At 61.0% G+C, this 57,671-nt stretch carries 56 protein-coding genes (1 of these 56 running past the window's edge); 27 read left to right on the top strand and 29 right to left on the bottom strand.

Going from position 1 to position 57,671, the window contains the following annotated elements; translation table 11 throughout:
- The 4 genes from Q0844_RS20555 to rpsL form a co-directional block, all read right to left on the bottom strand.
- Positions 1-134, bottom strand: a 134-nt coding sequence (locus Q0844_RS20555; protein ID WP_299049224.1) for a GTP-binding protein, incomplete at its 3' end; no start/stop codon positions are given.
- An 89-nt stretch (positions 135-223) separates the two neighbouring features.
- A complete protein-coding gene (gene fusA / locus Q0844_RS20560) occupies positions 224-2,341 on the bottom strand; it encodes an elongation factor G (protein WP_299049073.1) in 2,118 nt (705 codons plus the stop codon).
- A 26-nt stretch (positions 2,342-2,367) separates the two neighbouring features.
- Entirely contained in the window at positions 2,368-2,838 is a 471-nt protein-coding gene (gene rpsG, locus Q0844_RS20565; protein ID WP_076628880.1) for a 30S ribosomal protein S7, read from the bottom strand.
- Between the two features lie 12 nt (positions 2,839-2,850).
- Positions 2,851-3,222: a 30S ribosomal protein S12 gene (gene rpsL, locus Q0844_RS20570; protein ID WP_024809820.1), complete on the bottom strand. Its 372-nt coding sequence runs from the start codon at positions 3,220-3,222 to the stop codon at positions 2,851-2,853.
- 399 nt (positions 3,223-3,621) lie between these two features.
- Here rpsL and Q0844_RS20575 point away from each other — a divergent pair, with 399 nt between their 5' ends.
- Together Q0844_RS20575 and Q0844_RS20580 are read left to right on the top strand one after the other, a co-directional pair.
- On the top strand, positions 3,622-4,410 hold the full coding sequence (locus Q0844_RS20575; RefSeq protein WP_299049087.1) for a heparin lyase I family protein: 789 nt from the start codon (positions 3,622-3,624) through the stop codon (positions 4,408-4,410).
- A gap of 22 nt (positions 4,411-4,432) precedes the next feature.
- A complete protein-coding gene (locus Q0844_RS20580; RefSeq protein ID WP_299049088.1) occupies positions 4,433-5,239 on the top strand; it encodes a putative rhamnosyl transferase in 807 nt (268 codons plus the stop codon).
- On the opposite strand, the gene Q0844_RS20585 is transcribed toward Q0844_RS20580, so the two are convergent.
- Positions 5,228-6,094, bottom strand: coding sequence for a DMT family transporter (locus tag Q0844_RS20585; protein WP_299049092.1), 867 nt, complete (start codon positions 6,092-6,094; stop codon positions 5,228-5,230). The two genes, Q0844_RS20580 and Q0844_RS20585, sit on opposite strands and share 12 nt — an antisense overlap.
- 139 nt (positions 6,095-6,233) lie before the next feature.
- Here Q0844_RS20585 and Q0844_RS20590 point away from each other — a divergent pair, with 139 nt between their 5' ends.
- Positions 6,234-7,499, top strand: coding sequence for an MFS transporter (locus Q0844_RS20590; protein WP_299049094.1), 1,266 nt, complete (start codon positions 6,234-6,236; stop codon positions 7,497-7,499).
- Here Q0844_RS20590 and Q0844_RS20595 read toward each other — a convergent pair.
- Entirely contained in the window at positions 7,487-8,878 is a 1,392-nt protein-coding gene (locus Q0844_RS20595; protein ID WP_299049097.1) for a sensor histidine kinase, read from the bottom strand. The genes Q0844_RS20590 and Q0844_RS20595 overlap by 13 nt on opposite strands.
- Positions 8,878-9,552, bottom strand: a complete 675-nt coding sequence (locus Q0844_RS20600) for a response regulator transcription factor (protein ID WP_299049099.1) — start codon at positions 9,550-9,552, stop codon at positions 8,878-8,880. The genes Q0844_RS20595 and Q0844_RS20600 overlap by 1 nt, the downstream gene beginning before the upstream one ends.
- 132 nt (positions 9,553-9,684) lie before the next feature.
- Here Q0844_RS20600 and Q0844_RS20605 point away from each other — a divergent pair, with 132 nt between their 5' ends.
- The 6 genes from Q0844_RS20605 (at position 9,685) to tcuA (ending at position 16,696) form a co-directional block, all read left to right on the top strand.
- On the top strand, positions 9,685-10,797 hold the full coding sequence (locus Q0844_RS20605) for a tricarboxylate transporter (protein WP_299049101.1): 1,113 nt from the start codon (positions 9,685-9,687) through the stop codon (positions 10,795-10,797).
- Between the two features lie 65 nt (positions 10,798-10,862).
- Positions 10,863-12,890, top strand: a complete 2,028-nt coding sequence (locus Q0844_RS20610) for a tripartite tricarboxylate transporter permease (RefSeq protein WP_299049104.1) — start codon at positions 10,863-10,865, stop codon at positions 12,888-12,890.
- Positions 12,887-13,972, top strand: coding sequence for a 4-oxalomesaconate tautomerase (locus Q0844_RS20615; RefSeq protein ID WP_299049107.1), 1,086 nt, complete (start codon positions 12,887-12,889; stop codon positions 13,970-13,972). The genes Q0844_RS20610 and Q0844_RS20615 overlap by 4 nt, the downstream gene beginning before the upstream one ends.
- Positions 13,973-14,022: 50 nt before the next feature.
- Positions 14,023-14,262 (top strand): hypothetical protein, encoded by a 240-nt coding sequence (locus tag Q0844_RS20620; RefSeq protein WP_299049109.1) that lies wholly within the window; start codon positions 14,023-14,025, stop codon positions 14,260-14,262.
- Positions 14,259-15,233, top strand: a complete 975-nt coding sequence (locus Q0844_RS20625) for a D-2-hydroxyacid dehydrogenase family protein (RefSeq protein WP_299049111.1) — start codon at positions 14,259-14,261, stop codon at positions 15,231-15,233. Before Q0844_RS20620 ends, Q0844_RS20625 begins: the two co-directional genes overlap by 4 nt.
- The gene (gene tcuA / locus Q0844_RS20630) at positions 15,230-16,696 is read left to right on the top strand and encodes an FAD-dependent tricarballylate dehydrogenase TcuA (protein ID WP_299049113.1); all 1,467 of its coding nucleotides are present in this window, start codon (positions 15,230-15,232) and stop codon (positions 16,694-16,696) included. Before Q0844_RS20625 ends, tcuA begins: the two co-directional genes overlap by 4 nt.
- Here the strand turns inward: tcuA and Q0844_RS20635 are convergent.
- Complete coding sequence (locus Q0844_RS20635; RefSeq protein ID WP_299049115.1) at positions 16,693-17,694, bottom strand: LacI family DNA-binding transcriptional regulator; 1,002 nt, start codon at positions 17,692-17,694, stop codon at positions 16,693-16,695. The two genes, tcuA and Q0844_RS20635, sit on opposite strands and share 4 nt — an antisense overlap.
- A gap of 117 nt (positions 17,695-17,811) precedes the next feature.
- On the opposite strand from Q0844_RS20635, the gene Q0844_RS20640 reads away from it, so the two are divergent.
- Genes Q0844_RS20640 through Q0844_RS20655 form a run of 4 tightly spaced genes read left to right on the top strand, consistent with a single transcriptional unit; the run spans position 17,812 to position 23,764 of the window.
- Entirely contained in the window at positions 17,812-20,136 is a 2,325-nt protein-coding gene (locus tag Q0844_RS20640; protein WP_299049117.1) for an aminomethyltransferase family protein, read from the top strand.
- The gene (locus Q0844_RS20645; RefSeq protein WP_299049120.1) at positions 20,133-21,191 is read left to right on the top strand and encodes a betaine/proline/choline family ABC transporter ATP-binding protein; all 1,059 of its coding nucleotides are present in this window, start codon (positions 20,133-20,135) and stop codon (positions 21,189-21,191) included. Before Q0844_RS20640 ends, Q0844_RS20645 begins: the two co-directional genes overlap by 4 nt.
- A 1-nt stretch (position 21,192) precedes the next feature.
- Entirely contained in the window at positions 21,193-22,782 is a 1,590-nt protein-coding gene (locus tag Q0844_RS20650) for an ABC transporter permease subunit (protein WP_299049123.1), read from the top strand.
- 31 nt (positions 22,783-22,813) lie between these two features.
- Complete coding sequence (locus Q0844_RS20655) at positions 22,814-23,764, top strand: glycine betaine ABC transporter substrate-binding protein (RefSeq protein ID WP_299049125.1); 951 nt, start codon at positions 22,814-22,816, stop codon at positions 23,762-23,764.
- Between the two features lie 227 nt (positions 23,765-23,991).
- On the opposite strand, the gene Q0844_RS20660 is transcribed toward Q0844_RS20655, so the two are convergent.
- Positions 23,992-24,519, bottom strand: coding sequence for a Crp/Fnr family transcriptional regulator (locus Q0844_RS20660; protein ID WP_299049127.1), 528 nt, complete (start codon positions 24,517-24,519; stop codon positions 23,992-23,994).
- Positions 24,520-24,587: 68 nt separating this feature from the next.
- On the opposite strand from Q0844_RS20660, the gene Q0844_RS20665 reads away from it, so the two are divergent.
- The 8 genes from Q0844_RS20665 to Q0844_RS20700 all read left to right on the top strand — a co-directional run bounded on the left by Q0844_RS20665 (position 24,588) and on the right by Q0844_RS20700 (position 29,670).
- Positions 24,588-25,175 carry a hypothetical protein gene (locus Q0844_RS20665; protein ID WP_299049131.1) on the top strand — a complete coding sequence of 196 codons (588 nt, stop codon included), beginning with the start codon at positions 24,588-24,590 and terminating at the stop codon, positions 25,173-25,175.
- A gap of 67 nt (positions 25,176-25,242) precedes the next feature.
- Positions 25,243-25,557 carry a hypothetical protein gene (locus Q0844_RS20670; protein WP_299049132.1) on the top strand — a complete coding sequence of 105 codons (315 nt, stop codon included), beginning with the start codon at positions 25,243-25,245 and terminating at the stop codon, positions 25,555-25,557.
- Positions 25,558-25,648: 91 nt separating this feature from the next.
- On the top strand, positions 25,649-26,143 hold the full coding sequence (locus Q0844_RS20675) for a DUF411 domain-containing protein (protein WP_299049135.1): 495 nt from the start codon (positions 25,649-25,651) through the stop codon (positions 26,141-26,143).
- An 8-nt stretch (positions 26,144-26,151) separates the two neighbouring features.
- A complete protein-coding gene (locus tag Q0844_RS20680) occupies positions 26,152-26,604 on the top strand; it encodes a cytochrome c (RefSeq protein ID WP_299049138.1) in 453 nt (150 codons plus the stop codon).
- On the top strand, positions 26,601-26,945 hold the full coding sequence (locus Q0844_RS20685) for a copper resistance CopC family protein (RefSeq protein ID WP_299049141.1): 345 nt from the start codon (positions 26,601-26,603) through the stop codon (positions 26,943-26,945). The genes Q0844_RS20680 and Q0844_RS20685 overlap by 4 nt, the downstream gene beginning before the upstream one ends.
- 3 nt (positions 26,946-26,948) lie before the next feature.
- Positions 26,949-27,827, top strand: coding sequence for a CopD family protein (locus tag Q0844_RS20690; RefSeq protein WP_299049144.1), 879 nt, complete (start codon positions 26,949-26,951; stop codon positions 27,825-27,827).
- Between the two features lie 86 nt (positions 27,828-27,913).
- Positions 27,914-29,269: a multicopper oxidase family protein gene (locus Q0844_RS20695; RefSeq protein WP_299049146.1), complete on the top strand. Its 1,356-nt coding sequence runs from the start codon at positions 27,914-27,916 to the stop codon at positions 29,267-29,269.
- A gap of 56 nt (positions 29,270-29,325) precedes the next feature.
- Positions 29,326-29,670, top strand: a complete 345-nt coding sequence (locus Q0844_RS20700) for a hypothetical protein (RefSeq protein ID WP_299049149.1) — start codon at positions 29,326-29,328, stop codon at positions 29,668-29,670.
- Positions 29,671-29,676: 6 nt separating this feature from the next.
- On the opposite strand, the gene Q0844_RS20705 is transcribed toward Q0844_RS20700, so the two are convergent.
- Entirely contained in the window at positions 29,677-29,949 is a 273-nt protein-coding gene (locus tag Q0844_RS20705) for a metal-sensitive transcriptional regulator (RefSeq protein WP_299049152.1), read from the bottom strand.
- 176 nt (positions 29,950-30,125) lie between these two features.
- Here Q0844_RS20705 and Q0844_RS20710 point away from each other — a divergent pair, with 176 nt between their 5' ends.
- Both Q0844_RS20710 and Q0844_RS20715 read left to right on the top strand, forming a co-directional pair.
- Positions 30,126-30,584, top strand: a complete 459-nt coding sequence (locus tag Q0844_RS20710) for a DUF305 domain-containing protein (protein WP_366523048.1) — start codon at positions 30,126-30,128, stop codon at positions 30,582-30,584.
- 17 nt (positions 30,585-30,601) lie between these two features.
- The gene (locus Q0844_RS20715) at positions 30,602-31,390 is read left to right on the top strand and encodes a MauE/DoxX family redox-associated membrane protein (RefSeq protein ID WP_299049158.1); all 789 of its coding nucleotides are present in this window, start codon (positions 30,602-30,604) and stop codon (positions 31,388-31,390) included.
- Positions 31,391-31,411: 21 nt separating this feature from the next.
- Here the strand turns inward: Q0844_RS20715 and Q0844_RS20720 are convergent, their stop codons facing one another.
- Positions 31,412-31,747 (bottom strand): hypothetical protein, encoded by a 336-nt coding sequence (locus tag Q0844_RS20720; RefSeq protein ID WP_299049160.1) that lies wholly within the window; start codon positions 31,745-31,747, stop codon positions 31,412-31,414.
- Positions 31,748-31,847: 100 nt separating this feature from the next.
- Here Q0844_RS20720 and Q0844_RS20725 point away from each other — a divergent pair, with 100 nt between their 5' ends.
- From Q0844_RS20725 to Q0844_RS20735, 3 genes are read left to right on the top strand one after another with little or no spacing between them, the layout of a single operon-like run.
- Entirely contained in the window at positions 31,848-32,099 is a 252-nt protein-coding gene (locus Q0844_RS20725) for a hypothetical protein (RefSeq protein ID WP_299049161.1), read from the top strand.
- A 57-nt stretch (positions 32,100-32,156) separates the two neighbouring features.
- A complete protein-coding gene (locus tag Q0844_RS20730) occupies positions 32,157-32,873 on the top strand; it encodes a HupE/UreJ family protein (protein ID WP_299049164.1) in 717 nt (238 codons plus the stop codon).
- 11 nt (positions 32,874-32,884) lie between these two features.
- Positions 32,885-33,499, top strand: coding sequence for a transmembrane anchor protein (locus tag Q0844_RS20735; RefSeq protein ID WP_299049167.1), 615 nt, complete (start codon positions 32,885-32,887; stop codon positions 33,497-33,499).
- 351 nt (positions 33,500-33,850) lie between these two features.
- On the opposite strand, the gene Q0844_RS20740 is transcribed toward Q0844_RS20735, so the two are convergent.
- The 18 genes from Q0844_RS20740 to Q0844_RS20825 all read right to left on the bottom strand — a co-directional run bounded on the left by Q0844_RS20740 (position 33,851) and on the right by Q0844_RS20825 (position 56,765).
- A complete protein-coding gene (locus Q0844_RS20740) occupies positions 33,851-35,248 on the bottom strand; it encodes a histidine kinase dimerization/phosphoacceptor domain -containing protein (RefSeq protein WP_299049170.1) in 1,398 nt (465 codons plus the stop codon).
- 440 nt (positions 35,249-35,688) lie between these two features.
- Positions 35,689-36,312 carry a hypothetical protein gene (locus Q0844_RS20745; RefSeq protein ID WP_299049173.1) on the bottom strand — a complete coding sequence of 208 codons (624 nt, stop codon included), beginning with the start codon at positions 36,310-36,312 and terminating at the stop codon, positions 35,689-35,691.
- Between the two features lie 163 nt (positions 36,313-36,475).
- Entirely contained in the window at positions 36,476-36,883 is a 408-nt protein-coding gene (locus tag Q0844_RS20750; RefSeq protein WP_299049176.1) for a hypothetical protein, read from the bottom strand.
- 296 nt (positions 36,884-37,179) lie between these two features.
- Positions 37,180-41,424 carry a DNA-directed RNA polymerase subunit beta' gene (gene rpoC, locus Q0844_RS20755; protein ID WP_299049177.1) on the bottom strand — a complete coding sequence of 1,415 codons (4,245 nt, stop codon included), beginning with the start codon at positions 41,422-41,424 and terminating at the stop codon, positions 37,180-37,182.
- A gap of 89 nt (positions 41,425-41,513) precedes the next feature.
- Positions 41,514-45,650, bottom strand: coding sequence for a DNA-directed RNA polymerase subunit beta (gene rpoB, locus Q0844_RS20760; RefSeq protein WP_299049180.1), 4,137 nt, complete (start codon positions 45,648-45,650; stop codon positions 41,514-41,516).
- Positions 45,651-46,147: 497 nt separating this feature from the next.
- Positions 46,148-46,525: a 50S ribosomal protein L7/L12 gene (rplL, locus tag Q0844_RS20765; RefSeq protein ID WP_299049183.1), complete on the bottom strand. Its 378-nt coding sequence runs from the start codon at positions 46,523-46,525 to the stop codon at positions 46,148-46,150.
- Between the two features lie 69 nt (positions 46,526-46,594).
- Positions 46,595-47,107 carry a 50S ribosomal protein L10 gene (gene rplJ / locus Q0844_RS20770; RefSeq protein ID WP_299049186.1) on the bottom strand — a complete coding sequence of 171 codons (513 nt, stop codon included), beginning with the start codon at positions 47,105-47,107 and terminating at the stop codon, positions 46,595-46,597.
- 301 nt (positions 47,108-47,408) lie between these two features.
- Entirely contained in the window at positions 47,409-48,164 is a 756-nt protein-coding gene (locus tag Q0844_RS20775) for a hypothetical protein (RefSeq protein ID WP_299049188.1), read from the bottom strand.
- Positions 48,161-48,631: a hypothetical protein gene (locus Q0844_RS20780; protein WP_299049191.1), complete on the bottom strand. Its 471-nt coding sequence runs from the start codon at positions 48,629-48,631 to the stop codon at positions 48,161-48,163. Before Q0844_RS20780 ends, Q0844_RS20775 begins: the two co-directional genes overlap by 4 nt.
- Before the next feature lie 470 nt (positions 48,632-49,101).
- Positions 49,102-49,407 (bottom strand): hypothetical protein, encoded by a 306-nt coding sequence (locus tag Q0844_RS20785; protein WP_299049194.1) that lies wholly within the window; start codon positions 49,405-49,407, stop codon positions 49,102-49,104.
- A 285-nt stretch (positions 49,408-49,692) separates the two neighbouring features.
- The gene (gene rplA, locus Q0844_RS20790; RefSeq protein ID WP_299049196.1) at positions 49,693-50,391 is read right to left on the bottom strand and encodes a 50S ribosomal protein L1; all 699 of its coding nucleotides are present in this window, start codon (positions 50,389-50,391) and stop codon (positions 49,693-49,695) included.
- 1 nt (position 50,392) lies between these two features.
- Positions 50,393-50,818, bottom strand: a complete 426-nt coding sequence (gene rplK, locus Q0844_RS20795; protein WP_299049199.1) for a 50S ribosomal protein L11 — start codon at positions 50,816-50,818, stop codon at positions 50,393-50,395.
- Positions 50,819-51,010: 192 nt separating this feature from the next.
- Positions 51,011-52,195 carry an OmpA family protein gene (locus Q0844_RS20800; protein ID WP_299049201.1) on the bottom strand — a complete coding sequence of 395 codons (1,185 nt, stop codon included), beginning with the start codon at positions 52,193-52,195 and terminating at the stop codon, positions 51,011-51,013.
- Between the two features lie 1,101 nt (positions 52,196-53,296).
- Positions 53,297-53,830, bottom strand: coding sequence for a transcription termination/antitermination protein NusG (gene nusG / locus Q0844_RS20805; RefSeq protein WP_299049202.1), 534 nt, complete (start codon positions 53,828-53,830; stop codon positions 53,297-53,299).
- Positions 53,831-53,998: 168 nt separating this feature from the next.
- The gene (gene secE, locus Q0844_RS20810) at positions 53,999-54,196 is read right to left on the bottom strand and encodes a preprotein translocase subunit SecE (protein WP_039689783.1); all 198 of its coding nucleotides are present in this window, start codon (positions 54,194-54,196) and stop codon (positions 53,999-54,001) included.
- 102 nt (positions 54,197-54,298) lie between these two features.
- Positions 54,299-55,024 (bottom strand): hypothetical protein, encoded by a 726-nt coding sequence (locus Q0844_RS20815; protein WP_299049207.1) that lies wholly within the window; start codon positions 55,022-55,024, stop codon positions 54,299-54,301.
- Between the two features lie 308 nt (positions 55,025-55,332).
- Complete coding sequence (locus tag Q0844_RS20820; RefSeq protein WP_299049210.1) at positions 55,333-56,034, bottom strand: SDR family oxidoreductase; 702 nt, start codon at positions 56,032-56,034, stop codon at positions 55,333-55,335.
- Between the two features lie 26 nt (positions 56,035-56,060).
- Positions 56,061-56,765, bottom strand: a complete 705-nt coding sequence (locus Q0844_RS20825) for a type 1 glutamine amidotransferase domain-containing protein (protein ID WP_299049213.1) — start codon at positions 56,763-56,765, stop codon at positions 56,061-56,063.
- A gap of 107 nt (positions 56,766-56,872) precedes the next feature.
- Here Q0844_RS20825 and Q0844_RS20830 point away from each other — a divergent pair, with 107 nt between their 5' ends.
- A protein-coding gene (locus Q0844_RS20830) for a LysR family transcriptional regulator (protein WP_299049216.1) crosses the window boundary here: on the top strand, positions 56,873-57,671 show its 5' portion. Its footprint extends 89 nt past the window's final position; the window shows 799 of its 888 coding nt (coding positions 1-799); the start codon lies at positions 56,873-56,875; its stop codon lies beyond the right edge, outside the window.

Genomic DNA, 57,671 nt, shown 5'->3' on the forward strand with positions numbered 1-57,671 from the left:
ATCTGGTCATATGCCTGGAAATCACCGAAATACTTCGTGATCGCCGCCGTCAGCGTCGTCTTGCCGTGGTCAACGTGACCAATCGTGCCAATGTTAACGTGCGGCTTCGTACGTTCAAACTTTTCCTTTGCCATTGCAAAGCTCCTTCTTTGTATCGTGTCGCGGTGGGCAGATTGCCCACCCTACGGGGGTGGTAGGGTGGGCAATCTGCCCACCGCTGGAATTAAGCGTATTTCGCCTGGATCTCGTCGCTGATGTTCTGCGGCACGGGATCGTAGTGATCAAATTGCATGGTGAACTGGGCGCGGCCCGACGACATCGAACGCAGCGTGTTGATGTAGCCGAACATGTTGGCCAGCGGCACCATCGCGTCGATGGCGATGGCGTTGCCGCGGTTTTCCTGGCCCGACACCTGACCCCGACGCGATGTCAGGTCACCGATGATGCCACCGGTATATTCTTCAGGCGTGATGACCTCGACCTTCATGATCGGTTCCAAGAGCTTCGCGCCGGCCTTCTTCATGCCTTCGCGCATGCCCATGCGGGCTGCGATTTCAAAGGCCAGCACCGATGAGTCCACGTCGTGGAATTTGCCGTCGATCAGGGCCACCTTGAAGTCGATGACGGGGAAGCCCGCCAGCGGACCGCTGTCCATGACAGAGTTGATGCCCTTTTCCACGCCCGGGATGTATTCCTTGGGCACGGCACCGCCGACGATGCGGCTCTCGAACGAATAGCCTTCGCCCGGCTCTGTCGGCGAGATGATCATCTTCACTTCGGCGAACTGACCCGACCCACCCGACTGTTTCTTGTGGGTATAGGTGTGCTCGACCTCGTGACCGATGGTCTCGCGGTAGGCCACCTGCGGGGCGCCGATGTTGGCTTCGACCTTGAACTCGCGCTTCAGACGGTCCACCAGGATGTCGAGGTGGAGTTCGCCCATGCCCTTCATGATGGTCTGACCGGATTCCATGTCGGTTTCTACGCGGAAGGACGGGTCCTCGGCGGCCAGACGGGCCAGGCCCTGGCTCATCTTCTCCTGGTCGCCCTTGGTTTTGGGCTCGACCGCGATCTCGATGACCGGATCAGGGAAGTTCATCGTTTCCAGAACCACCGGGTCGTTCTTGTCGCACAGCGTGTCACCGGTTGTGGTGTTCTTCAGACCACCCAGCGCGATGATGTCGCCTGCGAACGCTTCGGTGATCTCGTCCCGGTCGTTCGAGTGCATCATCATCATCCGACCAACGCGCTCGTTATTGCCTTTGGTCGAGTTCAGCATCGAGTCACCCTTGGTCAGGGTGCCCGAATAGATGCGCACGAAGGTCAGCGAGCCCACGAAGGGGTCGTTCATGATTTTGAAGGCCAGGCCCGAAAACGCCATGTCATCATCCGCACGACGCGGGATGTTACGCTCTTCGTTTTCGTCGCCGGGTTTGAAGCCCATGTAATCCACAACGTCCAGCGGGCTGGGCAGATAGTCGATCACGGCGTTCAGCAGCGGCTGCACACCCTTGTTCTTGAAGGCCGAGCCGCCCAGAACCGGGACGAAGTCCAGCGCCAGCGTGCCCTTGCGCAGCAATTTGCGCAGGGTCGGCACGTCGGGCTCGTTGCCTTCAAGGTAGGCTTCCATCGCGTCGTCGTCTTGTTCGACGGCGGCCTCGATCATCTTCTCGCGCCATTCGGCGGCCATGTCGGCCAGATCGGCACGGATCGGGGCCTTGATCCAGGACGCGCCCAGATCCTCGCCCTGCCACAGCCACTCTTCCATGGTCACAAGGTCGATCAGACCTTCCAGCTCGGTCTCTGCACCGATCGGAATGCCGACGGGCACGGCGCGCGCACCGGTGCGGTCTTCGATCATGCGAACGCAGTTGAAGAAGTCGGCGCCGATCTTGTCCATCTTGTTGACGAACACCATGCGCGGCACCTTGTAGCGATCCGCCTGACGCCACACGGTTTCGGTCTGCGGCTCAACACCGGCGTTTGCGTCCAGAACACAGACAGCACCGTCCAGCACGGCCAGCGAACGTTCGACTTCGATGGTGAAGTCGACGTGGCCAGGCGTGTCGATGATGTTCAGGCGGTGCTTGGGGGTGTCCGCCGTCTGACCGTCCTCGGTGCGTTCCCAGAACGTGGTGGTCGCAGCCGATGTAATGGTGATCCCGCGTTCCTGCTCCTGCTCCATCCAGTCCATGGTGGCTGCACCATCGTGCACCTCACCGATGTTGTGGGACTTGCCTGTGTAGTACAGGATGCGTTCCGAACAGGTGGTCTTGCCGGCATCGATGTGAGCCATGATGCCAAAGTTGCGGTAGCGGTCGAGCGGATATTCGCGTGCCATGGGGCTGCTTCCTCAGGGTGTCTGGATTACCAACGGTAGTGGCTGAACGCTTTGTTGGCGTCGGCCATCTTGTGCGTGTCTTCGCGCTTCTTCACGGCAGTACCGCGCGACTGTACAGCGTCGAGCAGCTCACCGGCGAGGCGTTCTTCCATCGTGTTTTCGTTGCGGCCGCGGCTGGCTGTGATCAACCAGCGGATGGCCAGCGCTTCGCGGCGCTCGGGACGAACCTCAACAGGCACCTGGTAGGTGGCACCACCGACGCGGCGCGAACGCACTTCGACGGACGGTTTGATGTTGTCCAGCGCTTCGTGGAACACTTCCACGGGGGCGCGCTTGATCTTCGATTCAACCCGGTCGAACGCGTTGTAGACGATGCGCTCGGCGGTCGATTTCTTGCCATCGACCATCAGGTTGTTCATGAACTTGGTCAGAACCTTATCGCCATACTTGGCGTCGGGCAGGACTTCGCGTTTTTCGGCGGCGTGACGACGTGACATCTGCTGCTCTCCTTATTTGGGGCGCTTGGCGCCGTATTTCGAACGGCGTTGCTTACGATCTTTGACGCCCTGGGTGTCCAGAACGCCACGCAGGATGTGATACCGCACACCGGGAAGGTCTTTGACACGACCGCCGCGGATCAACACAACCGAGTGCTCTTGCAGGTTGTGGCTCTCGCCGGGGATGTAGCTGATGACCTCGAAGCCGTTGGTCAGGCGCACCTTGGCAACCTTCCGCATGGCCGAGTTCGGCTTTTTGGGTGTGGTGGTGTACACGCGTGTGCACACGCCGCGCTTCTGAGGGTTGCCCTCAAGGTGAAGCGACTTCGAGCGTTTAACTTTTGGCTGCCGCGGCTTGCGGATCAGCTGTTGGATCGTTGGCATTGCAGGTTCTTTCCCCGTCTCATCAACACATGTGTCATGCGGGTCCTACCCGCGGTTTCAATTCCATCGCTTGCTGTGCGTCCACAACAGCGCAAAAACCGCAATCGCTCCGGTGTGCGGGGCGACGCGGTGGGTTTCCAGAGGATCGGGCCAATGCGGGGCCGGATCGTGTCCACTTAAGTTTTGATTTCGGTGCCGGGGCGACCCCCTTGCCGAGATAGCGGGCGTATATGGCGAGTCTCTTAGGGTGTCAACAGGCCCTGCCCCATGAACGGAAGGCCTTTGCGGTATTTTCCCACACCCTCGTCCGCGCCCTTTCGCTGGACAGGTATGACAGATCGTCGTTACATCTAACACCAAGGCAAATTTGGAAGAAGAATGAAACGTTTAGCATTGGTTTTGGCCCTTGGCCTGATGATTTCCCACCTGCTTGCTGTCCTTCCGGCCCACGCACAGCGGTTGCCGGTCGAACGCAGCATGTTGAAAAACACGACGCAGCATGGTTTTGCCAAAGTCAAAGACAACACCCGTATGGGCAAGCGCGCCCAACGATTTGAAGTCCGCGCGGGCGATTGCGGCTGGGACACTGGCTGGAGCGACTGCGACAATGATCGTGAACGTTCCGAACTGACAGTCAAAAAAGACTGGCGTGCCGGCACGGACCAGTGGATTGCCTTCTCGATCTACCTGCCGCCCGACTTCAAGACGTCTTCGCGTGTTCGTACCACTGTCGGACAGGTCAAGATGCGTGGGGGGCCAACAGGTTTTGCCGGCGGTTTCCCGTCCGAGCCGGGCGTATTCCAGATGGAGATGCTGGGCGATCGCTACTTTTTGCGGGTGCATGTCCTGTCCGGACCTTTTGACAACGTTCGCAACGACATCAAGGACTACAACCTGGCCAGTATCCGCGAGTTGCGGGGCAAATGGACGGATTTCGTGGTGCGCCTGAACACAAAGTCTGCGCCCGGCATGCTGGAAGTTTATAAGAACGGCACGCGCGTGGCGGCGCACGCCTACAACCAGAATTACGCCCCAAAGAACTACTACTTCAAATACGGCATCTACCGATCATTCGTCAGCAGACATCGTGGACCGATGCCGACGCAGGTTGTGTATTTTGACGAGGTGCGCATGGGCCGCAGCTATGACAAGGTGGCGGTCGAGGCGCAGCGGCGCGCCGTCGACTGAACAACAACGAGGCGTACCAGCAATGCAAGTCATCGGGCTTTGCCGCTTTTCCTACCCCGCGATTGGCGGCTTCCAGGTCGGTCACGACACCATCGAAGAGCGGATGGACTATCTCTGGTCCCGGGACCGGTTGGAAGAACGGTTTCGGCTGCTTGAAACCATGGCCCTGCCCTGCCTTGCGGCGCAAACCGACGAGGATTTCGATCTGATCTTGCTGATCGGTGACCAGTTCCCCAAACAGCACGAAGACAGGTTGCGCGACCTGACCGCGCATCTGCCGCAGGTCCAGATCGTCAAAGAGCCGCCCAGGAACAGCCGCGAGGTCTGTAAAGACGTGTTGAATGCCGCGCGCAAGGACTTTGACGCGCCCTGCATCCAGTTCCGGCATGATGATGATGATGCCTGCGGCATCGACTTTGTCGAAAAGCTGCGCGAGGCGGCGCGCGATGCCCAATCCCTGTGCCGCAAGCACAGGACGGTCGCGTTTGACTGGAACCAGGGCTATGTGGCCGAGGTTAGGGCCGACGGGATCGCCGCCACCGAAATCTACCGCCCGTTCTATGTCTCGTCGCTGGGCATGCACATTGCCGGGGGCGTGGCGCTTACCATCCACAATTACATGCATGAACGCATTCCCCAGTTCATGCCCTGCGTGACCTATGCCGACAAACACATGTTTATCCGTACGCATAACGGATTTAACGACAGCCGCCAGAAGAAGGTCAAGCAATGGCCGGTTGAGCCACTGACACCCGCGCAGGAAAAGACATTCAAGTCCTGCTTTGGCGTCGATGCCGACCACATCAGATCGGTCTTCTCAGCGCCCTGACACCCGCCCTTCGCGGTAAAGGGTGAACAGGCCGGTCGCAACCACAATGGCGGCCCCTGTCAGGGTCAGCGACGACGGCCAGTCGCCAAACACCAGCCACCCCAGCACCAGCGCCCACACGAGGCCGGTGTAGCGGAACGGCGCGATAAAGCTGATTTCGCCCACGCGCATAACCTGCACGGAAAAGAAGTATCCGCCGATGATAAAGACCGAGGCGCCGCTGATCAGCAGTGCCATCCGCGTGTCGAGGGGCACCCATGTGGTCGTGGTCGATGCCACCCCGGCAAAGGCCATAACGGTCAGCGCCGCCACCAATGTGACGGTCATTGACGGCACATCCGGCGACAACCGCCGCGTTGCCAGGTCACGCACGGTGACACAGGCCACCGCGATCAACGCATAAACAGACCAAAGCGAAAACCCCTCGGGGCCGGGGCGGACGATAAGCAGCATTCCCATGAACCCGAGAAGGATGGCCGACATCCGACGCCACCCCAGCGGTTCGCGAAAAACCAGCGCGGCACCGACCGCGACCGTCAACGGCAGAACCTGCAGGATCGCCGTCACATTGGCGAGCGGCATGTTCAGCAAGGCCGTCATGAAGAAGTAGGCGGCCCCGACCTCGGCCAGCGACCTGAGGGCGATCAGGCCCCAGTCCCGGCGCGCAATACGAAAATGGATGCGGCCCAGCCACCGCGCCAACGCGACAATCAGGATCGACGACAGCACACCCCGGATCACCAGAAGCTGCATCAGGGGGACGGCGCCGCCGGTCAGCTTGATCAGCGTGTCGTTCAGCGTGAAGGATGCCATCGACGCCATCATCAATAGCGCGCCAAGAGTATTCGGGGACATGCGGGAAACCGGTCTTTGAGGGCTTGGCAGACGCTATCGTGGCACCGCCCTCATTGCCAGAGGGGCCGTGCATCTTTCCGCTTGACCTCAAGGGGGCTTGATATCCTACTCGTGGATCACGCAATCATACAGGCCCTGCATGACACAGCCCAATCCCCTGCCCCGGTTCATTGCCGCAAGTGGCATGACGAACCTGGCCGATGGCATTGCCGTGGTGGTGTGGGCCTGGATCGCCTCACTGCTCAGCCGCGATCCGCTGTTGATTGCGCTGATGCCCATCGCATTGCGCCTGCCCTGGTTCCTGTTTGCCTTGCCTGCGGGTGTCGTGACCGACCGGGTGGATCGCAAGCGGCTGATCCTTGGCATGGATGTGCTGCGCTGTGTGGCCTTCGCTGCGGCTGCGCTGTGTGTGTGGCGGGTGATGCCGCTTGATCCTGCGCCCGCAGACGGTACGGCGCATCCCACCCTGTTTCTGGCCTTGCTGATATGTGCGCTGATCGTTGGCACGGCAGAGGTGTTTCGCGACAACGCGGCGCAGACCATCCTTCCGGCGCTCGTGCCCCATGCGCAACTTGAACAGGCCAACGGGCGGCTTTGGAGCGTGGAACTGGTCGGTAATTCGCTTTTGGGTCCGGCCCTGGGCGCCTTCCTGATTGCCGCCGTCCTGTGGACGCCCTTTGCACTGAACGCGGCCATGTTTGCGCTCGCCGCCCTTCTGGTTCTGACCCTGCGCGGGCAGTTCAAGCCGGAACGCGCGACACAGACCGCGTGGCGGACCGACCTGGCGCAGGGTCTCGCCTTCTTGCGGGCGGCGCCGTTTCTGCAGGTGCTGGCCGTGATCACCGGGGTCTGGAACCTGCTGCACCAGATGGTGGTGATCGCTCTGGTGTTGCATGTGCAGGAAAACCTTGGGATCGGGGCGCAGGGCTATGGGTTGATCCTGGCCGCGGGCGCGATCGGCGGCATCGCGGGCGGGCTGGTGGCGGCGCGGGTTGTCGCGCGGATGGGGCAAAGCGGTGCGGCCAGGTGGATGACGCTCGCCTCTGCGCTGGCCTTTGCCATCATCCCCCTTGCGCCCAATGGCTACGTGCTGGCGCTGGTCCTTGCGATGTTCGAATTCACCGGGCTGATCTGGAACACCGTATCCGTATCCTACCGGCAGCGATCAATCCCCGATGCCCTGCTGGGCCGCGTGAACAGCATTTACCGGCTTCTGGCATGGGGCATGATGCCCATCGGCCTGCTGCTGTCCGGCCTGATCGTCAGCGGGTCCGAGACCTATGTTCCTCGCGACGTTGCCCTGACGTCGCCGTTCATCGTTGCCGCGGTTGGGGCCGCGCTGTTGACCCTATGTGCCTGGGGGCCGCTGGGCCGCGGGTTCAAGCCACTTGATCATGCAGATTGAGTTCGTACGGCAGGCAGTGGCACCGGCAGTTCGATCACAATGCGCGCCCCGCGTGCTGCGTCCCCGATCATCAGCCGTCCGCCATGGCTTTCGATCACACGTGCCGCGATTGGCAGGCCCAGCCCCGTGCCCGGCCCGGCCTGGGCCTGGCTGAACCGGCCGACCGCCAGCACGCGATCCTCGGGCGCAATGCCCACCCCGTTGTCCTGCACCACCAGCCGGACCAGCGATCCGACCCGCGCCAACGTCACCTCGATCCCGGACAGACCGGGTCCGCCATGCAGGACCGCATTGGTCAAGAGGTTCAATACCGCCTCTTGCAACATCACGGTGTCCCCGGGAATGGACAGGGCGCTTTCGGCAGCGACGAACGAGATATCGACGTGATCGTGCGGCACCGAGGATGTCGCACGGAAGCGATCAATTACCGCGCCGCACAAGTCGACCAGATCCACGTCGCCATGCTGATGGGGCGTGTCCGACCCCTTGGCGCGCTCGAAGGACAACATCTGATTGGTCAGATGCGTCGCCTGCCGCGCGGCGGCGACCAGTTCGGCACTGCGCGCCTTGGCGGCCTTTTGGCTTGGCGCGCTTTCCACGGCTTCGGCAAGGGCCAGCACCCCGGCAATGGGGTTGCGCAACTGGTGCGCCGCGTTCGAAATGAATTCGTCCTTCGAACTGATGCGGCGCGCGACCCGGTCCAGAAGGCCATTCAGGGTGGCAACGATGCCCAGCGCTTCGGCGGGGACGGGACGGCGAATGGGGGTCAGGTCGCTGGGTGTCCTGCTGGCAATGGCGTCTTCCAGGTCCATAAGCGGTTTCAACCCGAACCGCACCCCGAACCACACGATCAGGGCAACCGCCAGCAACAGCAACGCCATGACGGCCACGGTGCGCGACGCCACGGTCCGCACAAAGGACGCACGGACCGCCATGTCCTGCCACACCGAAATGGTGAACAGCCCGGTCACCCCGTCCAGGGTGGCACCGTCCTGAAAACGCAACACGCGCACATTGCGGCCCTGATAGGTCGCGTCGTAAAACAACGGCTCGGACAGGATCGGCGGCGTGTCCTGCGGCGGGGGCGGCGGGGTCGCGTATCCGGTGACAAATACGCCGTCCGGGGCATACACGTGATAAAACACCTCGCCCCCGGACGTGTCGCTGATCAGCCGCCGCGTGGGCGGGGTCAGCGCGTCACCGCCGGACATGGCGACGTCCCGCGACACGGCCAACGCCGCCGACAACAGCCCCCGGTCAAAGATGTCACCGGCCCGAACCGATGTATTGCGGAACTCCAGTACCGAAAACAGAACCGCAATCAGCAACAGGGGCGTCAGGATGATCAGGATCAGGCGCGCACGCAAAGAGCGGAACATCACAGGACGCTTTCGTCCAGCAGTTGGTAGCCAAGCCCGCGCTGCGCCTTGATGGCCAGGCCATGGGGCCTCAGCCGCGTCCGCAGCCGGGAGACGTAGACCTCGACCACCTTTTCATCAACATCGGCACCCACGCCATAGGCATAATCCAGCAGGCGCGCCTTTGGCACCAGTCGACCCTGCGCCGCCAGAAGGCACTCGAAAACCGACAATTCGCGGCGGGGCAATTCGATCGGTACCCAGCCATCAAGAAGCTGCCGCGCGTCGGGATCGAAATGCAGCCGCCCGATCCTTTGAACCTGGCGTTGGGGGACCGCGCGACGGCGGGCCAGCGCACGCACGCGCGCCTCCAGTTCGGCCATCTCGAAGGGCTTGATCAGGTAGTCATCAGCCCCGGCATCCAGACCCAGCACGCGGTCTTCGGTCTTGGCCCGCGCGGTCAACAGCACCACGGGCCGCTGGTCCCCCCGACCACGCAAATCCGACAGGATCTGCAACCCGTCGGTGCCGGGCAGGTTGATATCCAAAATGATCATGTCGGACATGTCACCCTTCAGAAACGCGGCTGCATCGCTTCCGTCATGCAGCACGTCAACGGCATGCCCGGCATCTACCAACCGATAGGCGATGCCTTTGGCCAGGCCGACATTGTCCTCAACAAGCGTGATGCGCATCGAATTTCCGCGTTCGAAAGTTTCGTGCAAGGTTCGCAGGTCAGCCTACCGACATCAACCGAGCGAGGACAGCCCGGTGATTCTGTATTGGCGGGCCTGCGAACGGGCCCCCTGCACATAAGGGAGGAACATATGTCCATCTTCAAAACCACACGTCGTGTGGCCTGCAGCCTTGTGGCTGCGGCAGCCGCGACATTCGCCGTTCAGGCCAACGCGGGCGGCCATGGTATCGATCTGGAAGGCAAGACCGTCGAATGGATCATCCCGTTCTCGGAAACCGGCGGGTCGGCCAAATGGGCCAACTTCTATGCACCGCTTCTGTCCGAAGCACTGCCCGGCCAACCCACCGTCGTCGTGAAATTCATGCCGGGTGCCGGCTCGACCAAGGGCGCGAACTTCTTCCAGGAACAGAAATACGAAGACAGTGAAGGCACATTGATCTTCGGGTCGTCCGGTTCGACACAGTTTCCATTCCTGCTGGGTGATCCCCGCGTGAAATACAATTACGCCGACTGGAATGTCGTTCTGGCCTCGGGTACGGGCGGCGTTGCCTATCTGCCACCTGAAATGGCCGCCAAGATGGATGGCCTCGACGCATCCGGCCTTCAGGGCGAGGATTTCATCTACGGCTCGCAAGGCGCCACACGCCTTGACCTCGTGCCGCTTCTGGCCTGGGAAATGCTGGGCCTTCAGGTCGAGCCCGTCTTTGGCATCAAGGGCCGTGGTGATGGCCGCCTGATGTTCGAACGCGGTGAGGCCAACATCGACTACCAGACCTCGTCCTCGTATCTGAAAGGCGTAACACCACTGGTCGAGGCGGGCACAGCCGTTCCGATGATGAGCTGGGGCGCGTTGGATGACGCAGGCAACATCGTGCGCGATCCGACCTTCCCCGACATGCCGACGTTCAAGGAAGTGTGCGAAGCGACCGCAGGCTGCGAAACCTCGGGCGAACAGTGGGACGCATGGAAAGCGTTCTTCATCGCGGGCTTCCCTGCGCAGAAGATGGTGTTCCTGCCCAATGGCGCGTCCGCAGATGCCATCGCGACCTATACGCAGGCCTTTGAAGCGATCAAGGCCCGCGCAGACTTTGCCGAGATTTCCTCGGGCCGTCTGGGCAAGTACCCGCAGATGACGGGCGCCGAAGCGGCCGCGGCCCTGACAAGCGGCACAGAAGTGCCCCAGGCCGCCAAGGACTTTGTCGTTGGCTGGCTGGAAGAACGGTATGGCGTCACGCTGAACTAGGCTTTGCTTTCGGAACATCCCGCCGCACGCGCGGGGTGTTTCATCAAGCAAAGTAGGGGCATCTCATGGACATTCTGGCAACCGCCCTGCCCGCCCTTGGCGATGCCTGGGCGCTGATCCTGCAACCGATTGTTCTGGGCTATCTGGTGCTGGGGGTTGTGATGGGCCTGTGCATCGGGGTCTTCCCCGGTCTGGGCGGCATCGCGGGCCTGTCGCTGCTCTTGCCCTTCATGTTCGGCATGGACCCGATCCTGGGCCTCGCGCTCATGGTCGGCATGGTGGCGGTCGTGCCGACCTCGGACACTTTCGCATCCGTGCTGATGGGCATCCCCGGATCATCCGCGTCGCAGGCCACCGTGCTGGACGGCTTTCCCATGGCCAAACGCGGCCAGGCGGCGCGTGCCCTTTCCGCCGCCTTCGCCTCGTCGCTGTTTGGCGGGCTGGTCGGGGCAAGTTTCCTGACCATCTTCATCCTGATCGCGCGGCCCATCGTGTTGGAATTCCGCACCCCGGAACTTTTGATGATCACGATCTTCGGTCTCTCCATGGTCGGCATCCTTGCCGGCCGCGTCGCGATCAAGGGGCTGGTCGCCGCAGGCCTCGGGATGCTGATCGGCACCATTGGCGAAGGGGCGTCATCCGGCGATCTGCGCATGTCGTCCTACGACTACCCCTACCTCACCGACGGGCTGAAGCTGGTGATCGTGGGCCTCGGCATCTTCGCCATCCCCGAGATCATCTCGCTGCTGCGTCAGGACCGCGCCATCGCCAAGGAACAATCGCTGGGCGGCGGCTGGCTTGATGGGGTCAAGGACTGGTTCGCCAATGTCTGGCTTTCGGTCCGCTGTTCGATCATCGGGGTCGTTGTGGGCGTGATCCCCGGCCTTGGCGGATCGGTCGTGGACTGGATCGCATATGGTCACGCAGTGCAAACAACCAGGGACAAGTCAAACTTCGGCAAGGGCGAAGTGCGCGGCGTGATCGGTCCGGAAAGTTCGAACAATGCCAAGGAGGGCGGCGGGCTGGTCCCCACCCTTCTGTTCGGCATCCCCGGCTCCGGCTCCATGGCGATCTTCATCGGGGCCATCGCGCTGCTTGGCTCCGGCCAGATCGAAGTCGGCCCCGCGATGCTCAAGAACAACCTCGACATCACTTATTCCATCGTCTGGTTGCTGGCGCTGGCGAACGTCGTGGGCACAATCATCTGCATCGCAGCCTCAGGCGGCATCGCCAAGCTCACCACCATCCGTTTTGCGCTGCTGGCCCCGTTCCTGTTCATGATCATCAGCTTTGCCGCCTTCCAATCCGGTCAGAACCTGATGGACCTCGTCGCCCTCTTTGCCATCGGCTTCTTGGGCATCCTGATGCGCCGCTTCGACTGGTCGCGGCCCGCGTTCCTGATCGGCTTTGTCCTGTCCAACCCGGCGGAAACCTACGCCAACCAGGCGCTTCAAATCGCGCAATCCCGGTTCCGCAAGGGGATGGAGGACGGGTTGGACTATATCTTTTCCCCCATCGTTATCGTGTTGATCATCATCACGGTCCTGTCGGTTGTGGTGGGCTTGCGCCAGTCCAAGAACATCATGGCCGAAGGCGATGTACAGTCAGGGTCGAAGCGCGCGCCGTTGGTGTTTCTGATCGCCGTTACCGCCTACATCGCCTACGCCTTCTATGACGCTGCCTCGATCCCGTCGTTCAGCCGCGACCGCACCTTCCCGATGTTCGTGGCGGGCGTGTGCCTTGTGGGCTGCGTGATCCTGATCATCCGCATGATGCTTAGGCCCGAGACCGACACGATCTTTGCCGACCGCGAGCGGCAAGGCGACGATGCCGACGCCACGCACGGGCTCTGGCCCACACTCGCGTGGTTCGCCGCACTGCTGATCCTCACTTCGCTGCTGGGGTTCATCCTTGCGCTCGGCTTGTTCCTGTTCGCCTTCCTCAGGATGCGGGCACAGCTTGGCACCGTTGTGGCCGGGGTCTACACCGCTGTGGGCATCGCCTTCATGTGCACCATGGCGGGACTGTTGAATCGGGACTTTCCACCCGGTCTTTTGCAGGACTATGTCGATCTGCCGTGGCCTTTGACATGACGCAAACAGCCATTCCATTCCTGTTCATGCGTGGCGGCACCTCGCGCGGGCCATACCTGAACCGCGCCGACCTGCCCGAGGATCTCGACACCCTGGCCGAGGTGCTGATCGCCATGGTCGGCTCGGGCCACCCGCTCAATATCGACGGCATTGGCGGCGGGGCTGCGGTGACAACCAAGGTGGCGATGCTGTCCGCCTCGGACGATGATTGGGCCGACGTGGATTACTTCTTTGCACAGGTCAGCGTCGAGGACCGTCTCGTGGATTTCAGGCCGACCTGCGGTAACATCCTGTCCGGCGTCGGACCTGCCGCAATCGAGATGGGGCTGGTGGCCGCCCGGACCGACGAAACCCCGGTCAATATCCACGCGGTCAATACCGGCGCCCGGGTTGCGGCCGTTGTGAAAACGCCGGGCGGAACCGTCAGCTACGAGGGCGACGCCCAGATCGACGGCGTCCCCGGCACCGCCGCCCCGGTGGCGCTGACGTTCATGGACACCGTGGGTGGGGTCACAGGCGCCTTCCTGCCGACCGGCAACCTGACCGACACAATCGACGGCATCCCGGTTACATGCATGGACGTTGCCATGCCCATGGTCATCGCCAGGGCCACCAGTTTTGGCCTGACCGGCTATGAAAGCGCGGCCGAGCTGGACGAAAACGCAGATTTCTTTGCACGGATGGAAGCAGTGCGGATCAAGGCGGGCGCGTTGATGGGCATGGGGGACGTGTCGCAATCGGTCACACCGAAATTCGGGCTGCTCGCACCGGCCCGCGCGGGCGGAACCGTCGCCGCACGCTATTTCATGCCGTGGAAAACCCATCCGACCATGGCCGTGACGGGTGCCCAATGCCTGGCGTCCTGCGTCCTGACACCCGGCACAGTGGCCGACGCGCCGGTACCAAACGAAAACCCGGCGCGGATCACCCTGGAACATGCGTCGGGTCGGATCGACGTGCTTGTCGATTATGACCAAACCGAAGCAGGAACAGCGATCAAGGCTGCCGGGCTGGTGCGCACCGCGCGCAAACTGGCCGCCGGACACGTCTTTGTGCCCGCGTCGGTATGGGCGGGGAATTGACGATCTGATTATTTTGTATACCATGGTATACATTCATCAGGAGACGAAACATGGCAGATACGTTCGAAGATTGTGTTCTGGCGGCGCGGGCTGAACTGTCCATCGCGCGGCAACTGTTGCAGGACGAGATTTCCAGCTACCCCAGCCCCATTGCCGGATGTGACGCACAGTTCAACCACCTACTGGCTGAACGACAGAAGGTGCTGGCGGCGATCCGGTCACTGGATGAGTTCGTGTTCGTGCCCACGCCCCGCTCGCCTACGCCACACGCAGGTGTCGAAAGTAGATGAAGGTTCACATCCTCGATGACTGGTTCGACACGTTGCGCGGCCTGCCGTGTTTCGCAAAACTGGACGCCCATGAGGTCACGGTCTGGACCGACCACGCACCCGACCCGGCGGCATTGGCGGCGCGCGTGCAAGAGGCTGACGCTCTCGTCCTCTTCCGCGAGCGCACCCGGATCACAGCTGACCTGCTCGACCGGCTGCCCCATCTCAAGCTGATCTCGCAACGCAGCGTCTATCCCCATATCGATGTAGACGCCTGCACGCGCACCGGCGTCCTGCTGTGTTCGAACATGCATTCGGGCACACCATCCTATGCGGCTGCGGAACATACGCTGGCCCTGATCCTTGCCAGCTACCGCCAAATCCCCGATCAGGTCGCATCCATCCGTGCAGGGCAATGGCAGTCCGGTGTGGGACGTACGCTTCGGGGCCGCACGCTTGGTCTTTACGGGTACGGGCGCATTGCACAGGCCGTGGCCGGTTATGCCAGGGCCCTGGGCATGACCGTGCAATGGTGGGCGTCAGACGATGGGCGCGCACGCGCCGCTGCGAATGGCGAACAGGTCGCGGCCTCCAGGCACAGCTTTTTTGCGACCTCCGATATCGTCAGCGTGCACGTCCGCCTCAAACCCGCCACGCGCGGCATCATCACCGCTGACGATTTGGCCGCCATGGCCCCGCGCAGCCTGTTTGTGAACACATCGCGATCCGGCCTTGTCGAAACCGGCGCATTGGAAACAGAGGTTGCGCAAAACCGCATCTTCGCCGCCATCGACGTGTTCGACACCGAACCGCTGACAGACCCGGCGCACCCCCTGCTTACCGCTCGGAACGTCTTGCCCACACCGCATCTCGGGTACGTCACGGAAGACGAATTCGATTTGCAATTTTCGGACATCTTCGACCAGATCAACGCCTATGCCGATGGTGCCCCGATCCACATGATCAACCCGGAAACCTGGACCACCCCATGACCAAAATCATCATCGCAGGCTCTGGCAACGCGGCCCTGTGCGCAGGCATCGCAGCGCTCGAAAAAGGGGCCGAGGTCCTGATGCTGGAAAAAGCCGATGCGGCCCTTGCCGGCGGCAACACCAAGTACACCGCCGGTGCGATGCGCTTTGCCTATGCCTCCGGTGCCGACCTGATGCCGCTTTTGCGCGATCCGCATGATCCGCGCCTGCCACACACGGATTTCGGCACCTACACAACGGAAAAATTCGGCGCCGATCTGCTGGGGTTCAACGATGGCCGCCCCCTCAGCCCGGAACAGGAGGCGCTGATTGATCAAAGCTATGAAACTTTGAAATGGCTGGGCAGCCACGATGTGAAGTTCGAGCCGATCTACGCGCGGCAAAGCTTTGAAAAGGATGGCAAGCACGTGTTCTGGGGAGGTCTGACACTCGCCGCAGAGAATGAAGGCGTCGGCCTTTTTGACCAGGAACTGACGGCGTTCCTCCGGCTGGGGGGCGCACTCCGCTACGATACCGCCGTTGTTGATCTGATCGCGGAGTCCGGGCGCGTCACCGGCGTGGTCACCGACAGCGGCGAACATATCGGTGCGGATGCGGTCATTCTGGCCTGCGGCGGGTTCGAAGCCAATCCTGACCTGCGCCAGCAGCATATTGGGCCGGATTGGGACAAGGCCAAGGTGCGCGGTACGCCGCACAACACCGGCGACGGCCTGGTGATGGCGCAGCGGTTGGGCGCACGGACATACGGGCTTTTTGGTGGCTGCCATGCAACGCCCATGGACCTGCACATGGCAGAGTACGGCAACCTCGACCTGCCGCCGGGCGAGCGCAAGAATTACCGCAAGATATGCTACTTTCTGGGCGTGATGCTGAATGCGGACGGTCACCGGTTTGTCGATGAAGGCATCAACTTCCGCAACTATACCTATGCGCAGTTCGGTGCCGCGATCATGGAACAACCCGGGCATTTCGCGTGGCAGATCTTTGACGCCAAGGTCTTTGACCTGCTCTATGGCGAATACCATTTCCACGACGCGCATTATGTCGAAGCGGACACGCTGGATGCGTTGATCCCAATGCTTGACGGGGTGGACCACGCCCAGGCCGCGCGCACCCTGGCAGACTACAACGCCGCCGTGGACACTGCCGTTGCGTTCGATCCCACCGTTCTGGACGGCAAGGGGACCCAAGGCCTTGCACTGGCGAAATCGAACTGGGCGCAAGTGCTGGACCAGGGCCCGTTTCGCGCCTACCCGGTCACGGGCGGGATCACCTTTACCTATGGCGGGCTCAAGGTGGACAACACCGGCGCCGTCCTCGATGACAGCGACGCCCCCATTTCGGGGCTTTACGCCTGCGGCGAACTGGTGGGGGGCGTGTTCTTCAATGGCTATCCGGGCGGGTCGGGCCTTACGTCCGGCGCGGTCTTCGGGCGTCGCGCCGGGTCCGGGGCAGCCTCTTAAGCCAGGCGCGCCACCGACCCGCGCACCAGGATCTGAGCAGGCAACAATTGGCTGTGCAAGGGCACGTCGCGCTCCAGGAACTCCACAATCTGCGCCGCAACCGCTTCGCCCATCCCGTTGGCAGGCAGATCGATCGTGGTCAGGGGCGGCACCACTTCGGTGGCCCAGTCCAGATTGTCGAACCCCATCACCGACATGTCGTCGGGGATGCGCTGTCCGGCCTCGGCCAATGCAAAATAGGCGCCCAGCGCCAACACGTCAGAGGAACACAGGCACGCGGTAAAGTCGCCGCCAGCGCGCAACATCCGCGCCACGCAGTCCTTGCCACCCGCAATGCTGACGGGGGCCTCGAAAAAGGCCAGCGTATCAAAGGCGTCACGCATGGCCTCGGCGCCCGCACGCCGCGCGCGTGTCCGGTCACTTTCGGTCAGGGGGCCATGAACCACCGCGACGCGGCGGTGACCACAGTCCCGCAGATGGCGCAACGCGTCGGCGGCAAGACCGGCATTGTCATACCCGATGGTGGGCGTCGCACTGTCCTGCGCCCACACGGACGTATAGACAAACGGCACCTGCCGCCGGCTCAGCAGGTCCAACAGGCTTTGCGCATGCACCATGCCGCTCAGCACAAACGCGTCGGCCCCCATCCCCAGCAACTTGCGCGCCGCAGCAAGCTCGCTGTCTTCGTCTGCATTCGAAATGGCGATGATCAGGGAATAGCCGTGCGCGCCCAGCGTCCGCTCGATCGCGGCGATAAACTTGGCAAAGACCGAATGCTCGATTGTGGGGATGATGGCGGCCACGGCCTTGCTGCGGCGTGTGGACAGGGCACGCGCCGCCGGATTGGGCAGATAGTCAAGCCGCGCACAGGCATCCAGCACCCGCTGCCGGGTCTTGTCACTGACCCGCGCATCCCCGTTCACCACGCGCGAGATGGTCGCGGTGGACAAGCCTGTTTCCCGTGCGACATCGCGGATACTGACGCCAATCCTGTTCACAAACAGCCCCCTGTCCCGACCGCGCCCTTGACCCAGGCGATTCGCGGGTGTTCAAATGTAACCGGTTACACAGCGCACCCGTCAAATGACGCGTGAACCACACAGGGATGATGCCACGTGCTGCAAAGAAGCGACAGCTTGCCGTCTCAGCGTGTGCGGTATCAGGGTCTCAAGACTGCGACGACCCTGCGCCGCGACATCCGCTATGGGGACATGGCACATGTCCGGGTGCGCGCCGGCACGATCCTGTCACTGACCAATGTGGACGGCGGGGGCGATGTCTGGCTGACAACCCTGACCGACACCGACAGGCAGTTTGACGTGACGGCCTTGGACGGGGCGGACAAGGGTGGGGAACGCCTGCCCTCATCCGGGTTCGACGCAGGTCCGTTGCAGGCGCTGGCGCGCGCGCGCGACACCGACCTGGCATCAGGGCGCGGCCTGCGCATCTTCGGCGCGGTGGATCATCCCGGCGACATGCATGTGGCCAAGGTGACCCGGGACGCTGACCTGTTCTGCATCCTGCCGGTGACCGACGGTTATCTGGGCCGCGGTGGCGGTGGTCGCGTGGGGCTGGCGATCCAGCCGCCCGCAGGTGCCGCGGACACCGCCCCCCTGCCCGACCCGCTGGGCAAGGTGGTGGACGAATGGCGGATCAGCCGCGGCACCGCGCGGGCCTACACGCTCAAGAAGGGCCAGTTTGTCCAGGTGCTCGATGTCGAGGGTCAGCAATGCTCGGACTTCATGGCAATGCGTGCCGATGCACTGGACCGGGGCGTCGAACGCTATATCGACAGCGCCGTGTCCCGCACGATGGCGCGGGGCGCTTACCCGCTGCCGGGCCTGCACGATAAATTCTTTGATCAAGACATGATGCCGCTTTTGTCGGTCCGGCAGGACACGGTGGGACGGCACGACACCTTTGCGCTGGCCTGCACCGCGCGCGGCTACGAAGAACGCGGTTTTCCGGGGCATATCAATTGCTCGGACAACATCAGCGACGCGTTCGAACCCTATGGCATCGGCACGCGCCGCGCCTGGCCTGCAATCAACTTCTTCTTCAACTCGTGGATCGACTGGCAGGATCACCACATCGGCGCGGACGAGGCATGGTCGCGTCCCGGTGACTATGTGGCGATGCAGGCGCTGACCGATCTGGTCTGCGTATCCACGGCCTGCCCGGATGATATCGATCCGATCAACGGTTGGAACCCGACGGACGTGCATGTCCGTATCTACGAAGCCGACAGCCGCATCCAACATGCCGTGGCGTGGCGATCAAACCCCGAGGATGCAGCGCAGATGACGATCCATTCCGCATTCCAGCCGCGGACTTCGAAGCTGACCAGCAATTACCAGGTGGCGCGCCATCTCTGGATGCCCACGCAGTACGACGCCACCGGGTCCATCGCGGAATATTGGGCGTGCAAGGGCGCGGCCACGCTGCAGGACATGTCGGGCCTGAAAAAATTCGACATCGTCGGCCCCGATGCCGAGGAACTGCTGCAACTCTGCCTCAGTCGCAACGTGGCAAAACTGTCGGTGCATCGCGGTCTGTATGCCCTGCTGTGCGATCAGCGCGGGTCGGTGCTGGATGACGGCACGCTCTTCCGGCTGGAAGACACGGCGTTCCGCTGGTGCTGCGGATCGGACAATTCCGCCCTGCACCTGCGCGAACAGGCCACGGCCCGAGGGTTGAATGCACGCATCATGTCGCATGGCGCCAAGATGCAGAACCTGGCGCTGCAAGGGCCCAGATCCCGGGATATCCTGCGTCAGATCGTGTTTACCCAGCCCACGCGCCCGGCGCTCGACAACCTGAAATGGTTCGGCTTCACCATTGCGCGGTTGCACGACCGCGACGGGCCGATGTTCATGCTGTGCCGCACCGGATTCACCGGCGAACTGGGGTACGAACTCTTTTGCGACAGCGCGGATGCCATTGCGATCTGGGACGCTTTGATCGAGGTGGGAACGCCCATGGGGCTGGTGCCAATGGGCAGCGATGCCCTTGACATGCTGCGGATCGAGGCGGGTTTGATGGTCGCCGGGGCCGAATTCGGACCGGATGCGGACGCGTTTGAATCAGGCCTTGGATTTGCCGTCGATCTGAAAAAACCCGACTTCATCGGGCGCAGCGCGCTGGAACGCAATGCCGCCGCGCCGCGCCGCACGCTGGTCGGGCTGCATATGGCCGGAAACGAGGCGCCCGCGCACGGTGACGGCATCTTTGTCGGGCGCGAACAGGTCGGCATCATTACCAGCGCCTGCCATTCGCCGGCCTTGGGTCATGCCATCGGCATGGGCCGGATCGCCATCGAAAATGCCACCCCCGGCGCTGAACTGGAAGTGGGCAAGCTTGACGGCCACATGAAGCGCCTTGGCGCCGTTCTGGTCGACCTTCCCTTCCTGGACCCCAAACGAGAGAAGGCACGCGCGTGACCGAAAACACCAAAGAAGGGGTGGTCGTCACCCGCAACGTCTGGAAAATCTTTGGCAGCCGCGCCGACGAAGCGATGGCGGCCGTGCGCCGGGACAACCTGACCAAGGCCGAAGTACTGGAGGAATTCGGCGCCGTGGTCGGGGTCAAGGATGTGTCGATCTCCGTCGGTGAGGGTGAGATTTTCTGCATCATGGGCCTGTCGGGGTCGGGCAAGTCCACGCTGGTGCGCCACATCAACCGGCTGATCGAACCCACTGGGGGCGAAATCCTGATCAACGGCGTCGACGTGAACGGGCTGAACGCCGAAGACCTGCGGATGCTGCGGGCGGACAAGATCGGGATGGTGTTCCAGAACATGGCCCTGTTGCCGCATCGCACGGTGCGGGACAACGTTGCCCTGTCGCTGGAACTGCGCAACATCGATGCCTACACCCGCGCGCAGGTGGCGGACCGGGTGATCGAACTGGTCAGCCTGCAGGGCTATGGCGACAGAAAGCCCAGCGAATTGTCCGGCGGCATGCAGCAGCGCGTGGGCCTCGCGCGGGCAATGGCTGCGGATCCTGACATTCTTCTGATGGACGAACCGTTCTCGGCCCTCGATCCGCTGATCCGGCGCGGCCTGCAGGACGAATTCCTTGAACTGTCCAAGACGATGAAAAAGACCACGCTGTTCATCACCCACGATCTGGACGAAGCGATCCGCATGGGCAGCCGCATTGCCATCATGAAGGATGGCGAAATCGTGCAGACCGGCACACCCGAGGACATCGTCACCAACCCGGCGGACGCCTATGTGGCCGACTTCGTGGCCGGGATATCCAAGCTGAAGCTGCTTTATGCCCACACGGTGATGGAGCCGATAGAGGCATACGAGGCGCGCAAAGGCCCCATCCCGCAGGCCGACGCGCCCGTGGCGCAACCCGATGACGACCTCGACAAGCTGATCGCACTCAGTATCGACCAGGACCATCCCGTCCTGATCAAGGATGACGGCAATGTCGTGGGTGTCGTGTCCAAGGATGCAATCCTGCATGGCGTACAGGGGGAAGCATAAGATGACCGATACCACACCCGACCAGATGGGCAGCGCGCCGACCGCGGCCGCAACAGATGAAACCAAACCCTTTGCCGATTTCGCCGACAAGTCCGGTGGCTATTTTGCGCACACCTTTCTGGCGATCCAGAAGGCAAACCTGCCAGGCACGCACATCAACTGGATGGCCGCCATTGCCGGGTTCCCATGGGCCGCGATCCGGGCCAACAAACTGCTGTTCTGGATCGGCTTCCTGATCGATCTGGTGGCGGCCGTATACCTCATGCAGGTATGGAAATTCTCGCGCGCGGCCGATCAGGCCGTCGTGGATGGCAAGGACTTTCTGGTGACACGGTATGAAGACTGGACCGTGTCCAGCCTCTGGGCGGCGCTGATCATCTTTGTCCTCGGGCGCATCCTTTATGGGTGGCTCGCGGATCGCATCTATTTCCGGCAATACAACACATGGCGGGTGGATCACTCCAAACCGTCCGGCCGGGACCTCAGGCGGCTGGTCTGGGCCACCGTCATCGTGGCGATGATCGCGCCGCTGATGCTGTACCGCGCCGCGCAATTCCCGCCCGAAGAACGGACCTGCATCAAACAGGCCCGGGCCATCGCGGATGGCGAAGAGGTCGGGTTCAAGGACCGCTTCGACTGTCTGATCATCGGGGAATTCCCGACCGTGGTCTGGCTCGACCGCCGGGACGAGGTGACATATCCACGCGACGATGACGGCAACCGCTTTGTCCGGCGCGAGGCACCGCGCGAAGGGCTGCCACCGGTCAACCTGAACAAGTACACCGCCCAGCTGATCGACGACGGGATCGGGTACCTCACGGCCTTCTACGGCTTTTTCTTCGACGGGATCACGGCGTTCCTGCGGTCCATGCTGTCCGCCATCACGGCGGTGTTCGTGGGCACACCCTGGATCATCGCCATGGGGGCAATCCTTGCGATCAGCTACGCGATGGCAGGCACCCGCATAACCATATTCGTGGCGGCCTCACTGGCCTATCTCGCACTTTTCGGCTTCTGGCAAACGGCGATGGACACCATGAGCCTCGTTGTCGCGGCGTCCATCATTTGCGTGGTCTTCGGGCTGCCGCTGGGCATCTGGGTCGGCAAATCCAAACGCGGTCAGGCGATCATCACGCCGATCCTCGACATCATGCAGACGATCCCCTCCTTCGTGTACCTGCTGCCTGCGGTGGCCTTCTTCTCGATCGGCAAGCCACCGGGCATCCTGGCCACTGTCATCTTTGCAATGCCACCCATGGTGCGGCTGACGGCGCTGGGGATCCGGCACGTGCCGGAAAACACCAAGGAGGCGGCCCTCGCCTTTGGCGCCAATCCACGGCAGCTGCTGACCAAGGTCGAACTGCCCCAGGCGCTGCCCTCGATCATGGCCGGGGTCAACCAGGTGGTGATGATGGCGCTGTCGATGGTCGTGGTTGCGGCGCTAATCGGCGCCGGTGGCATGGGCTTTATCGTGACCGAGGCGCTGGCCAACACGCGCACGGGCGCTGGCATTCTGGCAGGCATCGGCATCGCGCTTCTGGCGATGATGATCGATCGGGTCGTCCAGAAAACCAACACAATGAAACACTGATCCAAAAATGAGTTCAAAAAGGGAGACACAAATGAAACTCATGACAACCCTCACGGCGGCCGGGGCGCTTTCCATCGCCGCAATGGGCGCATCGGCACAGGAAAAGGTGGCGATCTCGGACCTGAACTGGACCGGCGCAAAGGCCATCGCACATGTGATCAAAACCGTGATCGAAGGGCCGCTGGGCTCCGAAGCGGAAATCATCGAAGGTCTGTCGGACCAGGCGATCATCGCCACCGGCATGGACAAGGGCGACGGCTCCGCCGACGTCTGGACCGACATGTGGATGCCGAACCAGCAGGGCCCGTGGGACCGCTTTATCGAGGACGCGGGCACCGTGGCCCACAACCAGCCCTATGCCGGCACGCAGCAGATGTATGTGCCCAGCTACATGGCCGACAAGATCAAGTCCTTCGAGGATCTGAAGGATCCGGCGATTGCCGCCATGTTCGACAAGGACGGCAACGGCAAGGGTGAATACTGGGCCGGGGACGCGTCGTGGAAATCCACGAAGATCTGGCAGGTCAAGATGAAATCCTATGGCCTGACCGAGCTGTGGGAGCCAGAGATCATCTCGGACGCCACGTTCAAGGCCCAGCTGAAATCGTCCTACGGCAACCAGAAACCGATCCTGTTTTACTACTGGACACCGGAATGGATCCACGCCGCCTATGACATCTCGCCCCTGGCCGAGCCCGAGCACACCGAAGGTTGCATGAACCTGCAACTGGATGGCGAAGACTGGCTGGAAGTCTCTGAGGCTGGCTGCAAGACCCCGGACGCGTCGATCTTCGTCAGCTACTCCAAGTCGCTGGAAGAGCGGAATCCGCCTGCGGCCAAGTTCCTGAGCCAGATCCAACTGGACCCCGCTGTCGTGAACGGCTGGATCCTGGCCATCGGCCGGGACGAGATGGACCCCCAGGACGTGGCCGAACAGTGGGTGGCCGAGAACATGGATATCGTGAACGGCTGGATCAACTAAGCCGCTTTATTGTCAACGAAGGCCGGCGCGAGGGGTACCCCGCGCCGGCTTTTTTGGGTTCTGAAGGTCAGTCTTGAAAATGCGGGCGTGCGCAGGACACGCAATTTGCAGAATATGCGCTGTCGTGTCGACAGCAGGCTTTCAAACGAAGTGCGGCGAATTAGGGTTTTGAGCCCATTTCTACCAATGCTGCAAGGTCAACAAATGGCCGCTTTCTGGTAGTAACTTCATGCGAAATTACGGTCTCGCATCGCCAACTCGCGATAAAGCGCCGGTGGTGACACGCCGATCTGTTCCGCGACCCTGATCCACTCGCCCTTCTCCGGCTCTCCGTGAAGGTCCAGCCATGCGTCTAGCCTGTCGGAGACGCGGCGCAGGCGCAGTATCTCGATGCGCGCGCGCTGTGCCTGGACCTCTCGGGCATGGGTTTCGACAAGGCTCAGAGCCGCGCTCGGTTCATTCCGCAACGCAATCAGAAAATCTTTGCGTGATGCGACTGCCACTTCGGCTGGCGTCCGTGCAACGGCGTAACAGTGATAGGTCTCTGCGAACAGGGACGCCTCGGCCAAGGCATCGCCTGCCTTGGCGATATGTAAGGTCAGTGAGGTTCCGTCTTTCATCGGGCGTTCCAGCGCGACCGCGCCTTTGCGCACCAGATACATGCGGCTGACCCGATCCTCCCGCCGGAACAGGGTCTCTCCTTGCTCAAGGGCACGCTGAGGCGCGTTGTCAAATATGCATTGCCAGCCTGACATGATAGAAATCATACGCGCTTTCAGGCGCATCCGGTAGGGTTTGATGGAGACCCCAGCGAGGAATGAGAATGCGATTAAAGGTGATCTTGTCCGCAACGGCCATTTTGGGCGGCGCAGCCATTGCATTGGCGCAGACAGTACACTCGGATCATGGTGAGGCGATGGATCACGCGGCACATGGCCAGGAAGGCAACGTTGGCAGCTTGACGCTGACCGAACCCGGTCAAGGCGCGTTCGCGGCGCTGTCCGAAGTTGTGCGTGTGCTGGAAGCCGATCCTGAAACCGATTGGTCTCGGGTCGATCTCGCGGGGCTGCGGGCGCATCTGGTCGATATGGACCGGCTCGTGTCGGATGCTGTCGCGACGGAAACGGACCTGCCGAACGGGTTGTCGATGATCGCGACCGGCGATGCGGAAACGATTGTGACGCTCCGGCGCATGGTTCCGGCCCATGCAGCACAGCTCGCACGGGATGATCGCTGGACAGTGGGCGCGGCGGAAGTTGAAAACGGTGTCGAGCTGCGCGTCACCAGTGATGATCCCGCCGTTGTTGCCCGGATCAAGGGGCTGGGCTTCTTCGGCCTGATGGCGAGCCAAGACCATCATCGCGAACATCATCTGATGATGGCACTCGGGGAAGATGCGCACGCGCATTGACACCCGCAATAGGATGAATCGCAGGTGTGACTTGCATAGGCCCGCATACCCCATATAGGTATGTGTTATGAGTTTGATCCGGCTTTCACTTGTTGTCATGGTCGCGCTGTCTGCTTCGGTCTCCGGAGCGATGGACGCGGGCCATGCAGCTGTCGTGGAGCATAGCCACGCGGCGACGGATGAAGCGGCCGAAGATCAGCCGGTCTGCTGTTCGGAAAGCTCTGAGCGCTCCCAGACCTGCCATGCGCTTCCCGCGCTGCTTCCCGGTGCAGGCCACCCTGACGACGCCCCCGCGACCTGCGAGGATGTCTGTATCGCCGCAAGCCTGCTGCTGACGGGCATCGAGCCGTTCGGTCCTCTCGACCCGCCCCGCGCGGCGTGATGCCTGCCGCGTCCCCCGTGTCGCGGTCTCTCCGTTGCAATCACACCAGAACGGGCTCTGCCCGTCCTTATTCCTGTCGAGAGGAAAAGACATGAAATTTATCAAGACATTATTCGCCTTCACCCCCGCCGTAGCACTTTCGCTTGGTCTCGCCTCATTCGGCGCAGTAGGGATGGCCCATGCCGACAACCATTTCGGCATGAGCGATCATGGCACGATGCACGTGACCAAAAGCCCGACCTGCGGCTGCTGCGGTGCCTGGGTCGCGCTGGCCCGCGAGGAAGGCTACGATATCGATGTCACGGACACCCGCGATGTGACGACCGTGAAGTTGGACAACGATGTGCCCGACACGATGTGGTCGTGCCATACCGCGATGATCGACGGCTATGTGGTCGAAGGTCATGTGCCGTTCGCGGCACTTGCGAAACTGCTGGAAGAACGGCCCGAGATTGACGGGATCGCGGTCCCCGGAATGCCCGGCGGCTCCCCTGGCATGGGGGATGATCCGACCGCGCGGTATGACGTGCTGGCCTTCGGCGGCGAGGCCGGTGAGGGCGAGATCTTCTATCAGGCCGGCCTGTGAACCGGACCGTGGCGCTCGGTTTGGGGGCAGCGGTTCTTGCGGGAGCCGCTGCCCTCGCCTTCGGGTGGGGCACCTCGGCACCGGCCCGAACCGTGCTGACGCCTTCGGACCCAGGCGTGGTTGCCATCGGGCAGGAGGTTTACACCGAGAACTGCGCCTCCTGCCATGGTGCGAACCTCGAAGGTCAGCCCAACTGGCGCATCCCCGGTGCTGACGGGCGGCTCCCTGCGCCGCCGCATGATGAAACCGGGCATACGTGGCACCATGACGGCGACACGCTGTTCCGGCTTACGAAATACGGAACCGGCGCTCTGATCGGTGATCCCGACTATCAATCCAATATGCCCATCTATGAAGGAGTTCTGACGGACGACGAGATCATCGCTGTCCTCAGCTATATCAAATCGACCTGGCCGCAGGAAATCCGCGAACGCCACGACGAAATGGAGAACAGACAATGAAGCAGATAATTCTGGCCCTCGCGGTCATACTGGCAACCGCGGCAGCCGCGCTGGCCCATTCGAAGGCCGAAGACACGACACCGGCGAACGAGGCAACTGTCGAGACGGTCGAGGTTATCGAGCTGCGCTTCGATGATCCGATGCGCGTCACTGCGATCAGCCTCACGGGGCCGGACGGCGATCTGGAAATCACCCGCGAGACCGGCCTCGATCCAGTGACGGAGTTTCGGGCCATGCCGCCCGCAACTATGCCCGCCGGGGAATACACTGTGGATTGGCGTGGCCTGTCGTCTGACGGCCACCCGATGCAGGGCAGCTTCGACTTCACGGTCGCCGACTGACCGATGGACGGACTGGCCCCCATAGACGCTTGGGCGGTGCTGGCGATCCTCGCGAAAACCGCCGGATATGCGGCGGCGCTGGTCGCGATGGGCGGGCCACTGTTCATCGCGACGTTCCGGTTCGCACCGCATAACGTGCTGCGTCTTGCCCGGCAACTCGCCGTAGCGGCGGCTCTTCTCGGTCTTGCGGTACTGGCGCTCCGCTTCGGCATTCGGTCTGCCCGTATTTCCGGCATGGGGTTAGAAGGAGCGGTCGATCCCATGATGCTCGGTCTTATCTGGGACAGCCCGCTCGGCACAGCGGCGCTCTGGCGCGGGGTGGGCGAATTGCTGATCCTCGCGGTGCTGATCGAGGGGACCATCGGTCTGGCAGTCAGTCTTTCAGGCGTATTTCTGGTGGCAGTGTCCTACACGCTGGTGGGCCACTCCCTGGGCGATCCGCGTTGGCTTCTCGCGGTGCTTGTTGGTGTGCATCTGCTGGCCGGGGCCTTCTGGATCGGCGCTCTCGCACCCTTGCATCGCGCGGCGGGACTGACCGGCGGCACGGTCCTGCTGCACCGCTTCGGCATCATTGCCAGCGGAACAGTGGCGGTTCTCATTCTCGCTGGCCTGACCTTCGCCTGGCTGATAATCGGCTCGTTCGGCGGTTTGTTCGGGACCGCTTATGGCTGGACGCTGATTGCCAAAATCGTCGTCGTCACCGGGCTTTTGGGGCTGGCCGCAAATAACAAGCTCCGGCTCGTGCCGGCTCTCGCCTCCGGCGATCCGACGGCTTCCACTAACCTGCGCCGCTCGATCCGTATAGAAATCATCGCTGTCGCCCTGATCCTGCTGGCGACGGCCACTCTAACCTCGATCACCACGCCCCCGGTGAACCTGTGACTGGAAAACCGAAGATGACACATATCTCACGACGCGCGTTTCTGACCGGCGCTGCTGCTCTTAGCGGAACGGCCTTTCTCCCTCGAATGATATTGGCCGATGCTGTTTTGCCGGTCCTGCGGGCCGCACCGTCGACGGCGCAGCTTGCGCCTACCGGATACCCGGCCACGCCGGTCTGGGCCTACGCGACAGAGGGTGCGGGCATCATCCCCGGTCCGGAAATCCGCGTCACGGCCGGTGAGCGCATCCGGCACCGGCTAATCAACGATCTGCCGCAGCCGACTGCCGTTCACTGGCACGGTATCCGCATTGAAAATGCGATGGACGGGGCGGCACCGCTGACGCAGGCTCCGGTGCCGCCGGGTGAGGGTTTCGACTATGACTTCGTGGCTCCCGATCCCGGCACCTACTGGTATCATTCCCACGACCGGGGATTTGAACAAGTGGCAAGAGGGCTGGCCGGTCCGCTGATTGTGGAGGACCGGGAGCAGTGGCTTGGTGAGCCGGGCGCTGCGAGCCGCGAACTGACGCTGGTTCTCGATGACTGGTTGCTCGATGCGGACGCCGCGATTGTCGAAGACAGGTGGGATGATCTTCATGCCGCTGCCCATGGCGGGCGGATGGGCAACACGGTCACAGTAAACGGCAACGCCTATCCCGATCTGGACATGCGACCGGGCGAGCGCGTGCGGTTGCGGATCATCAACACCGCGACAGCGCGGGTCATGCCGCTGGCCCTTCCGGGCCTTGCACCTCGTGTTATTGCGCTGGACGGCCATCCCGTTCGGCCTCGCGAGGTTGAAACGATCCTGCTCGGACCGGCGCAGCGCATGGATGTGGTCATCGACATGCCTCTGGACCCGGATGTCCAGACTGCACTGCTTCTCGATCCCGGCAGTGGGGAATGGGTCGATGTCGCGGCTTTCGTTGCGACAGGTGAACCACTTGCACCTATTGGGGGTGAGGTGCGGCCGCTCCCCGCATGGAGCACCCTTCCGGCACCGGATTTGTCCGGCCCGCAGCGCGAGGTGCTGCTGATGGAAGGCGGGGCGATGCGGGGGATGCTCGAAACCCGATACCAGGGCGAGGTCATGGACTTCCGCGAGCTGGCATCGAACGGCATGGCATGGGCTTTCAACGGCGTGGCGCACGGGATGGATGCGCCGATGTTCCGCGCGGCGTTGGGCCGGACGGTGCATCTGGAAATGACCAACCGCTCCGTGTTTCCGCACGCCATTCATCTGCACGGCCATCATTTCGAGGTCCTGGCACGCAGCGGTGCCCTGAACACGCCGGGCGATGTCCGCGATACCGTTCTGATAGGCGCGGACGAAACGCTGGAAATTGCGTTCGTCGCGGACAATCCCGGGCGCTGGATGCTGCACTGCCACATGCTCTCGCATCAATCGTCGGGCATGATGGGCTGGTTCGAGGTCGCGTGACGTTCTGGCTTCCCCTTCTGGCCGGAGTTGGTCTCGGCTGTGCGACGGTGGCTCTCATGGCGATAAGCGGCGTGATGAACCAGCGCGGCACCTGGGTCACGGCCATGGTGGCTATCGCGTCCTTCTACGTGGTCTTCGCGATCCAGACCGGGGGATCCCTGGAAATCGTCGTCCACACCGGCCTTGCGGCGGGGTTCGTCGCTCTGGCGATCATCGGCGCGCGCACCTCGTCCTGGATCCTCGTCGCAGCTTTGCTGGGACACGGGGTATTCGACGTGTTTGCGGGATCGGTCATCGCCAATCCCGCGCCCGGTTGGTGGGGGCCGTTCTGCCTTGGGATCGACGTGGTGCTGGCCCTGGCGCTTGGCGCGATGCTTTGGCGCGGGCGGACGCTCGATTGAGAAAACCTAACGCGAAGCCTTCTGCAAGAGGCCGATAAGCTCGTCGAACTTGGCGCGCTGTTCTTCCGGGTCGCCGCTCGCGATCGCGGACTCGACACAGTGTTCGGCGTGGTTCTCCAGCACCAGCCTTTCGACCCCAAGCACCGCCGACCGGATCGCAGCCGTCTGCGCCAGGATGTCCATGCAGTAGCGGTCGGCCTCGACCATCTTGGCGACACCGCGCACCTGTCCTTCGAGCCGCGACAGGCGATCCAGCGTCTTTTCCTTGTTGGCCTTCATGCGGCGGCGCCCCTTTTTTTAACGGAACCTTTGGCTGACATTCTGGTTTTATACCCCATATGGGTATATCGAAAAGGCAGGCAATGGTGCATCGGGATAACACTAAATCTGTTTCACAAGAGACGCACCACGATAGCGAAACCGGCGAGGGCAACGGCTATGGCCGGTTCTTGGCGATGATCGCCACCTCGACCGTGGTGATGTATGGCCTGATGTATCTCAACACCTATGCCGTTGATCACATCTTCTTCTCTCAAACACGCATGTGGATGGCGCTCTATATGGGCGGGATGATGGCGATTATCATGCTCGCCTTCATGCTCGGCATGTATTCCAACCGGAAAACCAACATTGCGATTTTCGCTGGCGCGTTCATTGCCTTCGCGGTCGGCATTTACCTCGTCCGGTCGCAGGACACGGTGGGCGATGTGGCATGGATGAAGGCGATGATCCCGCACCACTCCATCGCGATCCTGACCAGCGAACGGGCGAACATCTCCGACCCGCGCGTTCGCGCGCTGGCCGATGCGATCATCGAGGCGCAGCGCAGCGAGATCGAGGAAATGAAACTCTACATCGCGGACATCGAAGCCAATGGGGATGCGCCCGCTGGCACGCCCCGCACCGAACCCTGAGACGAAGGAAACTCATCATGCCGAAGGACACCCGCGACGTCGCAGACGTAACGACCGATCCCGCAACTGCCGCGACCGGAAAGACCGCCGTTCTCTACCGCATGGCCCTGCCGAACCATCTGTGCCCGGCGGGCCAAAAGGCACGCTGGCTTCTGAAGTCCAAGGGCTATGATGTCGATGATCGCCTGTTCCGCGAACGCCCAGAGGTGGATGCATTCAAGGAAGAATACGACGTTCCCACAACACCGCAGGTGTGGATCGAAGGCGAGCGCGTCGGCGGATATGACGCCCTACGCCATAAGCTCGCCGATTACGATCCCGACGCGACGACATACACGCCGGTGATCTACCTCTTCGCCGTTGCCGCCGGAACGGCGCTCGCGCTGTCCATCGGCTTTCTCGGTATGATCTCGTGGCAGACGCTCGGTTGGTTCATCTCCGTCTCGATGATCCTGCTGGGGATGCAAAAACTCCGCGACATCGAGGGCTTCACAACGATGTTCCTCAACTACGACCTGCTTGCACGCAAATGGGTGCCCTATGCCTATGTCTATCCTTGGGTCGAGACGGGGGCAGGTATCCTGATGACTGGTATGCTGCTGACCCCTCTAGCCGCCCCGGCTGCGCTGTTTATCGCCACAGTAGGTGCAGTCAGCGTGTTCAAGGCCGTCTATATCGACAAGCGAGAATTGAAATGCGCCTGCGTCGGTGGCAACTCGAACGTGCCGCTCGGCTTCGTGAGCCTGACTGAAAACCTGATGATGATGGGTATGGCCATTGTCATGTTGGTGTTGGCGGTTGTGTGAAGCTCATTCGATGAAAATAGACTAACTGCCTGAAGCGTGTTCAGAGGCGTGCCAGAGACAGGTTTTAGCAATGAGCGGACGTTCAATCGCCAAATCCGTAGGTCGGGTTTGTCCGCACCTAACCAGTTGATGCCCGACGCAACGAAGGACAGTCATCTTAGAGCCGCCATTCGTCCATCCCGCGGCGAAGGTGGCGGTAGAGCCCATAGTGCTGAATGCTGCAAGATGATCGAGTGTCCGCTCTTGGTGATGTCGTAGCAACAATTCGCCGTCGACATGCAACGACTTGTTCAGCGGCGCATCTGCTTGTACTTTCACGCCAAAAGCGGTTTGGAGCGCGACGGGCAGTGAACTCATGGACCACGCGAACGACATTGTCAGACGACTATTTGCTGTGCTGACTTGTTTAGCATTGGTTGTCTGGTCTGTCGCGCCGTCTTTTGCTCATGCGCCGAACGTGTTTGAGACCATTCAGGACCATTTGGAGATGGTGGCGGATCACGGGCATTCACATGGGTTCGAAGAGGACCTCTACTGGGCGATGCACGGGCACAGCCACGAGGTTTCGGATCACGACCACAATCAGGCCTTTCTGACGATCAACCGAGGATCAGTGCCATCTTCCAAGTTCGGCAAGACGTGGTTGCGGATCGCGTCCAGCGACGGCCCCTCCCGGCAGTTTCGAATAGACCGGCCTCCGCGAGGGTGATCGGCGCGGCTTACGCTGCACAGAACCGATCATTCTCAATACAAGCGGAGTTTAACCATGAAGACCCTCATTGAGGGCGCCTCGCGTATGCCTATGCGTCTCGCGCCTCTCGTTCTATCCTTGCTTGCCGTCACATCAAGCACAGCCCTTGCCCATGACGTCACTCCGGGTGATGCAGGCTATATCCAAGAGATTTGGGGCGTGCATATCATCCCCTTCATATACCTTGGTGCCAAGCACATGATCACGGGATATGATCATATCCTGTTCCTCCTGGGCGTCGTGTTCTTCCTTTATCACATGAAGGACGTGGCGATTTACGTCAGTCTTTTCGCCATCGGGCATTCGATCACGATGCTTCTGGGCGTGTGGTTCGGTTGGGGCATCAACGCCCATATCATCGATGCGATCATCGGCTTGTCGGTCGTCTACAAGGCTGTCGATAACCTTGGCCTGTTCCAAAAGTGGCTAGGATTCCAACCAAACACGAAGTGGGCAACGCTGATCTTTGGCCTGTTCCACGGCAAGGGTTTGGCCACCAAAATCCTAGAATATGAAATCTCGGAAGACGGCCTCTTGGCCAACCTTCTTGCTTTCAACGTCGGGGTCGAAGTCGGCCAGCTTCTGGCGCTCTTCGTCATTCTGATCGTCATGGGATACTGGCGGCGCAGCCCGAATTTCATGACCCAAGCCACCTACGCCAACTGGATCATGGTCGTTCTCGGTATCATGCTGACCTATGTTCAGGTTGCAGGGTACTTGGCCAGCACATAAGGAACAAGAACATGCACAATGCAACAAAACCTAAGCTCGAAGACCTGCCCACCAAGGCACAGCTTCGTCGGTCGTCCTTCATTGCGGGCATCGGCGCCGTCTTTATTGGCGTCGCTGTCTACATGCCTGCCGAACTGGGCCAAGACCCGACGGGTGTCGGCGCGCTTCTGGGCCTGACCGAAATGGGCGAGATCAAGCAGCAGCTGAAGGCAGAGGCGGAAGCCGATGCCGAACTGCATGGCGGTGATACGTCTTCGTCACTGATGAACGACCTCCTTGGGTTGTTCGTGTCGGCGGCCCACGCGCAAGAGGCATGGCAGGACACGATTGCGTTCACGCTGGAACCCGGTGAGTTCACCGAAATCAAAGCCACGATGGAGGAAGGCGCGACGCTTTTCTATTCATGGACGTCGGAAGGGGGGCGGATCAACTTCGACCTTCACGCCCATGCGGGCGGCGAGAATGTGACGTATGAAAAAGGGCGCGGGAAGACCGAAGGCGACGGCAGTTTCGAAACGCCCTTTGCAGGGGATCACGGCTGGTTCTGGCGCAACCGCGACGACGAAGCCGTGACCGTCACCCTGCAAATACGCGGTGACTACAGCGCCATCGTTCGGGACGAGTAACAGTCGGTCCGGCGCACACCGAACTGGGAGTGCGCCGGACGATGCCGGCATTGGTGACAATGCAGCGAAAGGTCGCCTTGTCCCGCGATGGTTGAGTTCGATCATCTGCAGATTTCGCACTCGCGGCGAATGGCAGGTAAGTGGGCTGCTACTGCAGCATCTGGCGATCGCGCTGAGAGTCCGGTATGGGCCGTCTGCAGCGCCAAACCAGCCAGATCGTCCACTGATGCCGCGCCGTATCCGATGGCCGCGAAGAGCCCAGACTCACCAATGCTGCGATGCGATCGAATGGCCGCCTTTGAAGCGTGAGCCACTTGTAAAAAAGCAGATGCTGTATCTGCTGACGTCGGATCAGACCGGCATCATCAGCGTGTGTCGCGTCCCTGTTTGATCACTCTCAACCGCGACTGTGCCGCCGAGTTGGGTCGCAAAGGCATCAATCAGTTTTTGTCCGAGGCCGGAGTCTACCCGCGCGTCAGGATCAATACCAGGGCCGTCATCCGCGATTTCGAGGGTCATTTTTTCAGGTTCGTTCCGGAGGATGACGGACAATACTCCTTCCGACCGACCGTTATATGCATATTTCAGGCTGTTGGTGATCAACTCGTTCACTACAAGTCCCAGAGGAACGGCAACCCGCGTCGAGAGAGGCAGGTCAGCGATGTCGAGGCTGATAGTCAAGCCCTTCGCCCGACCTGACGATGCGATCAGATCTTCGGTCAGCGCAGACAGATAATCGCGCGTTCCAACTGTATCGACAGAACCCGCTCTCGACAGCGTCTTGTAAAGGCTTCCCACCGCGTCCACGCGCGCGCGCATCCGCGCAAAAGCTGCCTTGCATTCATCATCGCTGAGATTGCGGGCCTCCATCGAGATGATGCTGCCAATCATCGTCAAGCTGTTCATGACGCGGTGGTTGAGCTCCTCCAGCAGGCGACCCGCCTGTTCAAGTGCAGCCTCGCGTTCTGCCTCCAGCCGCCGTCTCTCGGTGATATCCTGTATCGCCAGGAGAAGCATGTGCGTCGCGTTTCCTTCACGATACACCTTGCGGGCGTTGAGCAGCATGGTCCTCTCACCGATTTCCAGAAAACCGTGCTGCACTTCGAAATCTTCGACCACATTGTTCTGCGGAACCACGTTGGTCAGCAGATCAAGAAGCGTGGGGATGGACCATTGACCATTGCCAAGCTTGTCGATGCTTCTACCCACCGTCTCTTGCTCATTTACCTGAAACGACCGGTAGAAGGCCCGGTTGGCACTGATGATCGAGAGTTGTTCATCGAGGACAAGCAAGGGCTCCCTGATCGTCTCCACGATACCTGTCGAAAGAAGGCGCTCCCGTTCCAGTTTTGCCGCCGCATCTGCTTCAGCCGTTACGTCTTCGATGGCAAGGAGAATACGCCGCGATCCGTTTCCGGGGCGCACGGTCTTGCGCGCGTTCAGACGCATCACCCGGCGACCAATATGCTCGAAGTGATGGTCGATCTCTACGTCTTCAACTGTGTTGGCATCCTCGACCATCCGGTCAAGCTCGCGTGTCAGGGACGGGATATCCCATTGCCCATTGCCAAGCGCGTCAAGCCGCACACCTACCGTCTCGTCGCGGTTGACCTCAAACGTTTTGAGAAAGCGATCATTTGCGTATTCGACGACGAGGTCGTCGGTCAGCACCAAGAGGCTTTCTCTCAGGCTGGCAACAATTTCGGCAGGATCAATCTCACGCAACATATCGAGGTTGATGTCTGGCACTCCGGATCGGTGAGAATGAACCGGCCCACCCGTGAAAAAGATATCTTTCTGACTGGAAAAAGTCAATGAACCTGCCGTTTTGCTAAGCATCGAGCAAAAAACCGAGGCTCCACAATCTTGTCCGCGTATTGCACGGATTAAATCGAGAAACGCACGCAGGGCCCGCCTGCTTCGAGGTCTTTACTGCGCGCACGACCTCTTTGGTACTTTACAGCGAAGTGACACTTTCCCTACGCCGTCTGAAGGAGCACGTTTACGACTAGGAAAATCGTAGCCGACATTCGCAATTTCTCAGCGAAAGAGCGCTTCGTCCGCACCTAACCAGTTGATGCCCGACGCAGCGAAGGACAGTCATCTTAGAGCCGCCATTCGTCCATCCCGCGGCGAAGGTGGCGGGAGAGCCCAAAGTTCCGTCTTTCTGCAGCGCAACGAATGTCAACTTACGCACGAGACCAATTCTCTTTCGCTTCATCAATGTAAGCGTCGAACGTGTCTGTGATCCACAAAAGCCCGTCTCGCGGTATTGGCCAGTCGGTCATTCGGCGTGGATATGCCAAATCAAGGGCTTTAGTTGACCACTCAAGATAGCCAAGGCGTTTCTCAGTAAAGCCAGCCGCTAGGAACAACTCTAAGATACGTTTGAGGGTTGCAGGGTGCCCGAGCCGTCCGTTTTGACGATAAACTCTGAATACCGCCAAAAATGCCTGTCCCAGGTGAGAAAAGTTGGTTAGCGGCAAATTGGGCTCCTTGCTGAGTTCGAACTGTGCGCTTGAAGTCAATAGCTTACACTCATCTGAATGCACTTCGGATTGGACTGCGAAGCCACAAGTTATGAGTGTACCGCTGGCCGATTGGTATGCGCGAAGGTGACCATCTAGAAGCATCGCTCCGTTGGGCACGACGCCATCTGGCGGGAGCTTCACCTCGGCAAAACGCTTCTCGAAGTCAAATCCGTTCCTGGCCGAATATAGAACCTGTGCATGATATCGACAGAGTTGAACCATCAGTTCGCATTCGGGTTGGGTCCAGGTCTCTGGCACGTAGAGTTTTTGTTGGTTTTCCATGTCAGGCGGATACCACTATAAAGCAGACATCAGAGCAAGTGAGTCCGATTTCCGCAATGTCCGCTTCTTGCCAATTTGCAACCTATCCAATGAAGGTCAGCTATGGCTGTTGCGACTTTAACAGGTTCGACTATCCCGTGTTGATCGCGCGCGGTTCCGTGCTTCACGCGCCGCCAACGACAAAAAACGCATCCTCGGTCTTGCCCCAGTGGATCAGCAGGTCGCTGCATGTCTTTTGATCTAGTCTGCCCAAGTCCAAAAGCGCGATATCCGCGGACAAGGCGACCATCGTGCGATAGACGTCCAGCAGCTGTGTTTGTTCGGAAAGGGACCCCGAAAGCCATTCCCCTTCAAGGACCGCCGCTATCGAGGACAGTGCAAGGGTCAGGTGTTGCACGGGCGCCAGCGGATGGTCCCGGCATGCGCGGACAACGGCGGTTCTTGCCAAAACCTGCTCAGCCACAACACGTTCTGCGAGGTTCTCCTCCAGAGCATCCCAATAATCCGTACTCATAACAATCTGACGAATATTCCCAACAATTCCCTGCCGTAGGGTATTGCTCGCAAGCAATCAAATCAGAAATGGTGAATTCAATTACAGGTTGCCGAATTCAAGCAATACCTGACTGATTTGAACACACAGTCGCGTTGGCAATTCCGGCGACACCTGGATTTGTCTTTATGTGCATATACTTGCAGTGCGACACATTCCCAAAACGTCGCCATACATGATCAGATTACGCGTCATTCCAGGCGGCAATCGCTGACCTGCTGGCTTAGTCAATCAGGCGCAAATGTCTTCCGCATCAAAAAAACCCCCACCCTTTTCGGGCGGGGGTTTCCAGTCTCAATACCTGGGAACAGGGATCAGTCGCGGCTGTCTTCCGAGTGGTCGATGACCGTGTCGAACACGTCGCCACCCACCACGTCGTCGGCGCTCGGCGCCGCCAGGGCAGCGGCGGCTTCGGCCTCTTCCCGGCGGGCTTCGATAACCACGTTGTCGCGGTCGGTCGCGATCTTGCGCACGGCCTGGGTTGCCCCACCCGTCCCCGCAGGGATCAGGCGGCCCACGATCACGTTCTCCTTCAGACCCACCAGCTTGTCCTTCTTGCCCTGCACCGACGCCTCGGTCAGCACGCGGGTCGTTTCCTGGAAGGACGCAGCCGAGATGAACGACCGGGTCTGCAGCGACGCCTTGGTGATGCCCAGCAGGATCGGACCACCCTGCGCCGGACGCCCACCCTTGGACAGCGCCTTCTCGTTGGCCGCGTCGAACTCCTGCTTGTCCACGTGTTCGCCTTTCAGCAGCGTGGTGTCGCCCGAATCCTCGATCTCCCATTTCTGGAGCATCTGACGCACGATGACCTCGATGTGCTTGTCGTTGATCTTCACGCCCTGCAGTCGGTAAACCTCCTGCACCTCGTTGATCATGTAGTCGGCAAGCGCTTCGACGCCCATGATGGCAAGGATGTCATGGGGGGCTGGGTTGCCGTCCATGATATAGTCACCCTTCTGGATAAAGTCGCCTTCGGCCACGGGGATGTGCTTGCCCTTGGGCACCATGTACTCGACCTTTTCCATGGTCTCGTCGCTGGGCTCAATCGCGATGCGGCGCTTGTTCTTATAGTCCTTGCCAAAGCGCACATACCCATCGATTTCGGCGATGATCGCGTGATCCTTGGGACGACGGGCCTCGAACAGTTCGGCCACACGCGGCAGACCACCGGTGATGTCCTTGGTCTTGGCACCCTCGCGCGGAATGCGGGCCACAACGTCACCGGCGGCGACCTCCTGACCGTCTTCCACCGACAGAACGGCATCCACGGACATCGGATAGGTCACCGGGTTGCCCGCATCATTGCGGACCGGCTCGCCATCGGCCCCCACCAGAAGGATCTCCGGCTTCAGCTCGTTGCCCTTGGGGGCCGCGCGCCAGTCGATCACGATCTTCTGGGTCATGCCGGTGGCGTCGTCCGTCTCGTCGCGCACGGCCAGGCCGCTCACAAGATCAACGTATTTCGCCGTACCGGCCTTCTCCGCGATGATCGGCAGGGTATACGGGTCCCACTCGAACAGCTTGTCGCCACGCTTCACATCCTGACCATCGGTCACGAACAATGTCGTGCCGTAGCCCAGCTTGTGGCTCGCGCGCTCGTCGCCATTCTCGTCCATGATCGACATCTTCATGTTCCGGCCCATGACCAGAACCTGACCGGCTGCGTTCTCCAGCGTCTGGGCGTTCTCGAACACGATCTTGCCCTCCTGGCTTGCTTCCAGGAACGACTGTTGACCACCTTGCGCAACACCGCCGATGTGGAAGGTCCGCATCGTCAGCTGCGTGCCCGGCTCACCGATGGACTGGGCGGCAATAATGCCGACAGCCTCGCCCGTGTTCACCATGGTGCCGCGGGCCAGGTCACGGCCATAGCACATGGTACACACACCCTCTTCGCTTTCGCAGGTCAGGGGCGAACGGATGCGCATGGATTGCACACCCATCTCTTCGATCATGTCAGACATGCGCTCGTCGATCAGCGTGCCAGCGGCCAGGATCACTTCGTCGGTGCCAGGCTTCAGCACGTCATCTGCGGCCACACGGCCCAGCACACGCTCGGCCAGCGATGCAACAACCTCACCATCATTCACCGCCGCTTCGGCCGTGATGGCGTTTTCGGTGCCGCAATCCAGATCACGCACGATGCAGTCCTGCGCCACGTCCACCAGACGACGGGTCAGATAGCCCGAGTTCGCCGTCTTCAGAGCGGTGTCCGACAGACCTTTCCGCGCACCGTGGGTCGAGTTGAAGTATTCAAGAACGGTCAGGCCTTCCTTGAAGTTCGAGATGATGGGCGTCTCGATGATGTCGCCATTCGGCTTCGCCATCAGGCCGCGCATGCCCCCCAACTGCTTCATCTGCGTGACCGAACCACGGGCACCGGAGTGGGCCATCATGTAGACCGAGTTCGGCTCCATTTCGGCACCGGCCTCGTCCCGACGATCCGCCGAGATCGAGCCCATCATGGCATCGGTGACCTTGTCGTTACATTTCGACCAGGCATCGACAACCTTGTTGTACTTCTCACCCTGGGTGATCAGGCCGTCCATGTACTGCTGTTCGAAATCCTTCACCTGCTCGCGCGTCTCATCGACGATGGTCCACTTGGTTTCAGGGATCAGCATGTCGTCCTTGCCGAACGAAATGCCCGCCTTGAACGCGTGACGGAAGCCCATGGTCATGATCTGGTCACAGAAGATGACGCTCTCCTTCTGACCGCAATAGCGGTAGACGGTGTCGATGACCTGCTGCACTTCCTTCTTCCGCAGAAGACGGTTCACAAGGTGAAACGGTGCCTTGTTGTTCAGCGGCAGAAGCGCACCCAGCAGCACACGACCGGGCGTCGTGTCGAACCGCTCCATGACCTCAAGCCCTTCGGCGTTGATCTGGGGCAGACGCGCCTTGATCTTCGAGTGCAGGTGCACAACACCCGCATCCAGTGCGTGCTGCACTTCCTCGATCGAGCCAAAGACCATGCCTTCGCCCTTCATGCCCTCGCGTTCCAGCGTGACATAGTACAGGCCCAGGATCATGTCCTGCGACGGCACGATGATCGGCGCGCCGTTGGCGGGCGACAGCACGTTGTTCGTGGACATCATCAGCACACGCGCTTCCAACTGGGCTTCCAGCGAAAGCGGCACGTGCACAGCCATCTGGTCACCGTCAAAGTCGGCGTTGAAGGCCGAACAGACCAGCGGGTGCAGCTGGATCGCTTTGCCTTCGATCAGAACGGGCTCAAACGCCTGAATGCCCAAACGGTGAAGCGTCGGCGCACGGTTCAGCATGACAGGGTGTTCGCGGATCACCTCATCCAGAATGTCCCACACCTCGGGACGTTCCTTTTCCACCAGCTTCTTGGCTTGCTTGACGGTCGAGGACAGACCTTTGGCTTCAAGCCGCGAGTAGATGAACGGCTTGAACAGCTCCAAGGCCATCTTCTTCGGCAGACCACATTGGTGCAGCTTCAGTTCCGGCCCGGTCACAATCACCGAACGGCCCGAGAAGTCGACGCGTTTCCCAAGAAGGTTCTGACGGAAGCGACCCTGCTTGCCTTTCAGCATGTCCGACAGCGATTTCAGCGGGCGCTTGTTGGCCCCCGTGATCACGCGGCCACGACGGCCGTTGTCGAACAAGGCGTCGACCGATTCCTGCAACATCCGCTTTTCGTTCCGCACGATGATGTCAGGCGCGCGCAACTCGATCAGACGCTTCAGACGGTTGTTCCGGTTGATCACCCGGCGGTACAGGTCGTTCAGGTCGGAGGTCGCGAAACGGCCCCCATCCAGCGGCACCAACGGGCGCAGTTCCGGCGGGATCACGGGGATCACAGTCAGAACCATCCATTCCGGGCGGTTGCCGGATTCAAGGAAGGACTCGACCACTTTGAGTCGCTTGATGATCTTCTTGGGCTTCAACTCGCCTGTCGCCTCTTTCAGATCGGCGCGCAGGGTTTCTGCCTCTTGCTCCAGATCAATCTGGGACAGCATCTCGCGGATGGCTTCGGCCCCGATATTGGCGGTAAAGGCGTCCATGCCAAACGCGTCCTGCGCGTCCATGTACTCTTCTTCCGACAGCATCTGGCCATAGGACAGGTCGGTCAGACCCGGCTCGGTCACGACGTAGTTCTCGAAATACAGCACGCGTTCCAGATCACGCAGCGTCATGTCCAGCATCAGACCGATGCGGGACGGCAGCGACTTCAGGAACCAGATGTGGGCCACGGGGGCCGCCAGTTCGATGTGGCCCATCCGCTCGCGGCGGACCTTTTGCAGTGTGACTTCGACACCGCATTTCTCGCAGACAACGCCGCGATACTTCATGCGCTTGTATTTGCCGCACAGGCATTCGTAATCCTTGATCGGGCCAAAGATACGCGCGCAGAACAGGCCATCACGCTCGGGCTTGAACGTCCGGTAGTTGATGGTCTCTGGCTTCTTGATCTCGCCAAACGACCACGAGAGGATACGTTCGGGCGAGGCCAGCGACACCTTGATCTCGTCAAAGACCTTGGGCGGCGTCAGCGGGTTGAACGGGTTGTTTGTCAGTTCCTGGTTCATTCTTTTTCCTCACAAATTAGAGGGTGCGGGGGAGGTGCGGTGCGCGATGAACGCGCACGCTACGTAGGGTGTGCCTTTACGGCGCACCGCTACTCGTCCTCCTCCGCATCCAGGAGTTCCATGTTGAGGCCCAATCCGCGGACCTCCTTGACCAGAACGTTGAACGATTCCGGCACGCCGGCCTCGAAATTGTCCTCGCCCTTGACGATGCTCTCATAGACCTTGGTCCGGCCCGCCACGTCATCCGACTTCACGGTCAGCATCTCCTGCAGGGTGTAGGCGGCGCCGTAGGCTTCCAGGGCCCAGACCTCCATCTCGCCAAAGCGCTGACCACCGAACTGCGCCTTACCACCCAGCGGCTGCTGGGTCACAAGCGAGTACGGACCGGTCGAACGGGCGTGGATCTTGTCGTCCACAAGGTGGTGCAGCTTCAGCAGGTACTTGATGCCCACGGTCACGGGACGGCTGAACTGCTCCCCCGTACGACCGTCAAACAGCACCGACTGACCCGAGGTCGAGAACCCGGCACGCTCCAGCGCGTCGTTCACATCGGCCTCTTTCGCACCGTCAAAGACCGGCGTCGCGATCGGCACACCGCGTGTGACGTTGCCCGCAGCCTCGACAAGCTGATCCTCTTCCATGCCCGCGATGCCCTCGTCATAGACATCCTCGCCATAGGCCAGGCTCATGGCCTCGCGCACCGGGGTCAGGTCACCCGACCGGCGGTACTCCTGCAGCGCCTCATCGACATTCACGCCCAGACCGCGCGCGGCCCAGCCCATGTGTGTCTCAAGGATCTGACCGACGTTCATCCGGCTCGGCACACCCAGCGGGTTCAGACAGAAATCAACCGGGGTCCCGTCGGCAAGGAACGGCATGTCCTCCATCGGCACCACTTTCGAAATCACACCCTTGTTGCCGTGACGTCCGGCCATCTTGTCGCCCGGCTGCAGCTTGCGCTTCACCGCCACGAACACCTTGACCATCTTCATGACACCCGGGGGCAGATCGTCCCCACGGCGCACCTTCTCGACCTTGTCCTCGAACCGGGCATCCAGGGCACGTTTCTGCGCCTCGTATTGCTCGTTCAGGGCCTCGACCACCTGTGCCGATTGCTCGTCTTTCAGCGCAATCTGCCACCAGGCAGAACGCGGGAAGGCGTCCAGCAGATCGGCGTCCACGTTGGACCCTGCCTTGACGCCTTTCGGCCCCTTGGCAATCTCCTTGCCCAACAGCATGTCGCCCAGACGGGCATAGATGTTGCGGTCCAGAATGGTCAGCTCGTCGTCCCGGTCACGGGCCAGACGCTCGACTTCCTCACGCTCGATCTGCAACGCACGTTCGTCTTTCTCCACACCGTGGCGGTTGAACACACGCACTTCCACAACCGTGCCAAAGTCACCCGGCTTCACGCGCAGCGAGGTGTCGCGTACGTCGCTGGCCTTCTCACCAAAGATGGCGCGCAGCAGTTTCTCTTCCGGCGTCATCGGGCTTTCGCCCTTGGGGGTGATCTTGCCCACCAGGATATCGCCCGGCTCAACATCCGCACCGATATACACGATGCCCGCCTCGTCGAGGTTGCGCAGCGCTTCCTCACCGACGTTCGGGATGTCACGGGTGATCTCTTCCGGCCCCAGCTTGGTGTCACGGGCGGCAACTTCAAATTCCTCGATATGGATCGAGGTAAAGACGTCATCGCGCGACACACGCTCGGAAATCAGAATGGAGTCCTCGTAGTTATAGCCGTTCCACGGCATGAACGCGACAACCACGTTCTTGCCCAAGGCCAACTCACCCATGTCGGTGCTTGGCCCGTCGGCAATCACTTCGCCCTTCTGAACCGTGTCACCCACCTTCACCAGCGGACGCTGGTTGATACAGGTGTTCTGGTTCGACCGCTGGAACTTGCGCATGCGGTAGATGTCCACACCCGCGTCGCCCAACTCAAGGTCCTCGGTCGCCCGGATCACGATCCGGGTGGCATCCACCTGGTCGATGATCCCGGCGCGTTTGGCCATGATGGCCGCCCCGGAATCGCGCGCCACAACCTCTTCGATGCCGGTGCCGACCAGCGGCGCCTCGGCTTGCAGAAGCGGCACCGCCTGACGTTGCATGTTCGACCCCATCAGGGCGCGGTTCGCGTCGTCATTCTCAAGAAACGGGATCAACGACGCGGCAACCGACACCAACTGCTTGGGGCTGACGTCGATCAGGTCCACCTGATCCACAGGCGCCAGCGTGTAGTCGCCGGATTGACGGGTGTTGACCATCTCGTTGTTGAACTTGCCATTCACATCCAGCGACGCGTTGGCCTGCGCCACGGTGTGACGCATTTCTTCGGTCGCGGACATGTAATGCACTTCGTCCGTCACCTGGCCTTCCTTGACCACGCGATACGGCGTTTCGATAAAGCCGTACTTGTTCACGCGGGCAAAGGTCGCGAGGCTGTTGATCAGACCAATGTTCGGCCCTTCCGGCGTCTCAATCGGGCACATCCGGCCATAATGGGTCGGGTGCACGTCGCGCACCTCGAAACCGGCACGCTCACGGGTCAGACCGCCTGGCCCAAGCGCCGACAGGCGGCGTTTGTGCGTCACTTCGGACAGCGGGTTGGTCTGGTCCATGAACTGCGACAGCTGCGAGGACCCGAAGAATTCGCGCACAGCGGCAGCGGCAGGTTTCGCGTTGATCAGGTCCTGCGGCATCACCGTGTCGATCTCGACCGACGACATCCGCTCCTTGATCGCACGTTCCATGCGCAGCAGACCGACGCGGTACTGGTTCTCCATCAACTCACCAACGGACCGCACACGACGGTTCCCAAGGTGGTCGATATCGTCGATATCGCCCTTGCCGTCGCGCAGTTCCACCAGCGCCTTGATACAGGCCACGATGTCTTCGCGGCGCAACGTGCGCTGCGTGTCTTCAGCGTCCAGCGCCAGACGCATGTTCATCTTCACACGGCCAACGGCGGACAGGTCGTACCGCTCGCTGTCAAAGAACAGCGTGTCGAACAGGGCGCTTGCCGCATCCACGGTGGGCGGCTCGCCCGGGCGCATGACGCGGTAAATGTCCATGAGCGCGGTTTCGCGGTTCATGTTCTTGTCGTTCGCCATGGTGTTGCGCATGTACGGGCCGACATTGACGTTGTCGATGTCCAGCACGGGGATATCGGTGATACCCGCATCCACCAGGTCCTTGACCGTACCGCCGATCAGCGTGCCGTCCTTGTCATATTCCAGGGTCAGTTCATCACCGGCCTCGACATAGATCGCGCCGTTTTCCTCGTTGATGATGTCCTTGGCGACAAACTTGCCCACGATGTTCTCGTAGGGCACCAGCAGATTGGTGACATTGCCCTCGTCGATCAGCTTCTTGACGGCGCGGGGCGTGACCTTCTTGCCGGCCTCGGCAATCACTTCGCCGGTCTTGGCGTCAACCAGATCATATGTGGGACGTGTGCCGCGCACGCGCTCGGGGAAGAACGGGGTCACCCAGCCTTTGTTCTTCTGCAGCTTGTAGGTGACGGTATCATAATACGCGTCCATGATGTCTTCTTGATCAAGACCAAGCGCATAAAGAAGCGTCGTCACCGGCAGCTTGCGCCGACGGTCGATACGGGCGAACACGATGTCCTTGGCGTCAAACTCAAAATCCAGCCACGAGCCGCGATAGGGAATGATGCGGCAGGCAAACAGCAACTTGCCCGAGGAATGCGTCTTGCCCTTGTCGTGGTCAAAGAACACGCCGGGCGAACGGTGCATCTGGGACACGATCACACGCTCGGTCCCGTTCACGATGAACGTCCCGTTCGGTGTCATCAGGGGCATGTCGCCCATGAACACGTCCTGTTCCTTGATGTCCTTGACGGACTTGGCACCGGTGTCCTCGTCCACATCGAACACGATCAGGCGCAGCGTCACCTTCAGGGGCGCGCTGTAGGTCATGTCGCGTTGCTGACATTCCTCGACGTCGTATTTCGGCTTTTCCAGCTCGTACTTGACGTATTCCAGAACGGAGGTCTCGTTGAAGTCCTTGATGGGAAAGACCGACTGGAACACACCCATGATGCCTTCGCCGTCCATGGGCGTTGGTTCATCACCGGAGTTCAGGAACAGGTCATACGAGGATTTCTGCACCTCGATCAGGTTGGGCATATCCAGCACTTCGCGGATTTTGCCATAATATTTACGTAGACGTTTCTGGCCAAGGAACGTTTGTGCCATAGGGTATCACTACTCCATCTTTGCCGGTTCGCGCGCCGGAGGGCTGCCGAGGCGAACGCTCAAAGACAGGAAAAGGGGTCTATCCTTGCGCACCGGCCCAAGATGCGCGCCCGACCGCTACCTTCCCAAGAAAAGCGCCACATATCTGCGGTGTGCGGCGCTTTGCTACGAAAGGTGGAGGGTATGTCTGGGGGTGTGCCTGCTCCTGCCTTGTAAACGCCGTAAGCTGGGCGCGAATCAATCGTGCCCAGCGGAAGTTTCCACATAGGTGACAGGCCGGACGAGCGCAACCGGAAGGCGCGGCAGAAATCGCAAAAAGTGCAGATTTCTTTAACAGGGCGCTCTGTGGGCAAAAGCGTACGCGGCTTCTGCCTGTTTTGGCAACAAGAAACGGCACAAGCGTGAACGGCCACCCTGGACGCGGGGCACGAAAAAAGCGCCCGGGACGAACCCGAGCGCTTCGAAGTGTAGGGTGTGCGCTTGGCGCGCACCGCCCCTTAGGCCAGTTCGACCTCGGCGCCCGCTGCTTCCAGCTTGCCCTTGATCTCTTCGGCTTCGTCCTTGCCGCAGCCTTCCTTGATCTTGCCGCCGGCTTCGACCAGGTCCTTGGCTTCTTTCAGGCCCAGACCGGTGATGCCGCGCACTTCCTTGATCACGTTGATCTTGGAGGCGCCTGCGTTTTTCAGGACAACGTCGAATTCCGACTTCTCTTCCTCTGCCGCCGCACCTGCGCCGTCAGCCGGGCCCGCCATCATCACAGCGCCGCCAGCGGCGGGCTCGATGCCGTACTCGTCCTTGAGGATGGTTTTCAGTTCTTGTGCTTCCAGCAGGGTCAGACCCACGATGCTTTCAGCCAGTGCTTTCAGATCAGCCATTGTATCAGCTCTTTCCGTTTCATGTGTGTTCCAACGTGCGGGCAAACCACACGCCGTTCAGACGATGCCTTAGGCCGCCTTCTCCTCGATGGTCGAGAGGATGGAGGCGATGTTGCTTGCAGGTGCGCCAATGGCCCCGGCGATGTTCGATGCAGGTGCGCCGATGCAGCCCACGATGGAAGCAATAAGCTCCTCGCGCGAAGGCATCTTCGACACAGCCGTCACTCCGGCCCGGTCCAACGCGTTCTCACCCATTGCCCCGCCCAGGATCACGAACTTGTCGTTACCCTTGGCAAAGTCCTCGGACACCTTGGCGGCTGCCACGGGGTCTTCGGAATAGGTCAGAACGGTCATGCCCGTCAGGTAGTCACCGATGCTTGCGCAGGGTTTGTCCTGAAGGGCGATCTTGGCGAGCCTGTTTTTGGCAACACGAACCGCAGAACCCGCTTCACGTGCTTTCGCACGCAGGTCCTGCATTTCGGCAACTGTCAGACCGGCGTAGTGGGCAACCACAACGACGCCAGAGCTTTCAAAGATCTGGCCGAGTTCCTCGACCACTTTCTCTTTCTGGGCTCTATCCACAGTTTTCTCCAGTTAATGGGACGCGAACGCCCCGGCTCAGTTTGCACCGGATCACTCCGGCGGTTTGGTCCTCGAAAAAACGGGTCCAAGACCGCCAGAGGCTCTAACGGAGCATCTGGAGAAGTAGGTCTGTTCCCGCCTCGGGCAGGATTTATGAGCCATGGCTCACCCACCGTCTCGGACGAAAGCGAGGGCGTTCGAATCAATCGGACACCCTCGGAGGCGGTGGTTAGAGGGTTTGGGGGGCGTTGTGAAGGGGGTTTGGGAGCGGGTTGCAATTTCCAGATTATGGTGATCAGAGTTAGTTGGTTGCCAGTTCTCTAATCAACCCAGAAGCTTCTTTAGCGCCAGGCGGTAGTAACTCGACCGTGTCAACAGATTCATCAAGTTCCAGTAGACGGTCCTTATGCATATCCCGCAGCATTTTCATGAAATAAGTGCGGTTCTTGATTTCCAGCCAATCAATCAACTCAGCTAAACTGGCACCATTCGATGAAGCTAGCAGAACCAGTATTTGTTGCTTTTGTTTCATCTCCGGTCGTAGGATGCGGCGAGTATTACCTTTTACCCACACTAGAGGCACACGCTGCTCGGACAGCTTGTCAACTATAGTCTGTGCCTGCTGAATTGGGAGTGAATGATAAACTCTGACCAATTCGCACATAATCCAATTAGCGCTTGATAAAACGAATGTTGCGTCCATTTGGTTGGGGTCAACGTCGCCCCCAACATGCCCAACACCGCGATTGTTTCTTACTTCATATAGGGAAGGCAACAGTCTTGGGATTAGTATTTGGAAACTTCTTGGAACATGGCCATTCTGCTCCAGCTGACGGCACGCATTGACAAAGTTTGCAGGTTTGGAGGGTGTCGACGCATATGCGCCTGCGGCGTGACCCGAAAGAATGGTGTAGACAATCTCACAAAAGCGGCCGCCGCTCAGCTCAGCAGGCGACCATCGATGCTCTGCGTAGTTAGCAACAATACTGTCATACTCTGCGAGCAACGGCTGGCGTAAACCAACCGGAACAACAGCAAGAGCTTGTAGGTTGTTCACAAGCTATCACCGAGCTCCTCCCAACCCTCGGGGGTCAAGAAAAACTCCTTACCGGACTTTTCACAGAAACCTTTGCTGACGTTTTGGTTCAAGGACTCAGATGGATTGCCCAACTTGGTTTGATGGTTTTCCCTAAGAGCTTTGGTCACGTCAGACGTCGATACCAACGTTTTTCCCTTTTTCATCAACCAACCAGCTGTAGCGAGAAATTTTTTCGTCTGTACGGACGCCGCATTCTTAGACTTAAGGTAATTTGCCAGCGAACCGACAGCCTGTTTTCCTGCTTGATTTCCGACCTGCTGCACTGCGCTCGAAGTTTCCTCAGCAACTTCATCCGCGAAAGCTGGCTGCTTCTCTAGCGTATTGAGGATTTTTTCAAGCTGATCAGATAACCAGTCTTGCGTTCCTTCACCCGCGAATTTCATGCGCCCGATGCTAACCTCAATTTTACCTCTTAAGTCTTCCAACACCCACCTCCTACCCTTTTGTTGATTTGGATATCTACATGCTTTGGGATCGCAATCCTCAATAGAAACGTTGTGATTTGCAAGCCAAATTTTGCGCGGAACTCAACAGAACTGATAACAGATCGAAATCAACTGTACCTCATCTCAGATGAGCAACTGCAAGGCAAAACGTCATCGCAAATGTCAAGTCACACAATTTGGCAGCGTCCGGAATCAAGCCGCAGGCGCCGGACATCGCCAGACCGGCCCCACGGGCTGGCGATACATCTCCACCTGCACCCCGCGCAGCCGTCCGATGACCCCACGACCATAAAGCGCGCCGCACCACCCCCAAGATCGCCATCCCCCGGTCCGGCGATGACCGTCTCACCGCGCGCCTGCTGTAGGGTGGGCAATCTGCCCACCATGCCACACGCCGTAGGCCGGGCTTCAGCCTGGCATCCGACGACCAAACACAGCCCCCACCGGCGTCATTTCATCCGCGCCGCCCATTCCCCGAACTCTTCAAAAATCTGCCGCACGCCCTCACCCGGCAGGCCCCACTCCGCCTCGGATTTCCGACACCAGAGCGCACCCAGCACATGATCCGGCTCCGCCAACATCCGGGTGAAGTAGGCCGCCAGGTCCCGCACCGCCGCGTCGCCGTATCTCTGCCGAAAATCCGCATACATCTCGTACCGAACTTGCGGCGTGCCCTCCGCCCACCCCGGATGCACAAGGCCCAGGTCTTGGTGAAATTCCTTCGTGAAGTCGAGGAACGATTGCGGCGGTTTCACTGGCGTCTCACTCTCAAACACAGAAGATCGGCACGGTTTTCCAAAAACCGCCCGCCTTCGGGCGTCATGCTACAAATCAACCCGTTAAAATCCCCGAAACCCATCGTGCGGTGGCCTAACCCCCTGCGCCTCCTCACGGATTCGAAATACCTTAAAATACCGTCACACATCCGAACACGCTGTCCCCGCGGGGACAAACCCCTCATGTCCCCGCGAACACACGTAAAAAATGGCGCGCACCCCATCGGGCACGCGCCATCCAAACTCTTTCAAAACCGTCTCCGATCACTCGGTAACGGCGTTCTCCACGTCCACGCTCACGCCCGGCCCCATGGTCGAGCTGAGCGAGACTTTCTTCATATACGTGCCCTTCGCGCCCGCAGGCTTGGCCTTTGCCACGGCACCCACGAAGGCGCGGATGTTTTCCACCAGCTTGGCCTCGTCGAACGATGCCTTGCCCACGCCCGCGTGGACCACTCCGGCCTTCTCGGCCTTGAACTGGACTTCGCCACCCTTGGCCGCTTTGACGGCGTCGGCGACGTCCATGGTCACGGTGCCGACCTTGGGGTTCGGCATCAGGTTGCGGGGGCCCAGCACCTTGCCCAGACGGCCCACGATGGGCATCATGTCGGGCGTGGCGATGCAGCGGTCGAACTCGATCGTGCCGCCCTGGACGGTTTCCATCAGGTCCTCTGCACCCACGATGTCGGCCCCTGCGGCCTGCGCTTCCTCGGCCTTGGGACCGCGGGCGAAGACGGCGACGCGGACGTCCTTGCCGGTGCCGTTGGGCAGGCCCACGACGCCGCGCACCATCTGGTCCGCGTGGCGGGGATCGACGCCCAGGTTCAGGGAAATCTCGACCGTCTCATCGAACTTGGCGTTGGCGTTTGCCTTGATCAGGCTGACCGCGTCTTCGACCGTCAGGTTCTCTTTGCCAGCGAAGGCTTCGCGGGCCGCTTTTGTGCGTTTTCCAAGCTTTGCCATCTTACTTCACCTCGATGCCCATGGACGTCGCGGAGCCGACGATGATTTTCATCGCGCCCTCGATGTCGTTTGCGTTGAGGTCCTTCATCTTGGCCTCTGCGATCTCGCGCACCTGTGCAACGGTCACGCTGCCCACGGTTTCGCGGCTCGGGTTGTTGGCCCCGGATTTCACCTTGGCCGCCTTTTTCAGATAGTAGGACGCCGGCGGCGTCTTGATATCCATGGCAAAGGATTTGTCCTGGTAGTAGGTGATCACGGTCGGGCACGGCGCACCGGGCTCCAGATCTGCGGTCTTGGCGTTGAACGCCTTGCAGAATTCCATGATGTTGATGCCGCGCTGACCCAGCGCCGGACCGACCGGCGGGGAGGGGTTCGCTTGACCGGCGGGCACCTGCAATTTCATGGTGCCTGCGAGTTTCTTGGCCATGTGCCAATCTCCTTCTCAAACAGCCTTGGGACGCGTCCCCTGGCCTATGTTGATGTGGTCTGGTCCGGGCCTCGCGAGACCCTCGCCTCCCACATGGGATGCTGCATACCGCAACAGGAGCGCCGATTACAGCGCTCCTGCCAATAACACAAGGGTCTTTCGCCTGCGTGTCCCTGCGGGGACGCGGTGGCGTCAGCCGTCTTCGAGGATCACGTCGAACCGCACGCGGCTGCCGGGCAGACCGGCGGCGTTCAGGGGCCGCGAGGGGGCAGCGATGATGATCTCTTCGGAGGCAACACCGCGCCCGACAAGCATCGCCATCAGCGCCTTGGCGCGCAGCAGACCTGTCGCCACGCCTTCGCCGGCTTGCACATCACTGGTATGATGCCCGATCACGCGCAGACGGGCGTGCGGGCATTCCATCGCCATGCGGGCCAGTGTCATGGCCTGATCGACGTCGCTTGCCCCCAGGGACACGGACCGCGGAGCGTAGAAAAGTATAGTGTTATCAACAGCTTGCTGCAATGCAGTCACACAGGTCGCGTTGGCCCAGGGGTTCTGCTTGATCACGGGCGCGCGGGCCGCCACGCGGGTCACGCCGTCATCGACGATCGAAAATTCGACCCGCCGATCGTAGAACGAGCTGGGCTCGGGACCCACGACGCCAGAGGGCTGACGATCACCAAACCCCTCGGCAAAGAACATGCTGACGTCGATGCCGGATGCGCCGATGCGCTTGATCACCTGCTGGGCCCGCGCTTCGCTGAGGCGCAGGTTGGCCGCCGGATCGCCGGAGGGGTCGGAGTGACCTTCGACACGGATCTGCACGCCGGGGCAGTTCTGTGCGATCAGACCCAGCAGGCGGCCCTGTTCGATGCCACCGGACCCGGCTGTCAGACCCCCGCTTGGAAAATAGACACGCGCCTGATCGGCCATGGTGCGCAGATCATCGATGCACTGCTGCTGTGCACCCGCCCCTGCGCCAAAGCCGTTGCTGTTGAAGACGGGCGCCACGGGCGTGGTCGCCAAGGACGCGGTGCGCGCTGGCGCGGGGTCGGCCACGGGCGCGGGTTGCGGCGTGGGCAGCGCGGCCAGGGGCTGTGCCTGCGGCGTGGCCGCGGCCACGGATGTCAGCGCGGTTTCAGGCGCGACCTGACGGGCGACGACTTCTTCATCCCCGGATGTGACCGCGGGCGATGCGGCGGGTGCGGGCGCAGGTGTCGGCAGGACCGCAGGTGCGGGACCGGCGGCAGCCACGACCTGTTTCTCGGCCGCGTCATCGCTGCCTCCCAATTCCAGAAACCCCGATGCGGCGAATACAATCGCCGCGGACGGAACCAGCCACGGAAGGCTGTCCCTCACATACTTCAATGCCATAGAATATCCCCCAGATACGCTGTTCGGCCTATGCTGGCACATCTACATCGTGTGCCTGTGTCAACCAGTAGGCGGCAATCCGCCGTGTTCGTCAACAGGTCTTGTGGATGTTTCTGTGGATAAGTCTGCGATGTTGGATGGTCGACACAGTGCGCGGCGCATTTGCCGTGAAAGGCGGCTTCGAGCCCAAATTGAAAGATGCTGCGGTCTGCGCGGATGGCGGCTTTGGGTGAGCGCCATCGCGAGGCTATGCTCTGGAGTCGTGTCCGTCATCGCACCAAGATGCGTAACGGACCCACTACTTGGAAACCGGCTGCGCACGCGCAAGTAAGATCGTCTCCCTGTTCATAACCCGCAACTGGAAGTCCTCCGCCAACTGAGGAGACAGCGGCTAAAGCCTCCGAATAGATTGATCTGTCGCTTGCTTGCGTAGAGAAGACATTAGACATGCCAATCACGTCAGTGGACAGGTTGGCAAGGCAGCCAGCTTCGATGTTCGTTCCCGAGATTCGAGCGAGAAAAAACAAGTTGGAATCGTTCAGGCACTGAGACGGGAAGACTACGTGGTCCGACTCATTGTTCCCATTCCACGCCTTATGCCATCGTAAAAGGCCACTCGGACTGTCGATCCGAACCCATTGAGTTGGCAGTTCTCGGGATTGAGCGTCTGACCAAATCCATGATGCTTCGAATGCGACGCGAAGCCCCAAAGCGGATTCATCCAAACTTGAAAAGCTGTCCTTGATACCACTAAGCCCGCTAATCCGAGCAATTAGCTCGCTAGCAACCATTGGCTTAAGCGTGACCAATTTCGGGTAGTAGGGTGGAGGTGTGTCGACACAATAATACGCGAGATCATCGCGTTCCGTACGCAATCCGTTCGCAGCCATGATAGCAGCGCAAAGATCAGCATTGTTGCCCGCGGCAAGTCGGGCTTTTTCTCGTGTACTCGGCATACCATCGCTCTAATTGAAACCGCTTCAGCTTGCCACTCGGACATTGGCTCAGCCGCCGCGAAAGCGTGCTCCGTCCCGCACACCCGCCTCTCCAAACAAAAAGGCGCACCTGAGTGCGCCTTTGGAGGTCTCATGTCCGTGCGGCTCAGTTCTGTTTGTTGACCTGGGTGTATTCCAGTTCCACAGGTGTTTCGCGGCCGAAGATGGACACGGTGACCTTGAGGCGCTGGTTGTCTTCGTCGACCTCTTCGACCATGCCGTCGAAATCCTCGAACGGGCCGTCGTTGACCTTGACCTTTTCGCCGACTTCGAAGCTGATCATCAGCTTGGGCGCGTCCTCGCCTTCCTGAACGCGGTTCAGGATCTGGTTCACTTCGGCGTCGCGCATCGGCATGGGGCGGCCCTGGGGACCAAGAAACCCGGTGACGCGGTTGATCGAGTTGATCAGGTGATAGCCGCGGTCCGACATCTCCATGTGCACCAGCACATAGCCCGGCATGAAGCGCCGTTCCGTCGGCACCTTCTTGCCGCGACGCACTTCGATCACCTCTTCGGTCGGGACCAGCACCTCGTCAATTTCGTCCGAAAGCTCCTGCTCTTCGGCCGCGGTGCGGATCTGTTCCGCGATTTTCTTTTCGAAGTTCGAAAGAACACTGACGGAATACCACCGTTTTGCCATGTCTGTTCTGGCCCCTCGCCTGGTCGGTTTCGACTGTTGCGACGTGTTTACCGCCGCCCTGAATAAAAATCGGCGCGGGGCTCGAATCGCCGCGCGCCTGTTTCAGATCAGTTTCGGGGGATACTCCGGGTCTGTGCAAAGTGCAAGAGGTGACCCCCCTGCCGTGCGTCACCCGAAGGTTGTCAGCACCGTTTCAAGACCCCAGCGGATAATGATGTCCACGAGCGCAAAGAACACCGCCGTCAGCGCCGACAGGATAAAGACCATGACAGTTGTCAGAAACACCTCGCGCCGGGTCGGCCACACCACCTTGGAAACTTCCGAGCGAACCTGCTGGATGAACTGAAGTGGGTTGGTGGTGGCCATGGGTCATGTCCCTTGCTGCGGATGGATGGGATGTAACGGCAGGTCGGGACGAATTCAAGGCGGGATTGCGCCCGCCCTGATCAGATGTGATGCGGTTTCGGCTTAGCCTTCCTGGGCCATCCGGTTCAGCCGGTCACTGACCACTTGCTGGTGATCGATCTCGGCCTGCTGCATGGCCTGAAAGTCGGGCATGTAGAGGCTGTCGACCATGCCGTCGGGAAAGATGTCGAGGATGCCGTCCCAGCGGCAGGCGAAACTGTCGAGTTTCCCGCGCAGTTCGCAGGCGCGCGCGCTGTCGCGTGCCTCGACCCGGTCAAGCCAGGCGAGAACGCCGTGCCAGATACGGTCGGAGCCCAGCACCATGAACGCGCCAAGGACCATCGCCAGCATCAGGACCGTGCCAATCACGATCCAATGGGGCCGCACGACGCACAGCAGCGCAACGCTGGCCAGGGCGAGGTGGCGTGTCGTGGGCTGGAAGCCGCGCAGCGCGCCGACGGGGCGCGCCAGTGACATGCCCAGCCGGGACAGAAGGCCCGGGCGGCGGTTTGCTGTCTGCTTTGCCGTTTCGAGGTTGGGCAGGTCGGAGGCACGACGGCGCGGCGCGTCATCGACCGTGCGGTCCACAAAGGCGCGGGTCGCCTCTGGCGCCGCTGCGGCCGGGGCGGTGTCACGGGCAGGGTCCGGTGCTGGCGCGCGCGCGGGGGCGGCGCGCGGCGTCACCTGCTGCGGTGGCGCCGTGTTTTCGGTCAGCACCGACCGGATGGTCGACATCGTTTCTTCGTCGCTTGCGGTGCAAGATTCACCTGGGATCAACGTGTAGGTCATGTGGCAGCTTCCTTGTCCCGAGACATTCGGGAAATCCATTTACCGGCCCGGGCAGATCGGGCGATTGTCACTGAACCGCGTTCTGCGGATGAGGCAGAGCTAAGGCCGGAATGTGCGCCATCGGTGTCCGGGATGTGGCGAAATCATGGCACTGTCGCCGGGGCGGCAACAGCCAGCGGATCGTGATCGAACTGTTCGCGGATTTGCGCCCCCGGCACGGGAAGTTTCACGTCCGGACCAAAATTTCGACGCAATTGCGTGAATCAGAAGGCCCCGGGGCGACGGGATGCCTGCCCCGGGGCCAAATGTCAGTGATGCTGATCCGAAAACGGCTTTTTCGGGCGCGGATAGATCGGCAAATGCGGCAGCCAGACATGGTCCGGCTGTGTGATGGCATACATGAACGCCTTGGCGATATCATCGGGGCGCAGTGCGTCCGGTTTCGGACTGTCGAAGAAGGGGGTGTCCGTCATGCCCGGGTGGATACAGGTGACGCGCCCGCCTGCATCGCCCAGCTCTGCGCCCAGATTGTCGGCATAGCCCTTGATGAACCATTTGGTCGCCGAATAGACCGACCCCCATACCGTGCCCTGCGCCGCAAGGGACCCCATCAGCACCATGTGCCCCCTGGAGGCGCGCAGATGTGGGAGCGTGTACTTGGCCGTCAGTGTCACGCCAAGGCAGTTGACGTTGATCATCTGCTGGAAGCTGGCGGGATCGCCCGCCTCGGTCCCGCGGGCGGAGGCCCCGAGACCTGCATTGGCCAGGACAACATCGATCCGGCCAAACCGTGCGACCGTGTCGGCCACCATCTGTTCCTGCTGTGCGGCATCCGTCACGTCGCAGGTCAGCGCGATGGCATGTTCCGAGCCGAATTCGGTCACCAATGCGGCAAGCTTGTCCGCGCTGCGCGCCGCAAGCGCCACCTTGTGGCCTGCCTGCGCCGCGTGACGGGCACAGGTTTCGCCAATGCCCGACGACGCGCCGGTGATCAGTATGACTTTGGTCATAGTGCTGTCCTTTCGTGGAACATGGGTCACGCAGCGGCGCGGATATCGGCGACGGCCTGCAACACCAGATCCGCCGTTTTCTGCGCCGAGGCCGGGTTCTGTCCGGTGACCAGCGTGCCATCCCGCACTGCGAACGCCTCGAAATCGGGGGCCGCTTCGTGCGTGGCGCCCAGGTCTTTCAGCTTGGTTTCCAGCAGGAAGGGAACGGCATCTTGCAGGCCGACCGCGTGTTCCTCGCTGTCCGTGAAGGCCGCGACACGGCGCCCCTTGACCAGCGGCGTCCCATCCGCGGCCTTGGCCTGCACAAGCCCCGCCGGGCCATGGCAGACGGCCGCAACGACCTTGCCCGCGCGGTCAAACGCCTCGACCAGTGCGGCAAGGTCCAGATCATCCGGGTAGTCGAACATTGTCCCATGTCCGCCCGGCAGAAAGATCGCGTCGAATTGCCCGGGATCGATATCGGTGAAGCGGGGCGTCTGTGCCACCTTGGCCGTGAGATCGGCATCGTTCAGGTACCGTTCAACCGAGGCGTCGTTTTCACCTGCGGGTGCCACGCTGCGCTGGTCAACCGGGATGGCCCCGCCCGTGATCGAGGCCAACGTGACATCTGCCCCCGCATCCGAAAAGGCGTAATAGGGCGTTGTGAGTTCTTCCAGCCAGACGCCGGTTGCGTCCCCGTTGTCCATTTGGGCGGCGGATGTCGCGATCATCAGAATGTTTGCGGTGGTCATTGTCTGTCTCCTTTGGTGTGCGTGTTGACCCTTGAGATAGACGGGGCATTCCATAATGAAACCAAAGCGAAATTGCGCAGGGGTATAAATTTCCTTATGCTTGTGCCATGAGCCTGCACACCTTGCGTTCCTTTGTCGAAGTGTACCGGTCCGGGTCGATCAGCGATGCGGCGCGGGCCCTTGGCCTGACGCAGCCCGCCGTGTCGCAGCACATCGCCGCGCTGGAAACCCAGCTGGGCCGGCCCTTGTTCGCGCGGCGCGCGCGGGGCATGGCCCCGTCGCCGCTGGCCGATGATCTGGCACAGCAGATCGGCGACGGGTTGGACCGGGCCGAAGCAGCACTGGCCACGATGAAGGCGCGGTCCGTCAGCCTGTCCGGTGCGGTGCACATTGCCGGGCCAGCCGAGTTGATGGCCGAACATGTGTCCCGTCACCTGCCCGTGCTGCTGGATGCGGGCGTTCAGGTGCGCCTGCAGTTTGGCGGGCGTGCGGCCCTGTACCAGATGCTGCTGAGCGGTCAGGCGGACCTGGCGTTTACCGCATCCAAACCCACAGACCCGCAGCTGGCCGGGACCGAGGTCGGGACGGAGCGGTTGCTGGCCGTGGCGGCGCCGCGCCTTGCGGACCGCCTGGCCCGCGCCCCGGATTTGCAGGAGGCGCTGCGCGCGGCACCGCATATCGCCTATGACACCGACCGCCCGCTGGTTCGCGGCTGGTGTGCGGCCAACCAGATTGATCTGGGTGCTGCCCTGCCCGTGCTGACCGCACCCGACATCCGCGCGGTGCGCGCCTGTGCCGAGGCGGGCGCGGGGTGGTCCGTGATCCCAGATTACCTGTGTGCCCCAAGCCTGAGCGCCGGAACACTGCGCGCGCTGCGGGCCCCGGTGTCCACGCCGCAAAACACGC

This window comes from uncultured Tateyamaria sp. (genome assembly GCF_947503465.1).
In the GTDB taxonomy this organism is placed as follows: Bacteria; Pseudomonadota; Alphaproteobacteria; order Rhodobacterales; family Rhodobacteraceae; genus Tateyamaria.

Excerpts from the sequence above, each read along its gene's own strand:
- fusA (WP_299049073.1), bottom strand. The coding sequence starts at position 2,341 with ATGGCACGCGAATATCCGCTCGACCGCTACCGCAACTTTGGCATCATG.
- rpsG (WP_076628880.1), bottom strand. The coding sequence starts at position 2,838 with ATGTCACGTCGTCACGCCGCCGAAAAACGCGAAGTCCTGCCCGACGCC.
- rpsL (WP_024809820.1), bottom strand. The coding sequence starts at position 3,222 with ATGCCAACGATCCAACAGCTGATCCGCAAGCCGCGGCAGCCAAAAGTT.
- Q0844_RS20580 (WP_299049088.1), top strand. The coding sequence starts at position 4,433 with ATGCAAGTCATCGGGCTTTGCCGCTTTTCCTACCCCGCGATTGGCGGC.
- Q0844_RS20585 (WP_299049092.1), bottom strand. The coding sequence starts at position 6,094 with ATGTCCCCGAATACTCTTGGCGCGCTATTGATGATGGCGTCGATGGCA.
- Q0844_RS20590 (WP_299049094.1), top strand. The coding sequence starts at position 6,234 with ATGACACAGCCCAATCCCCTGCCCCGGTTCATTGCCGCAAGTGGCATG.
- Q0844_RS20595 (WP_299049097.1), bottom strand. The coding sequence starts at position 8,878 with ATGTTCCGCTCTTTGCGTGCGCGCCTGATCCTGATCATCCTGACGCCC.
- Q0844_RS20600 (WP_299049099.1), bottom strand. The coding sequence starts at position 9,552 with ATGCGCATCACGCTTGTTGAGGACAATGTCGGCCTGGCCAAAGGCATC.
- Q0844_RS20605 (WP_299049101.1), top strand. The coding sequence starts at position 9,685 with ATGTCCATCTTCAAAACCACACGTCGTGTGGCCTGCAGCCTTGTGGCT.
- Q0844_RS20610 (WP_299049104.1), top strand. The coding sequence starts at position 10,863 with ATGGACATTCTGGCAACCGCCCTGCCCGCCCTTGGCGATGCCTGGGCG.
- Q0844_RS20615 (WP_299049107.1), top strand. The coding sequence starts at position 12,887 with ATGACGCAAACAGCCATTCCATTCCTGTTCATGCGTGGCGGCACCTCG.
- Q0844_RS20620 (WP_299049109.1), top strand. The coding sequence starts at position 14,023 with ATGGCAGATACGTTCGAAGATTGTGTTCTGGCGGCGCGGGCTGAACTG.
- Q0844_RS20625 (WP_299049111.1), top strand. The coding sequence starts at position 14,259 with ATGAAGGTTCACATCCTCGATGACTGGTTCGACACGTTGCGCGGCCTG.
- tcuA (WP_299049113.1), top strand. The coding sequence starts at position 15,230 with ATGACCAAAATCATCATCGCAGGCTCTGGCAACGCGGCCCTGTGCGCA.
- Q0844_RS20650 (WP_299049123.1), top strand. The coding sequence starts at position 21,193 with ATGACCGATACCACACCCGACCAGATGGGCAGCGCGCCGACCGCGGCC.
- Q0844_RS20655 (WP_299049125.1), top strand. The coding sequence starts at position 22,814 with ATGAAACTCATGACAACCCTCACGGCGGCCGGGGCGCTTTCCATCGCC.
- Q0844_RS20660 (WP_299049127.1), bottom strand. The coding sequence starts at position 24,519 with ATGTCAGGCTGGCAATGCATATTTGACAACGCGCCTCAGCGTGCCCTT.
- Q0844_RS20665 (WP_299049131.1), top strand. The coding sequence starts at position 24,588 with ATGCGATTAAAGGTGATCTTGTCCGCAACGGCCATTTTGGGCGGCGCA.
- Q0844_RS20670 (WP_299049132.1), top strand. The coding sequence starts at position 25,243 with ATGAGTTTGATCCGGCTTTCACTTGTTGTCATGGTCGCGCTGTCTGCT.
- Q0844_RS20675 (WP_299049135.1), top strand. The coding sequence starts at position 25,649 with ATGAAATTTATCAAGACATTATTCGCCTTCACCCCCGCCGTAGCACTT.
- Q0844_RS20685 (WP_299049141.1), top strand. The coding sequence starts at position 26,601 with ATGAAGCAGATAATTCTGGCCCTCGCGGTCATACTGGCAACCGCGGCA.
- Q0844_RS20690 (WP_299049144.1), top strand. The coding sequence starts at position 26,949 with ATGGACGGACTGGCCCCCATAGACGCTTGGGCGGTGCTGGCGATCCTC.
- Q0844_RS20695 (WP_299049146.1), top strand. The coding sequence starts at position 27,914 with ATGATATTGGCCGATGCTGTTTTGCCGGTCCTGCGGGCCGCACCGTCG.
- Q0844_RS20700 (WP_299049149.1), top strand. The coding sequence starts at position 29,326 with ATGGCGATAAGCGGCGTGATGAACCAGCGCGGCACCTGGGTCACGGCC.
- Q0844_RS20705 (WP_299049152.1), bottom strand. The coding sequence starts at position 29,949 with ATGAAGGCCAACAAGGAAAAGACGCTGGATCGCCTGTCGCGGCTCGAA.
- Q0844_RS20710 (WP_366523048.1), top strand. The coding sequence starts at position 30,126 with ATGATCGCCACCTCGACCGTGGTGATGTATGGCCTGATGTATCTCAAC.
- Q0844_RS20715 (WP_299049158.1), top strand. The coding sequence starts at position 30,602 with ATGCCGAAGGACACCCGCGACGTCGCAGACGTAACGACCGATCCCGCA.
- Q0844_RS20720 (WP_299049160.1), bottom strand. The coding sequence starts at position 31,747 with ATGAGTTCACTGCCCGTCGCGCTCCAAACCGCTTTTGGCGTGAAAGTA.
- Q0844_RS20730 (WP_299049164.1), top strand. The coding sequence starts at position 32,157 with ATGAAGACCCTCATTGAGGGCGCCTCGCGTATGCCTATGCGTCTCGCG.
- Q0844_RS20735 (WP_299049167.1), top strand. The coding sequence starts at position 32,885 with ATGCACAATGCAACAAAACCTAAGCTCGAAGACCTGCCCACCAAGGCA.
- Q0844_RS20745 (WP_299049173.1), bottom strand. The coding sequence starts at position 36,312 with ATGGAAAACCAACAAAAACTCTACGTGCCAGAGACCTGGACCCAACCC.
- rpoC (WP_299049177.1), bottom strand. The coding sequence starts at position 41,424 with ATGAACCAGGAACTGACAAACAACCCGTTCAACCCGCTGACGCCGCCC.
- rpoB (WP_299049180.1), bottom strand. The coding sequence starts at position 45,650 with ATGGCACAAACGTTCCTTGGCCAGAAACGTCTACGTAAATATTATGGC.
- rplL (WP_299049183.1), bottom strand. The coding sequence starts at position 46,525 with ATGGCTGATCTGAAAGCACTGGCTGAAAGCATCGTGGGTCTGACCCTG.
- rplA (WP_299049196.1), bottom strand. The coding sequence starts at position 50,391 with ATGGCAAAGCTTGGAAAACGCACAAAAGCGGCCCGCGAAGCCTTCGCT.
- rplK (WP_299049199.1), bottom strand. The coding sequence starts at position 50,818 with ATGGCCAAGAAACTCGCAGGCACCATGAAATTGCAGGTGCCCGCCGGT.
- Q0844_RS20800 (WP_299049201.1), bottom strand. The coding sequence starts at position 52,195 with ATGGCATTGAAGTATGTGAGGGACAGCCTTCCGTGGCTGGTTCCGTCC.
- nusG (WP_299049202.1), bottom strand. The coding sequence starts at position 53,830 with ATGGCAAAACGGTGGTATTCCGTCAGTGTTCTTTCGAACTTCGAAAAG.
- secE (WP_039689783.1), bottom strand. The coding sequence starts at position 54,196 with ATGGCCACCACCAACCCACTTCAGTTCATCCAGCAGGTTCGCTCGGAA.
- Q0844_RS20815 (WP_299049207.1), bottom strand. The coding sequence starts at position 55,024 with ATGACCTACACGTTGATCCCAGGTGAATCTTGCACCGCAAGCGACGAA.
- Q0844_RS20820 (WP_299049210.1), bottom strand. The coding sequence starts at position 56,034 with ATGACCAAAGTCATACTGATCACCGGCGCGTCGTCGGGCATTGGCGAA.
- Q0844_RS20825 (WP_299049213.1), bottom strand. The coding sequence starts at position 56,765 with ATGACCACCGCAAACATTCTGATGATCGCGACATCCGCCGCCCAAATG.